We start from the raw sequence: 57,671 nt of genomic DNA on the forward strand, positions 1-57,671 counted from the left end.
GGCACGCCGCCAGCGTTCGTCCTGAGCCAGGATCAAACTCTCCATAAAGGGAGTTTTGTTACTTGACGAAGTCAATAACAAAAGCTCCAAGGTAGAAATTTGACTTGCTCAAAATCTTAATCGCTTTTTCATTATTTCAACGAAGCAAGCTCCGTTCATTTAATGAGGCAGTTTCACTCGTTGTTCAGTTTTCAAAGAACAATCTTTATTCCCCGTCAACCGCGTGTCTCTCAGCGGCGACTTAGATAATATATCACGTATGCCTATACGATTGCAAGTGTTTTTTTATTTTTTTATAAAATATCGAGATCAGCCTCTATTGAATAGTGCAATAACCTGCTGTAACAGCTGATTTCTCTATTAATAATTTACTAATAACGATTAAAAATCGAGGTTTGAAAACAAAAAGAAGCCTTGCAAAGGAACAATATTCCGTGAACAAGACTTCTTTCATTACTTGATTACTTCTTCTATATACAAATTTCTTTCCTGAACGAGATTCACAATGCTTCCATTAATCGAAACCCATGGCCTGGTTGGATGCGTTTGATCAGAGAATACGATTTCTCCAATCCGCTTATCGCTAAGACGAACAACGGTTCCGTTGTGAAATTGAGTCGTCTTCTGGACAAAGATCCGGACATAGGCCGGATCCAGCTTTCCGAATGCATCACTCTGAATTTGTTCCAAAACTAGATAAGGCGAAGCAGCCTTTCGATAGGCTTTGTTCAAGGTCATCGCATGAAAGATATCGGCAATGCTTACAATTCTGGCGTATGGATGAATTTTCGTGGAATCGATTCCAAGCGGATACCCGGTTCCGTCTATCTTCTCGTGATGCTGCAGAGCGGATAGCTTAACGCCCTCATTTAACGCAGCAACGCTCTTAAGCATCTGATAGCCTAATACGGTGTGACGCTTCATTTCCTCCTGCTCGCCCGCTGAAAGAGGCTTAGGATTGGTCAGTATGGCGCGATTTATGCGAATATTGCCAATATCCTTCAACAAGCCAGCTAAAGCAACTTGCATCCACTCTCTCTGAGGGATATTGACCCACTGCGCCAGCATGTAAGAAGTCATCGCGCATGCGACACTGTTATGAAGCAAATAATCACGCTCTTGGAACGAAATCGGCACAAACTTGAGTATATTGTAACTTGATAATTGTTGGAGCAGTTTCTCCATTTGCACGCGAATATCCATGATCGGCATATTCTGGCCGCTGACAAACGTATTATACGTTTCACGCAGAAGCTGTACCATATTGTCATACTCTTGCTGCAATGGACTTGTCGGAGTTTGCTTCATCGCCGCTTGCTTATTGGTTGTTTGCTTGCTCGCATTCTGCGATGGCTTCTCCTCCGCGTTCGACTCGCCCGTTTTGCCGTCCTTGGTTTTCTCTTCCTCCAAGGTAACATGCGTAATGAGAAAGGCTTGAAGAATATCAAGCTCCTTCTGCATCACTATTCTGCCTTTGTGGAATAACACGCCACCAAGCGGGGTGAGGACTTCTTCATCCAGTTTGTCTCCTAGCTTCACGTTCTCAACCAGTTCTATTCCCAAGCTTGTCCCCTCCCCTATGCTTGATGCCTATACGAATACAGGATCATTCAACTCGCATTATTCTGTATCTGTATTTCCCTCTGCTTCAACTTGACCTTCTTCATCGGCGATTAATTCCGCTTCTTCGCTTCTTGCCACGCGAGTGACGGTGGCAACAGTATCATCATCTCTCGTATGAATCAGTCGCACGCCCTGCGTGTTCCGGCCCATTGTCGAGATGCCTCCCATGCTTGTGCGGATCATCGTTCCTAGAGCTGTCATAATCATCAGATCCTCTTCATTGTCCACCACTTTAAGAGAAACGATAGGACCGTTCTTGTCCGTGACATTCAGCGTCTTAATGCCCTTGCCGCCGCGATTCTGAATTCGGTATTCGCCAATCGGCGTGCGTTTGCCGTAGCCTTTCGCGGTGACAATCAACACATCCTTCTCCGGAACAACAACATCCATATCGATTACCGTATCATGATCATCCAGACCGATGCCCTTCACGCCCGTAGCTGACCGACCCATGGAGCGAACATCCTCTTCCGAGAAATGAATGGACATACCCTGTGCGGTCCCCATAATGATATGCTGGTTTCCGTCTGTCAGCTTCACGCCGATGAGATCATCATCTTCCCGCAAGGAAATCGCGATCAAGCCGATCTTCCGAATATTCACGTAATCATCAAGCGGCGTCTTTTTCACAACGCCCTGTCTGGTCGCGAAGAACAAGTAATGATCGGCATCGAAGGCTTGAACCGGAATAACAGCGTTCACGGTCTCCCCTTGCTCGATCTGTATCAAATTAATAATCGGCGTCCCCCGTGCCGTGCGGCTGAGATCCGGAATCTCATAAGCCTTCAGCTTGTAGACCTTGCCTTTGTTCGTGAAGAACAACAGGAAGTGATGCGTATTGGATACAAAAAGATGCTCGACAAAGTCATTCTCCTTCGTATCCATGCCGACCACGCCTCTTCCGCCGCGCTTCTGACTGCGATAAGTCGTAACCGGCAAACGCTTGATATAGCCGGAATGCGTAATCGAGATGATGACATCCTCGCGGGGGATGAGATCTTCATCGAGAATCTCTTCGTCGCTCGCTGTAATTTCCGTGCGTCGTTCGTCCCCGAAGCGTTCTTTGATCTCATTAAGCTCCTCGCTTATGATGTCCAGCACAAGCTGCTCGTCAGCCAGAATGGCTTTGTATTCCGCAATCTTCTTGATCAATTCCGCGTATTCGGCTTCAATCTTGTCGCGTTCGAGTCCTGTCAGACGCTGCAAGCGCATATCGAGTATGGCTTGCGCTTGTTCATGGCTTAACGAGAAACGCTCAATCAATCCTGAGCGGGCTTCATCAGCCGTCTGGGAAGAACGAATCAACGCGATAACCTCATCCAAATGATCAAGCGCGATTCGCAAGCCTTCGAGAATATGAGCTCTGGCTTCCGCCTTCTTCAGGTCATACTCCGTGCGCCGGCGAATAACTTCAATCTGATGCTGCAAATAATGATAGAGCATGTCTCGCAAATTCAAGGTCTTTGGCTCGCCATTTACGAGTGCGAGCATATTGATGCCGAAATTGGATTGAAGCTGCGTCTGCTTATATAAATTATTCAGCACCACGCTCGGATTAACATCTCTGCGCAGCTCGATTACGACGCGCATGCCGTTGCGGTCGGATTCATCACGCAAATCTGTAATGCCCTCGATCTTCTTCTCGCGCACGAGCTCGGCAATTTTCTCAACCAATCTCGCCTTAATGACCTGATAAGGGAGCTCATGCACAAGAATTCTTGCCTTTCCGCCATTCTCTTCAATTGTAGCACGGGCACGCATAGTAACCGAGCCTCTTCCCGTCAAATAAGCCTGACGAATGCCATGATGTCCCATGACGATTGCCGCTGTCGGGAAATCGGGACCTTTCACAAATTCCATCAACTCCAGAGGAGTAATATCCGGATTTCGGATTAAAGCCTGCGCGCCGTCAATGACCTCATTCAAGTTATGCGGAGGAATATTCGTTGCCATGCCGACAGCAATTCCCGTTACGCCGTTCACTAGCAGATTGGGAAAACGCGAAGGCAGCACAACCGGCTCTTGTTCTTCCCCGTCGTAGTTAGGCGCGAAATCGATCGTTTCTTTGTTAATATCACGCAGAAGCTCCATTGCCATCTTGGACAATCTCGCTTCTGTATAACGCATGGCTGCCGCCATGTCGCCGTCAATCGAACCAAAGTTCCCATGACCGTCCACCAACATGTAGCGCATGGAGAAATCCTGGGCCATCCTGACCATCGATTCGTATACGGCGGAGTCGCCGTGCGGATGGTACTTGCCGATGACTTCTCCTACAATTCTGGCTGATTTCTTATGCGGCTTGTCCGGCGACATGCCCAGCTCAGACATTGCGTATAGAATACGACGATGAACCGGCTTCAGCCCGTCTCTCACATCAGGCAGCGCCCGGCTTACGATGATGCTCATGGCATAATCCATGAAAGAATCTTTCATCTCCGTGCCTATATCGCGATCTGTAACTGAAATTCGTTGATCCTCGGCCATGCTTTACCTCCCTGACGTCATCTATCTTTTTTCATTCGTTGCATAAGATATCGTCTCTATATTACTTTCTCAAATGAAGCTCATATAAACCTGATGAGGCAATTTCGAACATGTCTTACTTCCGATTCGGAACCAGCAATGTCAGCCTATTCGAAAATAGGCAAAAAAATGAATCCCCATCACCGAAAAAGAGTCATAAATTAAACAGACCCAACTTTTATTATACCATTCATTACAGGCTCTGTCTTGCACTTGATGAAACTTCAACGCCTAAGATGAAGCCGGCAAGACGTGTTCATCCTGCCGAAATCGTGAAATGTCATCAGAAGTCATCCTCTAGCTCATAAAATCGAATGGAGGTGAAACACGCTGAGTATTCAACGAGTAAGAAGCAAATGGTCCAAAACAAAGATTTTAATGAAAAATGAACACTTGCTCCCTTATGTGCCGCATACGAAAAGGTATAGTCGCAGCAGCCTCTCATCCATGCTGGAGCAATACGGCATGGTCTATGTAAAACCAATCAGCGGCACTCACGGCAAAGGCGTCATCCGAGTTGAATATCTGCCGGAGAAGTCCTCCTGCCGTTACCAAATAAACAATACTATCAAGAGCTGCTCGACCTTCAACGATTTGCATCAAGCTCTGCTTGCCTATACGCACAAGAAAAAATATATCGTGCAGAAAGGCATCTATCTTCTTAAGCATCACAAGAGACGCTTCGATATTCGAGTTATGGTTCAGAAAAATTTGCGAAATAAATGGGAAACTACCGGCATTATCGGCAGATTGTCTCATCCCGAGCGGATTGTGACCAACTATCATAACGGGGGAACGATGATCTCGTTCGAGAAGCTGCTGTCAGAACATCTATCGCCTGCAACGATTGCCGGTTACAAGAGTGATCTGCGGAGGCTCGGGGCGGAAATCGGCAGGCAATTGAGCACCGCTTATCCAAGGTTGAAGGAATTAGGCATAGATGTCGCTATCGACAAGAAGCTGCATCCGTGGGTGCTTGAGGTTAATACCAAGCCTCATCCTTATGTCTTTCGAATGCTGAAGGATAAGAGCGTTTACCAGAAAATTCGCCGCTATTCTCTCGCTTACGGAGGGATGAAAGGTAAAAGCAAATGAGATAGAGGTGATGCTTATTCCTAACTGCGATAGAAGAAGCAGCCTTCCTTCCGGAGAGGCTGCTTCCCTGTTCTATATATCAAGATTGGTCACATATCTGGCAAATTTCTGAATGAACTCTCGACGCGGTTCCACGTTGTCGCCCATCAGCGTATCGAACACCGTGTCTGCCTCAATTGCATCTTGAATCGATACTTGCAGCATGGAGCGACTGTCGGGATCCATGGTAGTCTCCCATAGTTGTGTTGCATCCATCTCGCCAAGTCCTTTGTAACGCTGAATGTTGACTTTGACGCCTTCGCCGTATTCCGCGAGAATGGCATCGCGTTCCTTCTCGGTCAAAGCGTAACGAACAACCTTGTTGCGCTCGATCTTGAAAAGCGGCGGCTGTGCGATATAGATAAAACCGGCTTCGATAATCTCCCGCATGTAGCGATAGAAGAAGGTGAGCAGCAAAGTACGGATATGCGCGCCGTCGACATCGGCATCGGTCATAATGATGATTTTGTGGTAACGTGCTTTCGCAATATCGAAATCATCGCTGATACCCGTACCAAGCGCTGTAATAATCGCCCGTATCTCCGCATTGCCGAGGATGCGGTCAAGCCGCGCCTTCTCTACATTCAAAATCTTGCCCCTGAGCGGCAGAATCGCCTGGAAGTGACGGTCTCGGCCTTGCTTGGCTGAACCGCCGGCGGAATCGCCTTCGACAATATACAGCTCGCTTAGCGAAGCATCCTTGGAGGAGCAATCCGCCAGCTTGCCCGGCAAGGAGCCGATCTCAAGCGCGCTCTTCCTGCGGGTAAGCTCGCGAGCTTTGCGCGCTGCTTCGCGCGCACGCGCCGCCTGCAAGCCTTTGTCCACGATTCTGCGCGACACGGAAGGATTCTCTTCCAGAAATTCCTGCAGCTTCTCCGAGAACAAGGATTCGACGATGCCGCGCACCTCGCTGTTGCCAAGCTTCGTCTTCGTCTGGCCCTCGAATTGCGGATCCGGGATTTTGACCGAAATGATCGCCGTCAAGCCTTCCCTCACATCATCGCCGGAGAAGTTGGAATCATTATCCTTGATCTGGTTGTTCTTGCGGGCGTAATCGTTAATAATACGCGTTAGCGCGCTCTTGAAGCCCGATTCATGCGTGCCGCCTTCATGCGTGTTGATATTGTTGGCGAAGGAATAAATATTCTCCGTATAGCTGTCATTGTACTGAAGGGCAACCTCAACATTGATGTTATCCTTGGTGCCCTCCACGTAGATCGGGAATTCATGCAGGGCCGCTCGATTGCGATTCAAATAATTGACGAATTCAATGATGCCCCCATCGTATTTGAAGGCTTGCGAGACACCTGTGCGCTCATCCGTCAGCACGATCTCAATGCCCTTGTTCAAAAACGCCAGCTCCCGTATCCGAGATACCAGTGTCTCATAATCAAAGACCGTCGTCTCCGTGAAGATCTCCGGGTCGGGCTGGAACGTAACCTGCGTTCCGGTAACATCGGATTCGCCGACAATCTTAATATCGTATTGCGGCACGCCTCTGCGATATTCCTGCTGGTACACATTTCCATGAAGTCTAACCTGGACGCATACATGCTCAGACAAAGCATTGACGACGGATACGCCAACTCCATGCAGACCTCCGGACACCTTGTAACCTTCGCCGCCGAACTTGCCGCCCGCATGAAGCACGGTCATAACAACCTCAAGCGTGGATTTCTGAAGCTTCGTATTCAAACCGACAGGAATGCCGCGTCCATTATCTATAACGGTGATACTGTTGTTCTCGTGAACAATAACATCGATTTTGGTGCAATAGCCAGCGAGCGCTTCATCGATACTGTTATCGACAACCTCCCATACGAGATGGTGAAGACCTTTGCCGCTGGTAGAGCCGATATACATCCCCGGACGTTTGCGGACGGCCTCTAATCCTTCCAGAACCTGTATCTGACTCTCGTCATACGTATGCTGTTCCAAAGACATGCTAGTTCACTGCTCCTCTCAACTGCTCTTCCTGTTCTCTATCCATTCGCTGCGAAATGATGGGCTCGTTTCTTAAGCGTAGAGGATGATATGGGGGAATAATATATTTTTTTATCCGTAACGACGATGGACTTCGGCTCTTCCTCTCCAATCAACTCTACATCCTTGCGCTTCTTTGCTCCCGCAACGAATTGCTTGGACAGCTTGGAGGACTGCTCGATGGATATATCAAATATGGCAACAAGCTCTGCGGCTCTTACAATCTTCTCGGCGCCCAAATGAATGTACATGTTCCGCCCCCCTGACTGCGCTTATCCTTTAACAGTGCCTTCCCGCACATCATAGATACCGGCATCGTGGAGTTTGCTAATATTCACGCTCTCCAGGCCGGTAGTTGTGATGAAGGTTTGCACTTTGGTTTGAAAGGTTTCGATAAGCTGCGTCTGTCTGTTTTGATCCAGCTCCGACAGCACATCATCCAGCAGAAGAAGCGGATATTCGCCTATCTCCTCATGGATCAGCTCGATCTCCGCCAGCTTAAGAGATAAAGCTGTCGTTCGTTGTTGCCCTTGCGATCCGAATACCTGGGCTTCTTTATCGTTGATGAAGAAAGCCAAGTCGTCGCGATGCGGGCCAGCGAGCGTAACCCCTCTCCGAATCTCCTGATCTTTCACCTGTGATAACTTTATCATAAATTGCTCAAATAAAACAGATTCTTCTTGCAGAGCGTCAATATCGAAGGACGGACGGTATAGAATCGATAATTTCTCTGCTCCGTTTGTAATGCCCGCATGAATCTGTTCTGCGAAGTTTTGCAGTTTCTGTATAAAGTGTTTCCTTTTTTTCATAATTTTAACACCAAGCTCGGCAAGCTGCATATTCCATACTTCGAGCATGGTCATATTCACATGACCGGGAACGACGTTTTTCAAATAATTGTTGCGCTGCTGAAGCACCTTTCCATATTGCTGCAGCAAATGCAGATAACCCGGCTGCACCTGCCCAATCTCCATATCCAGAAACCTCCGGCGTACGCCAGGCGTTCCCTTTACAATCTCAAGATCCTCGGGAGCGAACATCACGACGTTCAGAGATCCGATGAAATCGCTTAGCTTCCGTTGCTCAAGACCGTTTATTTTCGCTTTCTTGCCCTGCGATGTGAATTGGAGATCAAGGCTGACAGAGCCATACCGTTTCTCGACACTCCCTGTTATCCGAGCCGCATCAGCTTCCCAACTGATTAATTCCTTGTCCTTGGAGGTGCGATGCGATTTGGACAAGGCCAGCACGAATATGGCTTCGAGCAGATTGGTCTTGCCTTGCGCGTTCGATCCAAGAAAGATAGTCACTCCATGCGGCGTCTCAAGCTCTAAATGGGCATAATTGCGATAATGTTGTAAGGCGATATGCGTTAATTTCAATGCGAAGACCTCCGGTCTTATGCCGCTTCTCTAGTTTCTCACGCTCTGACGACCAGGAAGCTTCCGCAGTCCTGTACCTCGACTCGATCTCCTGCATACAATTTGCGTCCTCTGCGGTTATCCACTTCCCCGTTTATGTGGATAACATTCTCTTGAAGAAAAAATTTAGCTTGTCCACCTGTGGATATGCAGTCGGCAAGCTTTAAAAATTGTCCAAGCGCGATATATTCCGTATGAATCGTAATTTCTTTCAAGATGTTCAGCCATCCCTTCCGCTGTGCGTCTGCCATGCTCGTTTCAGTCAGACGAATGCATACGATTAATTGGTTGTGCGATAAGGCAGAATCACATATAAACTGAAATCGTGATCCATCGGCTTCACGATGATTGGTCTCATCGCCCCGGTAAATCCGATCATGATTTGCTCGCTGTCGATTACTTTTAGCACGTCCAGCATATATTTGGAATTGAAGGCGATTCGGAGCGGCTGCCCTTTAAAATCAACCACATCAATATGCTCCGTTACTTTGCCAAGCTCGGTCGAGCTTGACGATATTTCGATTTGTCCGTCCTCCATGGTTGCCAGACGAACGACATTCGTTTTCTCTTCTTTGGACATCAGATATGCGCGATCGATCGCATCCATGACCAACTTCGTATCCAGTATCAGTTCTGTTTCGAATACATGAGGAATAATCTTGGAAGTATCCGGATAGGTGCCGTCCAATATTCGCGTGTAGAACAGAATATTATCGAGCTTGAAGAGCACTTGATTATCGGCAACCACGATATCGATTAACGTATTCTGGTCAGGTATCAGCCTGGACAACTCATTAAGCGTCTTCGCAGAGATGACGATATTCGTGAATTGCAGCTCTTCTTCCGTATTCACCTTGGTAACGCGACTAGCCAAGCGATGACGGTCTGTCGCGACGAATTTCAATTCATTGTCCTTGAGATTCCAGAGAACCCCTGTCAGTATGGGCGTTTGTTCGCTTGTAGACGCGGCCAGAATCGTTTGTCTAATCATAGACCTTATGATATCTCCGGCAATTTGAACGATCTTGTCCTGCTCGATGGCCGGCAACACAGGAAATTCTTCCGGATCGAGTCCAACCATCTGAATTTCGGAGGACCCCGATCGAATCATTGTTTGGAACTGCGGACCTACCTCGATGACGACTTGATCGGAAGGCAGCTTGCGTATAATTTCCACAAAAAATTTGGCTGGCAGCACAACGCTTCCCGGTTTTTCCACTTCGGCAATAATTATATCTTCTTGTTCTACCGCAATGAAGCTTTGAATAGATATATCAGTATCACTTGCTGTCAACGTTACGAATTGATGGGTCACGTCGATTTTAATTCCACCCAGAATCGGAATGGCTGGTCTTGCCGCGATTGCTTTTGCTACTTGTTGTATAGATTCATTGAGTTCATTTTTCAATATGGATAGTTTCATGAGTACACCCTTTTCTTTTTGGCATGGGTTTTGCTGTTTTCGGCGAGAGCCGTTATCGCATGTTTGTAATGATATTCTTTAATTAATAATACTAGAAGTAGCAGTAGGGGACCTGAATATGTGGATAACCCCGATTAATAGGGATAAAACAAGCCTATCCACATGTGCATAGCGTGTGCATAGGCTTGCTTGGTTGTTCACATATGCGATTTGATTTTTTCGGTCAGGTTCTGAATGATTTTGTAAAGCTCCTGATCAACCTTCAACTGCTGTGTAATCTTCTCATGCGCATGTATAACGGTGGTATGATCTCTGCCCCCGAAGGCTTCGCCGATCTTCGGAAGCGAATAGTCGGTTAATTCCCTGGACAGGTACATGGCGATTTGCCTCGGGAAGGCAACCGCTTTCGTGCGTTTCCTTGCTTTGAATTCCTCTATTCGCAGACCGTAGAATTCTCCGACTCTTGTCTGGATATCGGGAATTGTAATCATTCGCGGCCTGCTTGAAGGAATAATGTCCTTCAGCGCTTCGGCGGCAAGATGCGAGGTGATATCGGCATTGATAAGGGAGGAATACGCGACGACGCGGATCAATGCGCCTTCAAGCTCCCTGATGTTCGTATCGATTTGATTGGCGATATAGTTCATCGCTTCATTCGGAATATCCAGATTCTCGGCCTTGGCCTTCTTCCGGAGTATCGCGATCCTCGTCTCAAGATCAGGCGGCTGGATGTCGGTGATAAGACCCCATTCGAATCTGGATCGGAGTCTATCCTCGAGAGTCGGAATCTCCTTGGGCGGGCGATCGGACGAAATGACGATTTGCTTGCGTTCTTCGTGCAGCGCATTGAAGGTATGGAAGAATTCCTCTTGCGTCTGTTCCTTGCCGGCGAGAAATTGGATATCGTCTATGAGCAGCACATCAATGTTCCGATATTTGGTTCGGAAGCTCTCGCCCTGACCATCGCGAATCATATTAATGAATTCATTGGTGAATTTCTCGGAAGAGATATAGAGCACTCGGGTATTCGGATTGTGATCCATAATATAATGCCCAATCGCATGCATAAGATGGGTCTTGCCAAGACCGACGCCTCCATATAGAAACAATGGATTGTAGGCTTTTGCAGGGGCTTCCGCGACAGCAAGCGACGCTGCGTGGGCGAATCGGTTATTGGCGCCGATGACGAAGGTGTCGAAGGTATATTTGGGATTCAGCATATGAGAATGCGTATCTTCCGTTGCTGCGGCCGGCTGCACCGGTTTGGCGGGAAAAGCATAGCTCTGCTCGACGACCTTCGGATCGTCTATCGTAAATTTCACATCAACCTGTCTGCCTAGAAATTCGTATAATGTTGTTCGGATAAGCTTCGTGTAACGTCCTTCAAGCCATTCTGCGGCAAATGTTGTCGGGGCTGTTACTTCAAGTATTGATTCATCGACGAAGGACGCTTTGGTTGCTTTGAACCAGGTGTCAAAGCTAGGCTTGCTCAGCTTCGTCTGGATGATGGACAACACTTGTTGCCATAAATCATAGGTATGGCTATCCACAGACTGTCACTCCTTATCTTCGATCGCCGAGTAGGCGCAGTTGCACAGAAAATTGTCGAAAGCATCTATATTGTAACGAAAGCATCCACATTTTGACGGGATGTAAACGGGGCACTTATCCAAGCTGGATAAGTTTGTTCACAATGTTATCCACAGCCTGTTAATAAATATGGCGATAACTTTCATTCATCCACAGTAAAAACATACTTATCATAGCAAAAGACGCCTTGTATTTCAACGAATTTGCGGATATTATCCACATACTCAAGCACTTGTGTATAAAAGTTATCTACAACACTAGATATTGTTTATATCTTGTTAAGATTTCGACAAAGTTCGTCCTTTCCTTATCGAAAATATCCACATGTTATTATTTTCTGACGGAATTTCGTGTTTTATCGGTTATCCACAATATAAAGACGCGTTTTTTTGTCCGGTTTTGGGAACAATGAACGAAACGGCATACCGAGAAATTGTGGAAGCGATGGACGAGGGAGTCGGCATTGACTTTTGGGCTTTGGCGTGGTTTAATAGTAAAAGCGATTTTTGTGATGAGACGTGGACCTCTGCCGAGGTTTTCTCATAGCTACATGTAATATAGGAGGTGCATCTTTAATGAGACCTACATTTAAACCGAATGTTAGAAAACGTGCGAAAGTACATGGATTTCGCAAACGTATGAGCTCGAAGAACGGTCGCAAGGTTTTGGCGGCTCGTCGTCAAAAAGGAAGAAAAGTATTGAGTGCGTAAGCTGAAGACCACGTCAGGTGGTCTTTTTTTTTATTCAATGGGCAATACTTATAAGAATCAGAAGGAACGGTGGCATCAATCGTGCGCAGATCATTACGTCTACGAAATCGGGAGGATTTCAGTCGTATTTATAGGAAAGGCAAATCCTTCGCTAATGGCCAATTTGTCGTCTATTGGTCCAAGCAGAGAATTGCCGAGCCGTTTCGGCTTGGCGTGTCCGCAAGCAAAAAAATCGGCAATGCCGTTGTTCGCAACCGCATGCGTCGCATGGTAAAGGAAATCGTTCGCCATCAGGAGCATCGCATAGTGCCTCATACGGATTTCATCTTGATTGTGCGAAAGCCCGCAACAGCGATGAAGATGAAGGAGATGGAGAAGAGCGTCCATCATGTGCTCAAAAAAGCAGGCTTGTTCAAGCCGTTGAAGGGATAGCTAATGGCCCCAAAAATCGGAGCTTGCACCAGACCGCAGCCATTTCTTGTTTCCCATTAATATGAAACGCCGCAACCTCGCGGGAGAGCGCCGAAAGCGTTTCGCCTTGCTTGTTTCTTTGTGGTACAAATTATGGTATAGTCTATCTTGAATTAGATATGTAAACGACTGTCTTCCGCCTTCTTTAACATATAGGAAAGGATATCAATTTATGATACTTGCTCTATATGTCTCCGGTACCGTTTTTCGCTAAGTATGCTTACTTGTGCAGCTACAGAAAAGACGGGAATGAAACGCGTCCCACCGCCAAAAGACGGCATAACCGTTTCACCTTGACACATAGGAAAGTATATATAGTTATTCATACTTTCTCTATATGTTGCGAGAAACGCATCGTCCTCTTTCAGAGACGACGAAGTGGTTTCTTCTCAGGCTATAGAATTTCGTTGCATTAGAGAGGAGATTTAATGTTGTTTCGTAATGTAAACCGAAAATGGTTGACCGTGATTTCCCTTATCGTGCTTATGGGAATTCTCGCAGGCTGCGGCAACGCTTCCAGCCATACTGCACAAACAGAGGATCTGCATAACGGGAACTTCTGGGAGAAAAACGTTGTTTATTATTTCGCGAAATCACTCGATACATTCGCTGATTGGTTCGGCGGTTCCTATGTGCTTGCGATTCTAACTTTAACGATTATTGTTCGTTCATTGATTCTGCCGCTTACAATCAAGCAGGTTCGAAGCTCCAAGGCGATGCAGGCTTTGCAGCCGCAATTGAACGAGATCAAAAAGAAGTATAAGGACGACAGGCAGAAGCAGCAGGAAGAGACGATGAAGCTTTTCCAAGCGAATAAGGTTAACCCGATGGCAGGCTGCTTGCCGCTCATCATTCAAATGCCGGTTTTCATTGCGCTCTACAATTCGATTAACTGGAATGAGAATATTCGTTTGGAGAAGCTTTTCGGTTTTGTACTTGGCGAACCAAGCCCATGGTACTTCTTGCCGATCCTTGCGGCGCTCACCACCTTTGTTCAATCGAAGATGATGCAGAAGCAACAAACTCAGGCTATGCCCGGCATGGCCATGATTATGACGATATTCCCTGTATTGATTTTTGTCATGTCATTGTCGTTCCCGGCAGCGTTGCCGCTGTATTGGGTATTCAGTAATTTGTACACAATCATACAAAATTACTTCTTATATGTGCGTTCCTCTAACAAGGGTAAGGAGGTCCTTGCAAAATGAAGAAAATCGTTGCATCGGGTAAGACGATTGACGATGCTGTACGAAATGGGTTAACACAATGGCAAGTTACGAAGGATCGCGTAAAGATTGACGTGCTGGAGCAGCCGTCTAAGGGGCTGTTCGGATTGCTTGGCGTTAAAGCAGCCAAGGTGGAGCTGGAGCTTATACCTGATGCTATCGAAGAAGCCGAGCAATTTCTTCTCGAAGTCGCGCGTACAATGGGACTGCAGGTAAGTATAGATCGCAAGCAGACGAAAGAAGGAACGTTGTTGTCCGTATCGGGGAGCAGTGATCTTGGCATGCTGATTGGACGCCGGGGCGGGACGCTTGACGCTTTGCAGTACTTGATTAATATTGTGGCCAACCGTTATTCCGACAGTCATCTTCGTATCGTTCTTGATGCAGAGGATTTTCGAGAGCGCAGGCGCAAGACTTTATCGGAGCTATCCGATCGTCTCGCGGGAAGAGTGATTCGCACGAGGAAAGAGGTTGTCCTTGAGCCCATGACTCCGCTCGAACGCAAGGTTATTCATTCGCAATTACAGAATCATCCGAAGGTACGAACGTTCAGCAAGGGCGATGAGCCGAATCGGCGCGTTGTCATCGCATTGCGCTCCTAAATGTTCGTTGGAATCGGAGAGACATAGAAGCAGATTGCAGCAGTGGCTCTTAATGGTCATTGCTGTTTTTCCATTTGAGAGGTGCTGATTGTACATGGTACAGGATACAATCGCGGCAATCTCCACTGCGGTAGGAGAAGGCGGAATCGCCATTATTCGAATGAGCGGAGACAATGCGATCAACTGTGTAGACCTGATATTCGATTCAAAAAAAAAGCTGAGAGATGCTGACAGCCATACGGTGCATTACGGACATATTGTTCATCCTGTAACGGGGGAGAGGATCGAGGAAGTCATCGTGACGGTCATGAGAGGTCCTCGATCCTTCACCGCGGAGGATGTCGTAGAGATTAATGCTCATGGCGGCGTTATCGCCGTTAAGAAGGTGCTGGATACAGTGCTCGAGCTGGAAGGCGTTAGAACGGCTGAGCCAGGCGAGTTCACAAAGAGAGCCTTCCTGAATGGAAGGATAGACTTGATGCAGGCTGAGGCGGTTATTGACCTGATTCGCTCGAAATCCGATCGGGCCTTCTCCGTTGCGAGAAAGCAGGCGGAAGGAACGCTTTCGAAGCAGATTAAAGCGCTTAGAGGCACAGTTATCGAGCTGTTAGCCCATATTGAAGTGAATATTGATTATCCCGAGCATGATGTAGAGGCGATGACGAGCGCCTATATCCGCGAGCAATGTCAAGCCGCAATTGGGGAGTTGGATCGATTATTAAAGACTGCCAATGATGGCAAACTATTGCGTGAAGGCATCGTTACGGCAATCGTCGGCCGGCCGAATGTCGGCAAATCATCGCTGATGAATATGCTTACGCAAGAGAATCGGGCGATTGTCACCGATATCCCGGGTACGACGCGCGATGTGATTGAACAGTTTGTTACGATTAACGGCATTCCGCTTCGTCTCCTTGATACGGCAGGCATACGCGAGACGAGCGACATTGTGGAGCGCATCGGCGTAGAGAGATCCCGCAACGCGCTTCAGGACGCGGATTTGATCTTGTTCGTGCTTAACCATAATGAACCGCTTCATGCGGATGACAGGCTTCTGCTGGAGCAGTTGCAAGGCAGATCCATGATTGTCATCGTGAATAAGACCGATTTGCCCGGCGCCTTGGATAGTGAAGCGCTAATGAAATTTGTGCCGAAGGGACAAATCGTAAGAATGTCTATGGCGGAAGAGAGCGGTCTCGACCGGTTGGAGGCCGTTATTCACGACATGTTTTTCGAAGGTGAGCTTGAAGCGAATGATATGACATATGTCAGCAATGTTCGACATATTTCTTTGTTAAAGCAAGCGAAGCAATCGATGGAGGATGCGATTGAAGCAACTTACACCGGCATCCCGATTGATGTCATACAGATCGATGTGCGTTCCGCATGGGAATCGCTTGGAGAAATTCTTGGAGATGAAGCTGGAGATTCGCTTATTGATCAGATATTTTCGCAGTTCTGTCTCGGAAAGTAGGGAGGTTTAAGAAAATGAGTTATTTGGCTGGTGAATATGAGGTCATTGTAATTGGAGCCGGACATGCAGGATGTGAGTCTGCGCTTGCTTCAGCGAGAATGGGCTGCGAGACGCTGCTTCTCACGATTAATTTGGACATGGTCGCATTCATGCCCTGCAATCCGTCCATTGGCGGTCCGGCGAAAGGGCATGTCGTGCGGGAAATTGATGCTCTCGGCGGGGAAATGGGCAGGAATATCGATAAAACATTCATTCAAATGAGAATGCTCAATACGGGCAAAGGTCCGGCCGTTCACGCGTTGCGCGCTCAAGCCGACAAGTTCTCTTATCAGCATACAATGAAGAAGACGATTGAAGAGACGCCGCGTCTTACGATGCGCCAAGGGATGGTCGAGGAGCTGATCGTAGAAGACGGAATCTGCGTAGGCGTACTGACCAAGTCCGGTGCAGAATATCGCGCGAAGGCTGTCGTAGTGACCACTGGCACCTATCTGCGCGGCAAAATTATTATGGGCGAGCTGATGTATGAGAGCGGTCCGAACAACCAACAGCCGTCTGTGCGTCTGTCGGCAAGCTTGAAGGAGAATGGACTTGAGCTTATTCGCTTCAAGACGGGCACGCCGCCTCGTGTTCATAAGGATTCCATTGATTTCTCGAAGACGGAAATTCAGCCAGGGGATGAGAAACCGAAATTTTTCTCCTATGAAACGAAATCTTCCGACAATGAGCAGCTTCCATGCTGGTTAACGTATACGTCGGAATCGACCCATACGATTATTAACGATAACCTGCATCGGGCGCCGATGTTCTCGGGAGCGATCGAGGGAACAGGACCGCGTTATTGTCCTTCCATTGAGGATAAGATCGTAAGGTTCGCCGATAAGCCTAAGCATCAGATATTCCTGGAGCCGGAGGGCAAGCATACGTCGGAATATTATGTGCAGGGACTTTCCACTTCGATGCCTGAGGATGTTCAATTACAGATATTACGTTCTATCCCAGGTATGGAAAAAGTTGAGATGATGCGCACCGGTTACGCGATTGAATATGATGCGATTGTTCCAACACAGCTATGGCCTTCCCTGGAGACGAAGATAATTAGTGGATTGTTCACAGCCGGTCAAATTAACGGAACCTCCGGTTATGAGGAGGCTGCGGGCCAAGGAATAATGGCGGGCATTAATGCTGCTCGCAAAGTGCAGGGTAAAGAGCCTGTTATCATTGGCCGTTCGCAAGGCTATATCGGTGTCATGATCGATGATCTTGTGACAAAGGGAACGAACGATCCTTATCGATTGTTAACATCAAGGGCGGAATATCGTCTGCTGCTGCGACATGATAATGCGGATCTTCGCTTGACGCCGCTTGGTCATGAAATCGGTCTAATTTCAGATGCGAGATATGAAGGTTTTCTTCGTAAGAAAGAGCTTGTGGAGATGGAAGTGGAACGCTTGCGAAATACGAAGGTTAAGCCTGAGGATGTCAATTCTATGCTGGAAGGGGCTGGCTCCGCTCCAGTTAGCCAGGGCGGAGATATTCTGTCGCTCCTTCGCCGTCCGGAAATTACGTATGCTCATCTTGCTTCTGTCGCTCCCACGCCTTATGAATTAACGGAGGAAATGAGGGAGGGTGTCGAAATTCAAATTAAATACGCCGGATATATCGAAAAACAACTTCTTCAGGTGGAACGACTCAATAAAATGGAGAAAAAGAAAATTCCGGATTCGATTGTATATGATGAAGTAAGAGGGTTGGCATCTGAAGCCAATCAGAAGCTCAATCTCATTCGTCCATTATCAATAGGGCAAGCATCGCGAATTGCAGGTGTAACTCCGGCTGATATTTCGATACTGCTGGTATACCTGGAGCATTATAATCGCGTTACGGCAGCAAGAGGTTCCTAATGGATCAAACCTTACATTGGTTTAATAGCTGCTTGGAGGAGAGAGGAATTATGCTCTCTCCTCTTCAATTGGAGCAATTCGAACGTTATTACGAGTTATTGATCGAGTGGAATGAACGAATGAATTTAACCGGAATTACCGAGAGGGATGCGGTATATGAGAAGCATTTCTATGATTCCATTTCGTTAGCTTTCTTTATGAATATGGAAGAGATTACTCGTTTGGCCGATATAGGCTCAGGAGCAGGATTTCCGAGCATACCTTTGAAAATTTGCTATCCGCATCTACAGATAACGATCGTTGATTCCTTAAATAAACGTATTCAATTTCTGAATCATCTTTGTAACGAATTGAAATTGGATCAAGTGCTTTGCTTGCATAGTCGGGCAGAAGATGCCTCAAGAAAACCAGAACATAGGGATTGTTATGATGTTGTAACGGCCAGAGCGGTAGCCAGACTTCGCGTGTTAAATGAATTTTGTCTTCCTTTCGCAAAGCCAGGAGGGATTTTCGTTGCTATGAAGGGATCTCAGCTCCATGATGAATTGAAGGAAGCCGATTTCAGTTTACATGAGCTTAAAGGAAAACTGATGAAGCAATTTGATTTTGAACTGCCGAATGAAAAATCAAAACGTCATTTCGTATTTATATCCAAATCTGCTTCAACGCCTAAAAAATATCCCAGAAAATCAGGAATGCCGTTAAAACAGCCTTTGTAATGGGTTATTGCGAAAATATGTTTCACGTGGAACATTGATTGATGCCTATTGTGGTTCCCGACTACCTTTGAAATGCAAACTTAATATATACAGACCGCGCTGCAGTATTGAAAATCATGCAATATTCACAATCATGAGGCTTGTCAAGCAGGATTTTATTGCTAATCAGTCGAATTTAGAAGTATGCAGACTGAATATGAGTGATTCTTCTCTGAAGCTTTTTTACCACAAATGGAATTTATAAGTTTTCAAGCATTCGAAAACGAAAGTTCTGTTTGGCGATAAATCCTACATCTAAACGCGGTCACTCAACTCTGAAAGGCCTCGATAGAGGGGTTCTCAAAAGTATTTGGAATCTGTTGTCTTCATTTAGTCGGTAAAGCTGCTGAATATGAATCTATATCGTTTCAACTTGATACGCTGTAAAATTTCCTATCAGGTATGAGTTGGTCTATTTCTTCGAATAATGATCCATGCTGAAAGGCAATGGGTTTATCACATGACCGGGTGGTAGTAATCGATATGAAAGAACAAATTTCTCGTTTGTTCGGATTATCCGAACAACGCATGCCGCAAGAAGAAGTTCGTCAAATTCCAATTTCTGAAGTGGACACAAGTCCATTTCAGCCTAGAACCGTGTTCGATGATGATCGTATTGAGGAATTATGTCAGACTATTCGAACCCATGGCGTTATTCAACCTATTGTTGTACGCATGCGAAATAATCGTTATGAAATTATTGCTGGAGAACGCCGGTGGAGGGCAGTGACCAAGCTGGGTTATGATACGATACCCGCTATCGTGCGTGAATTCAATGATTCACAAACGGCATCCATTGCGCTCATTGAAAATCTGCAGCGTGAAGGTCTGACTGCTGTTGAAGAAGCGGTAGCCTACCAAAAGCTGATTGAACTGCATGATTTGACGCAAGAAAGCCTGGCGCAGCGCTTGGGAAAGAGTCAATCTACCATTGCTAATAAACTCCGATTGCTAATGTTGCCGGAAACGATTAAAATTGCATTAATGGATCGTAAAATAACGGAACGTCACGCTAGAGCATTGCTTTCCTTGGACAATGAGGAACAACAGTTGAAATTGCTTGAAGAAATCATTGCGAAGGATCTGAATGTGAAGCAGACGGAGATGCGAATTGCTTTTCTGAAGGAAACGGAGAAGAATAAGAAGGCGAAACGAATTTCCTTCACCAAGGATGTTCGCCTCGCTCTTAATACGATTCGACAATCAATTGATATGGTGAATGGATCAGGCCTCAAAATTAAGACAAATGAAAAGGATTATGAGGATCATTACGAGATTACGATTCAGATCCCAAAACGCTGAATAAGAACGACCATATGGAAAAATGATGCCGCCTTCATTGAAGGCGGCGATGCATTTTTAAAATATGGGAAAGTATATCATTTCGATATACACTCTATATTTCTCCAGATACCGTTTTCGTTGAATATGCTGCTTGTTTGTGCGACTTCAGAAAAAACGGTAATGAAACGCGCCGTGCCGCCAAAGGACGGCGTACACGGTTCACCTTATATAAAGGGACTCAGGTGCATCTTGCTCTAGTAAAGCGCGTTTCACCTTACAACAATCAATGAAAGACTAGAAACTGAAATTCATTTGGCGATTAAACCTGTATTTCATTGGATTTGAATAACCATCGTACACTGAGACGATCAATTTTAATAATTCGAGAATATAGGTTTCCTCCGACAATAGTTTCACATTTGAGGTGAGTTGGGTTTGTCGAAGATAATAGCAATTGCGAATCAAAAAGGTGGTGTCGGTAAGACAACTACGTCTGTAAATTTAGCTGCATGTCTTGCTTCTCTGGGAAGGAAGGTGTTGTTGGTAGATATCGACCCGCAGGGTAATACGACTAGTGGACTTGGGATTAACAAAGCCGACGTAGAGAATTGTATCTATGACATTCTCATAGATGATGTTCATCCGAAGGAAGCAATGGTGGAAACAATGGTGCATGGTTTGACGGTTATACCGGCTACCATTCAACTTGCTGGAGCCGAAATCGAATTGGTTCCAACGATTTCTAGAGAGCATCGTTTGAAAAAATCTCTGCAGCTGATCAAGGATCAATTCGATTACATTCTTATCGATTGCCCGCCTTCCCTTGGCATACTGACGATTAACTCTCTTACAGCAGCAGACTCCGTGTTGATACCAATTCAGTGTGAGTATTACGCATTGGAGGGTTTGAGCCAATTGCTAAATACGGTTCGACTTGTACAGAAACACCTGAATACATCATTGCAAATTGAAGGCGTCTTGCTTACCATGCTCGATGCAAGAACAAACTTAGGTATTCAAGTGATTGAAGAGGTTAAAAAATATTTTCAACAAAAGGTCTATCAAACCATTATTCCAAGAAACGTACGTCTCAGTGAAGCTCCGTCGCATGGTCAAGCGATTATAACTTATGATCCAAGATCCAAAGGCGCTGAAGTATATCTAGAACTTGCGAAGGAAGTGATTACTTATGAACAAGCGGCTAGGTAGAGGTCTTGATGCGCTTATTCCATCGCTTTCTGTGAATGATGATGATAAGGTAATTGAAATCACCCTTAACCAGCTAAGACCTAATCCCTATCAACCCAGGAAAACATTCGACGAGGATTCAATTAAAGAACTGGCGGAGTCGATTAAGCAACACGGTATCATTCAACCAATCATCGTTAGATCTGTGCTTAAAGGCTTTGAAATCATAGCAGGAGAACGGCGGTTTAGAGCATCGCAATATTGCGGGAACGCCACGATACCTGCTGTAGTTCGGAATTTTACAGATCAACAAGTAATGGAAATCGCACTTATAGAGAATCTGCAGAGAGAGGATCTTAACGCTATTGAAGTAGCGATTGCGTACCAATCTTTAATGGATAAATTCAAGCTTACACAGGAAGAGCTGAGCTTGAAGGTGGGGAAATCGAGATCGCATATCGCCAACTTCGTAAGACTACTGTCGCTTCCTGAAGAAATCAAGGACAATGTTTCACGTGGAACATTGTCAATGGGACATGCAAGAGCATTGGTGGCCATTAAGGATGCTAAGACGCAGAAGCAATTGGCGGAAGCGACTGTTGCATCCGAATGGAGTGTGCGGGAGCTTGAGGATGCCGTGCAGAGACTGGATGTTAAGCCGAATGAGGTTCAAAAAACTCCGAAGCAGAAAAAGAGAGATCCCTATATTGACTCTTTGGAAGAATCACTGAGAGAACGATTTAAAACAACAGTGAAGATTAAGCAACAAAAGGATAAAGGGAAAATTGAACTGCAATACTACAATAAGCAGGATTTGGAACGGCTGTTGGAGCTGCTTCAACGACTGGCGTAAGCGTGGAGAGAATTAGAGTTTCGACGATTGAATGCTCGAGTAAGTGAATAAGAAGTTAAAATTATAGAATGCGAAGGGATCTGTTGTATCGATAAAGCATGAACAATGGCATGTCTAAGTTGTAATCCTGAAGTCGAAGGATTAAACTAAGATATGCCATTGTTATGTATAGACAAGGAAATAAGGAGGTCGAAGCATGGAGAACGAACGAAAATTGATTTATCTGGATCATGCCGCTACATCATGGCCGAAGCCGCCCCAAGTGCTGGATGCTGTAATGAACGCCATGCGTCAAGACTCAGCTAATCCGGGAAGAGGCAGTCATGCCATGGCAGTGCGCGCAAGTCGTGTCTTATTCGATACGAGAAAGCAGCTTGCCAAGCTGTTCCATATAAAAAATCCTAATGATATCGCCTTTGCTTCGAATACCACGATGGCTTTGAATATGGCAATTATGGGGTGGGTGAAGCAAGGAGATCACATAATAACAACCTCGCTTGAGCATAACTCCGTAAGAAGGCCGCTATATATGCTGGAGAAACAATTAAAGATTGAAGTTGATTATATTAAAGGCGATGAGCGCGGCGTTATAAATCCGCTCGATATAGAACGTGCAATAAAAGGAAATACAAGCATGATAATTGTCAATCACAGTTCAAACTTGCTCGGGTCGATTGCCCCAGTAAGTGCAATCGGCGAGATAGCTCGAAAGCATCAAGTGAAATTATTAGTCGATGCCGCGCAAAGCGCGGGAATCATTCCGATTGATGTAGCTTCAATGGGGATTGATCTGCTGGCCTTTCCAGGGCATAAAGGCTTGCTTGGCCCACAGGGTACAGGCGGGCTCTATATAGCTCCCGATTTGGAACTGATGCCGTTGTTGTATGGTGGAACAGGGAGTCAGTCGGAGACGCCTCTACAGCCGTCTGTAAGACCTGATCGTTATGAGGCGGGGACGCAGAATACCCCGGGGCTTGCGGGGCTTCAAGAGGGCGTCAAATATGTATTGAATGAAACGGTAGAGAAAATCCATGCGAAAGAATGGACGTTGACGCAACGTATGATGGAGGGGTTGATTCGACTCTCCGGCATCCAGCTTATCGGGCCTTCGTTGGGAGAAGAAAAAACGGGGATTGTCTCCTTTGTCGCAAACGCTATCGACCCGTCCGAGCTTTCCTTTATACTGGATCAGCATTATGGAATAGCTGTAAGGGCAGGCTACCATTGCACACCGCTTGCGCATGAGTCTGCCGGTACATCGTTAACGGGTGCTATTCGGGTAAGCGTGGGCATATATACAACAGAAGATGATGTAGACGCATTGCTTGCCGCCATGAAAGAAATAGTGTCGCATTACGGGGAATAGGGGATGAAGTTCGCAGATGGATGAATGGATAAACGAGCCTGCTGCAATAGGCTGTGCTGTGATGGCAATACTGTTAGTAATCGGATTCGTATGGGTGATGAGGTTAAACGGCAGACTAAAGGAACTTCGAAAGCAATATCTTGAAGTGATGGGGAATACGGGCGTTGATAATCTGGAAGATGTTATTGGCGATATGAAGCGAAGAATCGATGAGCAACAGCAGTACACAGAGAAGCTTGAAGAGAAGGTTGCGGAGATGTCCAAATTATTGCCAAAGCTGAAAAGCAAAGTCGGCACAGTTCGTTACAATGCATTCTCGGATGGAGGCAATGATCTTAGCTTCTCCATTGCAATTGTGAGCGAGGAGAAGGATGGAGTTGTATTCTCGGGTCTGCATAGCAGAGATAGCACATATGTATATGCGAAACCTGTCGAACAAGGAGCTTCCTCATATCCTTTAACGCCAGAGGAACGCTCCGCAATCGATAAAGCGAAATAGGGAAGAACGACAACAACTGGTTGCTTTAATAGAGGAGACAGTTTTCAAGAGAGATCAGTAGCCGCAGTCTGATCTCTTGTGGAGGCCGAGACGCCCTTATAGCCGGCAATTGCTGTGAACAAGCCTAGCGATATAATGTCTGACATACGCATGACGAGATGCAGCCTTGTATTCTGGAGTACGAAGTATTCCATAAAGCCGCCAACGTTGACAATACCGGTAATGTGAATATCTCCAACAGGCGGCAAATCTTTGTTCACGCCGGCTCCGGGACGAACAGGGCCTTCGCCGATCTGAATGCAGCCAACGCTCGAAACTTGGCCAAGGCAGGCATCGATGCCGATGACGAATGGATTTGTGAATGAAGCTTGAATTGCTGAGAGAGTTTCATCCAGGTTCATAGCGTGAACAGGCTCTTCCAGAGTGCCGTAAAGATGAAAGTGAGGGCTTCTGAATTTCGAAAGGGAAGTTCCGATTAATGGTCCTAAAGCGTCGCCGGTCGATCTGTCGGTGCCGATACAAATAATGACGATGGGTCGATCCTTACCTAATTGATCAAGATATCCATTTAACCGATTCACTAGCAGTGATGTGATGTTGGATGTTGTATAGGGCAATTTGAAAGGCGCGTCTTTCATAAATGGAAGCTTCATAGAAACCCTCCCCGATGACTCTTATATGATACTAGTATATGGATGAAACTTGCTTTTTATACGTATAATACTTCGGTATAATGAATGTAAGGCAAGTTAGAATACAGGGGGCTTTCCATGTTAATCGCATTTGATTCCACACAACAGGCATTGCGGGCGGAAATGCTGCTCGAATATGCCGATATTGAAATCGATATTTGTCCCACGCCTAAGGAAATAACAGCTGGCTGCGCCTTGTCTATTCATTTTCCGGAAGAGGATCTCACAGCAGTGAGCGGCGTTATAGAACAAGAGAAGGTAGAGATTCGAGGCATATTCAAGCCTGTGCAAGACGGGTATGTATTGATTGACAGGTGTTAAATCATTTTCAAACGGAGAATGTATGAAAACGGAGATGATGACGGGTGCATTATCTGTTGGAAAAATCAACGGAATGGTTTGACATGGAAAGCATGTGGAGCGATTTCGGTTATACGGTTATTCGAATTGCAGCGATTCTAGTTGTAGGTAGAATTCTTATCTGGATATTGCATAAGTCGGTGAATAGAATCGTTATTGATCGGGCTAGCAAGCGGCCCCCCAATCAAGCCAGACGAATGACGACGGTTGGCAAGCTAATGAAAAATGTGACATCCTACGTAATCTATTTCATAGCTGGAATGCTAACGCTGTCTGAGATTGGTTTGGATCTGGGGCCGTTGCTGGCAGGGGCAGGCGTGGTCGGAATTGCGATCGGTTTCGGGGCGCAAAGCTTGGTTAAGGATATCCTGACCGGATTCTTCATCATTATGGAAGATCAATTCGCTGTTGGCGATGTGATTCAAACAGGTACCTTCAAAGGTACAGTGGAGATGATAGGATTACGAACGACACGCATTCAAAGCTGGACCGGCGAAATTCACATTGTGCCGAACAGCACGATAGGCGCTGTTACAAATTTCTCTGTAAGCAATTCGTTGGCTGTGCTGGATGTATCCCTTGCTTATGATGCCGATATCGAGCATGCGACAAGAATTATTACGGAAACAATGCATGAGCTGAAAAGTGAAAATGTGGTAAAAGAGCCAGAGGTGCTCGGAATCGTGTCACTGGAATCATCGGCAGTCACGATAAGAATCATTGCAGAATGCTTGCCCAATACCCAGACAACCGTTGCAAGATTGATGAACAAAGTGGTTAAAGAAGCATTCGATCATCACGGGATAAAGATGCCGTATCCGAAAATCGTCACATTCAAAAATTCGATAGAGGGAGCGTAAGCGATGGAGAGAAAGCAATTCGAATTAGGAGATGTTGTCTTAATGAAGAAGCAGCATCCATGCGGCGCGAATGAAATGGAAATCATACGTATGGGCATGGATATCCGCATCAAATGCGTTGGCTGCAAGCATAGCGTACTGATACCGCGAGCCAAGTTCGAGAAAAACATGAAGAAGGTGCTTCGGTCGAAGCAAAGCGAAGAAGACAATGAAGCATGAAATCATGGGATTAAGAGGTTTGTTGAGAAGGGAGCAAGATGTTCAATGGCCATCCACGAACATCTTGCTCATACGTCTACTCCCCTCGTTTATTATGCTCCAGATCTAACTCCAGAGACCACTCATATTGACCGAAACCGGCAATTATAGCGGTTTTTCCTTGACGCCACGCCGTTGCGACATTATCAAGAAAGCCCGTTGCAGGCTCCAACGCCACATGATACTGATTGGAATAACCGCCATAGTTCGCCCATATCGCCAAATAAGGAATCTTCTCCTGAGGGAATAATAGCGTAAGCTTCTCCCCGCTCGCCGGATCGTACAATGAAACTCGCCCTTCGGGAAGCATACCGTCAAAATAAAATTTCTCCGCGGTTTGCGCGCATGCCGCCTCCACATCGTTCAAGAAAACCTCCGTCTGCCCAGGCAGAGACGCCCTAGGCCATGAAAGTCTAGAGCCTCGGGCGCCTAATCGATTCTTATGCGAATAAGAAACGATGACTCGATTAAGCTCGTCAGGAACTTCGATCATCATGCCGGCGTTGACTTGAAAGAGAGGGTGGGCCGCCCACAGAAACGGAATTGGATCAGAACTCACATTAGCGGCCCTATAATCGATTCTTAGCCGGCCTTTGTCAGTGAAGGAATAGGTTTTCTCCAATCGATAGGGAAGCTGCAGGCCGTCAACAGCACAATGCAAGCGATTGTCTTGAATAGGCTCACAGCGCCAAGGCAACGACCATACCTCGCCATGATCGGGCAGCTTCGTTCCGCGCCAAGGTGATTCTTGAAGCTCGCAAGCATCGATGGTAGGGAACATCTCGTCCCATCCGCTGCCATCTCCTTCTGCGAATGAACTGCCATAGCCGCGATGTCCGAGCGGCATTGCAGTTCGGGACAACCATTCTCTTCCTGTAACTCTATCCTTCAGCGATACGATTTTGCTGCCCAGCGAAGGAAGGAGCATCAGCTCCAGATTGACATTGAAGCCTTTCCATGCTGAATATCCTTCAAAGGTCGTTTTCTCCCACCTGCCGTGATTCATCTTCTTGCGCACCTCTCATTCCCGTCAGAATCTTCAATCCCTATTTCATTTCCTACCTGAGCAAATCAAGATGCAAGGCAGCTCCTTGATGGGCCGGTTCGAGCTTCAATACTTCATGGAAATGTTGTTCGGCTTCTGCCGCATGTTCGAGTCCAAGCGAACCGAGCGCAATCATATAGTGACAATGAATGCGATTTCTATTGTCCAGATTTTCGTCGAAGACCAAAAAGTCGGGCAATGACACGGCGAAATAATCGATTTTTTGCGATTGAAACAAATGTTGTTCACCGTAATCAACCAGCTTGTTGAAGCGACTGCGGGCTTCGCGTTCCAAGCCCAGCTTCCGCAGCGCCGCGCCTTGATAATAGATCATGTGAGGAGGTTGATCATTATAGAACATGGCGCTTGCAGGCTCGCTCAGACCTTTCGAGGCGAGTAACCAGTATTTGCGAGCTTCCTCGGAACGGCCAAGCCTATGATAAGCATTTCCAAGGTAATAGTCGATATTATTCTCTTGAGCGCCTTCAAGCTTGCCTTCATTCAAGGATAGCGGATATTGCTTGGCCGCGTTCAGTTGATGAACGGCTTCATCCGCCTTTCCTTGCGCCAGAAGCTGTCTGGCAAGCTCTACTCGTGCCAGGACATATTGAGCCGGAACCTTGCCTTCCCCGCCTTCCCAAGGGTGAAAGCTGCGCGTAAGGATGAGCTTGAGCGCTTCTTCATGACGGCCAAGGAAGTTGTGCAGCGTCACATATTCGAGATACAGATCATCACGAGCCTCGATTAACTTCTTATGCGTCTCCATGGCCGTTAAACGTTGTTCGGCTGAATAGGAAAGTTTCTTGCTTAATTGATCCAGCTCGTAGAAGACGCGCGCATCTTCCGGCGCAAGCGATTGCGCCTTCAGGAGCGATGCCATTGCTTCATCCGGCTTGTTTTGCTTATTATAATAAGCCAGAGCCAGATTGCGGTGTACGGTGGCGAAGCTGTTGTCCAGAGCAGCAGAAGCCTCCCAATTCGTTGCCGCATCCAAGTGGCGCTTCTTGTCGTACAGCAGATTGCCAAGATAATAGCGCGCCTTTGCGTCATTCCTGCGCGACTCGGCAGCATGGGACAAGACCAGGTAGTCTGCGATGGTATTCGGAAAGCAATAGGCGGATTCGGCTTGTTCGCCTCGCTCATAGAATGAGTTGCAGGACGAATCATCCCCGGACAAATGATGAAAGTAACCTTGATAATAGTGCACCATGGGATAGACATCTCCTTCGGTGCGCTCTGCCATTCTGCTCAGCAATTCCAGCGCTTCCTCGTACAACCCCATATCCGCATAATCCTGCGCCAGCGAGATATAATTGTGGACATCGTCGCGCATAAGGCAGACGAGAGCATGCAGGGCTTTAGAGGCCCCTTCCGCTTTCCCTGCTGCTTGGCAGATTAAAAAGAGCTCATGGCGTGAACCGAAATCCATCGGATCGTACGCCGAAGTTTCCAGTGCAAGACGCTCGGATTCTGAGAATCGCTTCAGCTTGCGCAATAACGCGGTTTTCACAAGTCTTGCTTTCAGGTTATGATAGTGCGACGATAAGGAACGTTCAATAAGCTCCAGCGCCTCATCCAGCTTGCCGTCGCCCGCTGCAAGTTGAGCGAGCTCCAAATATCCTGCGGATTGCCAGGCGCCTGACCAAACGGATTTGTAGAAGGCTGCGAAGGCTTCTTCGCGACGATCCTGCCACTTGAGCGATTTACCCAGATGAAAGAACGGCTCCGCATCGTAGGGTCTGGCGTTATGGCGGGTAAGCGTTGCTATAGCGCGGCGGAAGTAAGCTTCGCTGTCCTGGAATTGTCCTCGTCGCAGCAAGAGCAGACCGTACGCATTATTTAAACGAATATCGTCAGGATCGCGCTTCAAGCCCTCCAAATAATAGGGATCGGGTTCATAGGTGGCATGGCGGTATTGCTCCAGATGTTGGCCGGCTAAGTAGAGTCCCTCCGTGCTTCGTATATCGGCAGGCTCGCCAATCGCTTTGGCGGGCTCAGGCGTTTTCTCTATTCCCTTTCGCGTCGGCCGATAGCTAACCAGTTCATTTCCATTATGATCCAGAACAACTAGCGACAGGTTCTGTTCTTCCTCTCCTTCTTCGAGAACCGCCGACGCACTGAAGGTTTGGGTCGGAGACAAACGAATGGTTTGATCGATATAATCGCGTTGCTTGCCGCTCAAGACGATCCGAGCTTGCTCGAAGATCGAGGTTGCATATACGGTTATCGTTGTTTGCCGTTCGTTGATTTCCAGATTGACAGCGGCATCGATCGTCGCATTCTTCACCATGCCGACTTCTTTGTAAGGCATAAAGTATTGCTTGAAGCTTTTCTCCTCATAGGGCTGAAGCCAGGTGAAATCGGGCTGGTTATCCGTATATACTCCAGTCATCAGCTCGATGTAAGGCCCGTCCTCATCGGTAAGATTGCGATCCCAGGCTTGGCCGAACTCGCCATGCCCCCAAGTCCATTGTTTTTTGCCGGGGGACACATGCTTATTTGCAATATGAAGAATGCCCGCCTTCTTGTCGTGATCGTAGCCTCCGACGAAATCGAAATCGGAATGATACGCCATATACGAGGTTGGTACTGGAATATTGCGGTATCGAGAAATGTCGACGCCCTCGGAATAATCCATTTTATAATAAGTTCCGGTCGCGATCGGGAATTTGGATACATCCCGTTTGCCATGGTCGAATACAGCATGGACATCCGGCGGAAAAACGGACTGGGTGTAATCGTTGACGGCTACTGCGGGATTGGCCCACCATAGAAAGGTTTGCGGCTCGGCCGTTCGATTGTACAGCTGCGCGCTAATTTCCAGATAGGCTTTTCCGGGATGCAGGGTGAAGCCCGTCGTGACCTTCGTGCCGTACATGCGGTCGATTTCCCCTACCCACACCGTCTTGCTGCCGTCTTCGTTCTCGCGGATATCGCAATCGACCGGTCCGTAAGTGTTCGGCCGGTGATGCTGCGGCCAGTTGAATTCGATGCCGCCAGAGATCCAAGGTCCGGCGAGTCCGACAAGCGCAGGTTTGATGACCCGATTATAATAGACAAAGTCGTATTGATTCGTCTTGTCCAATGCTCTGTAAATTCGGCCTCCCAGCTCAGGCATCAACTGAATTTGAATGAATTCGTTCTCCAGGAAGACCATTCGGTACGGCTTCATCACCTTCTCGTCATAAACCTTGTCGATGACGGGATGCGGGTAGACGCGTCCCGAGCTCCCTTGATAAACACGTTTCTCGAGAAACATCGGGTTCTGATCAGGCTTCCCGACTTCATAAGTGGGCAGCTCTATCGTCTGTTCCCAAACCTTTACTTCAGCTTGTGCAGCCATTTGTATTCATCCTCCTCAATCCATCTATTCTTGTATTCATCGTACGGAAATCGGTCGCGGACCGCCATTGACAATTGAATGATAATGATGGACGATATGATGATAATCATCCAATTCAATTCGTGATAATAGGGCATAACTACGGGGTGTCATAATGATAGATAGACAATTGAAGGAAGATGGCTTCCAATCGCAAAGATTGATCGTGCTTCCAGATCATATCTTGGACGAATACTCTGCACATCCGCTGATCAAGTCGCTGCATATTACAGATATCGGCTGCTTTCCTCATGCGCGCGATCATTACCGAAGACGGCCGGAGGGCAGTCAGGCTTATATCATCATGTATTGCACGAACGGGCGAGGGTGGGTAAGAAGGAATAACGAACGGCGTTACGAGGTGCGCAAGGGCGAGATTACAGTCATCCCTGCCGGCATGCCGCATGAATATGGATCTTCGGAAGAGGAGCCATGGACGATCTATTGGCTGCATGTGAAGGGCGAGCTGGGGCCGTCATTCTTCGAAGAGGAATGGAACGCGGCGCCAGTGCCCCTTCCGGTGGAGCGTTCTTCGGAAATGATCGGATTGTTCGACGAATGCTTTGGATTGCTCAGCCAAGGCTATTCTCTGGAGCATGTCGCCTATGTCTCGCAGCTTGCTTGTCATCTGGCGGGCTTGATTCGTCTTATTCAGACCAGGCGTCAAGCTGTTCCGAGTCCAAGAAGGCAGCTTGATATCGAGAAGGCTATACAGTATATGACAGAGCGTCTGGAGGATAATGTATCACTGTCGGAGCTTGCCGCGCAGGCGGCATTGTCCGTCCCCCATTTCACGCAGCTCTTCAAAAAAAAGACCGGCTATTCGCCGATTGACTATTATCTGCGATTGAAAATACAGTTAGCCGGTCAATATCTGGATTTAACCGATCAAAGCGTCAAAGCAATCGGCGCGCGCGTTGGATTTCAGGATCCGTACTATTTCTCGCGCTTGTTCAAAAAAATAATGGGAAAGTCGCCTAGCGCGTACCGAAGCACGCATAAAGGCTGACTTCCCCAAGAGGGCCGATTGATTATTACTGCTCGCGTATATGATACATCAGACTGTCAAAATCGCCTCTCAGCGGCAGTTCTATGCCGATTCGCATGAGCGACTGTCCGCTGTGCACGCCATCGATGCCGTCGATCCTATACCCTTTGTCAGGGTTCAGTCCTTGCAGAAGCAAGCGGGGAAGCCGGTCGCCAAGCTTCTGAGAGTGAAGGAACGCGAATAGGACGCTCTCTTCCCCGCCGTTCCCGTCAGATCCGACATACTGCACCGCTTCGACGCCTTTGTGCTTCAGCATGCCCAGACGATATTGTCTGCCCTCTTGAACCAGAGGTCGTATGGCCTTGTACTGATCCACCAGAGCGGCTGCTTCCGCAAGCTGGTCCTTGCTCCAGTGGTTCAGGTTGGCTCCGATTCCGAGCGTGCCCGTCATAGCGCTGTGGAAGCGGTATGCGATGGAAGTAGCGCGCTTGTTCATCCCGCTAATCTCTTCCGTCACCCAGCAGGTCATCAGCTTCGGCGTATAGACGTACGAGAAGCCTTCTTGAATGCTAAGTCGATCAAATGCGTCCGTGTTGTCGCTCGGCCATGCTTGATCGGCGTAGCGCAGCATGCCGAAGTCGATGCGGGAGCCGCCGCCGGCGCAGGTCTCGAATGCGACATGGGGAAATTTCTCGCGCAGCTCCGCCCATATCTCGTATAAGCTGTGAACATGCCGAGTCCATAGCTCCTTCTGGCGATTAAGGGGATGATTGTGCATGCCCGGCTCGGTAATCGTACGGTTCATATCCCATTTGATGAATGAGATGTCATGTTGTCCAAGCAGCTCCGACATAAATGAAAGGATGTAGCTTTTCACCTCGGGCATGGACAAATTGAGCACGAGTTGATTGCGAAGCTCCGTACGCGAGCGGGTAGGAAAATGATAGACCCAATCGGGATGGCTGCGATACAGATCGCTGTCCGGATTAACGGCTTCCGGCTCGACCCAGATGCCGAACTCCATGCCGAGTCCGCGAACCTTGTGAATCAGCTCGCCAAGACCGTTCGGGAATTTATCCGAATTGACGGTCCAATCCCCCAAACCTGCATGATCATGATTGCGCTGACCGAACCAGCCGTCATCGATAACGAACAGCTCCACGCCAAGCCGGGAAGCGCGCTCGGCAAGCTCCATCTGATCTTGTACGTTGACGTCGAAGTATGTGGCTTCCCATGAATTATACAGCACCTTGCGCAGTCCTCTGTCAGGCGCCACGACTTCATATTGATAGCGGTGCAGCATGCGGCTCATGGCGCCAAACCCGTCCGAGACGTAACCGCCTACAAAGGTCGGCGTTGCAAAGCTATGCCCCGGCTGAAGCGTCCATTCGCTGTCGAAATCGTTGATGCCTCCCGTTACCCTCACGAGCTCGAATGCTGTTTTCTCCGCGACGATCTTCCAGTTGCCGCTCCAGGCCAGCGCCCCGAACCATACTTGACCGGATTGCTCGGAAGCGTTCCCTCCGTCGATCGCGAACCATGGATTGGCGTGGCCGTCGGTGAAGCCGCGCCGCGACTCCAGCACCGTCTTCCCTTCGGATAGATCCGTATTCCGGAGTTGAAATTCGCCGGACCATTTACCCGTTACATGGGTTAAGCGATGGCGAGGCAGCACCGGCATTGTCCAAGCGGCCGACTGGACATTCTCCAGCACGATATCCTGGCTTCCGCAATTGTCTATGACGGCGGAACGTTCGATGAGGTCAAGTCCGGGAAAGACGGTGTAGATCAGGCGTGCCTGGAGCGGATAGTACTCATCCTTCAGCATAATCGTCAGCGTCTCTCTGCCATCCTGTTGTTCAATGGCATATCCTTCGTAGTCAAGACGAAGATCGCGCACACCGTCATGCCAGCGAACCTTCAAGGACGGCTCCATATACGACAAACCGCCCCAGTAGGCGTATTCTTCCGCTTCACGATCCAAAGCGGCATCGAACGAGCTATGCGAACGACTGCCTAAGAGAGGCGCGCAGTCTGCCGCCGCAACGGGATCTCCCCAATACAAATGCTGCAGAATTCCTTTATCATTGATGCCGAATACGTAAGAACTGTGATCCGTAGAGATCGAAAATATGCGCAGGACAGGGTCGAAATGAATATTCAGAATGATCACCTCATGTGCTTGATGCGCTTATCGTACGGAAAATCGCGGTTTGAAGCCATTGACGATATGCGGATAATGATGGACGATATGATGATTCATTAGAATGCGACAATCAAAACGAAAAAAAACCAATCAACGTCCGGTCGGTCGCGAAACAGCTGACAGGTATAATAGAAGAATGGCGGATGAACGATAATCGGATTGAGTGCCATAAAATTGCAGAAGGAGCGTGCAGATGAAAGCTATACTGGTTATGTTCGACTCATTGAACCGTCATATGCTTCCTCCCTACGGGGGAAAGGACATTCATGCACCAAACTTCAGTCGTCTGGCCGAACAAAGCGTGACCTTCGACAATCATTGGGTAGGCAGCATGCCTTGCATGCCCGCAAGGAGAGATTTGTTAACGGGTCGTCATCATTTTCTCCATCGAAGCTGGGGGCCGCTTGAACCGTTCGACGATTCCATGCCCGCGATGCTGCGGGAGAACGGCGTCTACTCCCACTTGGTCAGCGATCACTATCATTACTGGGAAGCCGGAGGCTCTACCTACCATGGTCAATATACGACATGGGACAATGTGCGCGGGCAAGAGGGCGATCCCTGGAAAGGCGTGGTCGCCGAGCAGAGTATACCTGAGCATGTTCACCGCTATGAAGGATATCGCGGCCGTTTGTTCCGTCAAGACTGGATTAACCGGCAATCTATGCGTACGGAAGACAGCCATTCTCAGACGAAGACCTTCGCGCGTGGATTGGAATTTATTCGTACCAACCACGCAGAGGACAACTGGCTGCTTCAGATCGAAGCTTTCGATCCACATGAGCCTTTTTTCGCCCCTCAAGCCTACAGAGACCTCTATCCGCATGATTACGAGGGTAAGCCGTTCGATTGGCCTAACTATGCGCAAGTGCAGGAAACCAGACAGGAAGCGGAGCATTGTAGGTACGAATACTCAGCGCTGCTGAGCATGTGCGACGCGTCGCTTGGCAAGGTTATGGATGCCATGGACGAATACGGCTTATGGAAGGATACCCTGCTGATTGTTACCACGGATCATGGACTGCTGCTCGGCGAGCATGACTGGTGGGGCAAGAGCATGATGCCGTTCTATAACGAGATCGCCCGAACGCCGCTGTTTCTATGGGATCCCCGTTCCGGCAGTCGCGGTGCGAGATGCGGGCAATTGACGCAAATGATCGATCTTGCCCCGACCATACTGGATTTCTTTGGCGTCGCAGCGACGAAGGATATGACAGGCATCCCGCTGACAGATGCGCTGCGGGCGGAAGCTGAGGGACGACGCAGCCGCGAGGCGGTCATGTTCGGCATACACGGAGCCCATGTGAATTGCACCGATGGCCGGTATGTCTATATGCGCGCGCCCGTACGGGCGGATAACTCTCCGCTTTACAACTATACGCTTATGCCGGCGCATATGGCTTCGCTCTTCTCTGTAGAGGAGCTGTCAGGCATGGAGTTGTCCGAACCCTGGACGTTCACGAAGGGATTGCGCACGCTTCGCATCAAAGCCGACAGCTTTGTTCCCGCGCACCGGATGGGCACCCTGCTGTATGATTTGGATACCGACCCCATGCAAAGCCAGACGTTGAACGACGAGGCGGCCGAAGAGCGGATGAAGCTCTTGCTCGTGAAGCTGATGGAGGCGAGCGCCGCGCCGCAGGAGCAGTACGAGCGTCTGGGGTTGGACAAAGAACCGCCGAGAACCCAGCCTTACGCATCTTCCGGCGAATAGCGGTAGTCACGGTATTCCTGCGGGGTAACGCCGACCAGCTTCTTGAACAAATAAGTGAAATAAGCGGTTGTTTGAATGCCGACTTGATCGGCTACCTCATACACTTTAATATTCGGGTCCTGAAGCAGCTTCTTGGCGCGCACGATACGGGTTTCCTGCACGAATTCAGAGATCGTTCGGCCCGTTTCCTTCTTGAACAGCACGCTTAAGTAGCTGGCGTTCAAGGCGAAGTGCTCCGCCAACTGCTTGACTGTCCAGTGCTCATGAAGCCGCTCTTCTATAAACAGGGAGATCTTGCTAATCAAATTATGCTGTTGATTCATATGCGCCTTCTGTTCGGTTTCCATGTATCGCTGAATATAGTCGGACAGCAGCTCGGCCATTTGAGACGCGTTGACGCAATCGAGCATCTGCCGCCACAGCAAGATGTTCGATTCGCCGTCGGGCTCCTTCCTCCATTTCAAATGGCGGACGAGCTCGCTCAAGAAGCTCATTCCCGAGGCTTGGGCATAAGCGAACGAAGTATTCTCGGTCGCGAGCAGCGCTTCTCTGATCTGGTTCATGTAATCGGAAACTTGCTCCGAGTCGCCGATCTCCAAACGCTTCAACAAGCCCGGAACGAATTCGTCGCGCATGCGGTATGCCGTGAAATCGCCGCTCTCCGCCTCGTCGGCGTAGACGATTCCCCCGCTGGCCATCAGTCTGGACTTGGCCATGCTGAATCGAATTTCTCTATATAAGAGCGGGGCATCCTTCCAATCGAAGCCTTCGCGGCTGCAGCCGATGGTGACGGCGGCTCCATACTGTTCATGCATCATCGTCTGGATGAATTGGAGCTGCTTCTCCGCTTTCACTCGCTCGGACGGCGACGGATTGATATGCAGCGCAACGAACTCGTCGGGAGATGTCTGCGCCAGCCAGATCGAGTTATTGTTGGACAAGCCGATCTCTGCCGTCTGTTTGAAGCCGTTCCCTAACAGCATGCGCTTCTTCGCCTCCAAGCCTGACGAGAGATAACGATCCAGGCCAATCACGATAATCTGAAAGCCCAGGCTTAAATCGGGCAAAGCGAGCAGATCCTCCCAAGAGGCATGAAGCTCATCGTTCGGAACGGAATCTGCAATAAGATCGGTGACGAATCTCTCTTTCACGAGCTTCGCGCTTTCAGACACCTTCTTCTCCAGCTCCAAGGTCTGCTCAACGACCTCTCTTCGCATAGCGATGACAGTGCGGAAGCTTTGCAGCCGGGCCGTGACCTCCTCCGTCTTGAGCGGCTTCAGCACATAAGCTTGGGCTCCCACATGAATCGCGTCCTGCACAAATTCGAATTCATTGTAGCCGCTGATCATCAGAATTTGAATATGCGGATGTATCCGCTTGGCTTCCGCCGCAAGCTCGATGCCAGTCATGCCGGGCATGGATACGTCGGAGATGAGCACGTCGAAGTGCGAGCGTTGCAGCATGTCCAACGCCTCTTCGCCGGATTCCGAGGTTAACGGAGCGGAGAATCCAAGCTTCTCCCATTCAATGAATCGGACCAACCCTTGTATATGCGAAATTTCATCGTCTACGATAAGTACATTCAGCATCGCTAGCTCCCCTTTCTCATAGATGGTTCAGCCTGACAAGCCGGGAAGTCGATCGTAACGAGCGTCCACTCGCCCAAAGCGCTTTCAAAGGTATAATCGGCATCGGCGCCGAAGTAGAGCGTCAGCCTATCCTTGATATTGGCTGAGCCGAAGCCGTTGCCTTTACCTGCATGGACGCCTTCGGAGAGCTGCCGCAACAGGTTCTCGGGGATGCCCTGCCCATTGTCGTACACCGACATCGCGACTCTTCCATTTTGTCTCTTGATGGAGATTCGGATAACCGCATCCTGCTTGCGAATAATTCCGCCGTGCAGATAGCTGTTCTCCACAATCGGCTGAAGCACAGTCTTGATCGTATATAGCTCAAGCGCTGATTCATCGATCTTCCATTCGATGCGCACCTTGCCGGGATAACGGAATTGACAAATGTCCAGGTAGGCCTTCACATGCTCGACTTCGTCACGAATCCGAATAACGCTGATCTGATTATTAAGCGTGAGACGGTAGAAGGTTGTCAGTGAATCGATAATTTGAATTTGCTCCTCATCCTGCGCGTCCATCGCTCTCCAGCGAAGCAATCCGAGCGAATTGTATATGAAATGAGGATTGATTTGGGCTTGCAACGCTTTGAAAGCCTGTTCCTTCTCTTGCAGTCCTGCTTGTGTAATATCTTCCACGAGCTTGCCAAGACGTTCGGACATCAGATTGAACATATTCTCCAGCTCTCCAAGCTCATCTCTTTCGTTGTACCGGATCGCGGCCTCGAACTCCCCGCGTGACAGATCGCCCATTCGATAGCCGAGCTTGCGTATACGGCGCACGATGTTTTGCACGACAGTCAGCATTAAGGAAACGGATAGCAATAGAAAAAATATGGTTATTCCGATAATAAGGAGAAGGATCGTGCGATTCTGGGCGCTTAGCTGCTTCATTGCGGTTGACGTCACGACGTTCCAGCCTGACGAGAGCGGTTTGACGATCAACAGCTCACGACTGTTCGAGAGATCCAGCCAATCATCCTTGCCGGTGCTGTCGCTCGTGGGCGTGCCCGGCCATTCGCTTAGCGCGAGCCGCTCTCCGATATATCCCCGGTCCGTCGAAGCAAGGATTCGCCGATCATGATCGACAATGAATAGACTTCCCTTGTCATGGAAGGGATGATCGAGAAGCTCTCCGAACACGACATCATAGTTTAGCAAAATATAAACGAGACCCAGCGGTGTGCCCGTGCGGTCGATAATCTTATGCGTGATGTAGCTTCGCTTGGCGTTGCCGGGCACGCTCCTCCACCTGAGAGAGTCGCTCGATGCAATGGCTTCCCGGTACCAGGAGCTTTCATCCTGTCCGGCAATCCTTCTATTCTCCGGGCGCCATAAGAGTTGACCGTCTTGAACGAGTGTATCATTCGTGTGGTAGATGCGGAAATCGACAATTCCCGGCAAATACTTGCTCGTAATCAGGAAGGTGCGGTCCACGTAATTGACGGTATCCACGACTTCAGCCATATCGTCATATTGCCTCGCGAGACGAGCGACCAATTCGCCGTCAGTAGCCGTTCGAACGGCTAGAAGGTCATAGCTCCGTTTGCTGAAATCGACGATCTGGGCGGTCTGTCGCGCGGTTTCGTCCACGGCAGACAAGTAGCTGCGATGAAAGCCTTGAAAGATCATATATACGGCGCCGCTTCCGAGCAATAATGTCGGCAGCAGAAGGATGAGCACGTATAGAGCCAATAGTTTGCCGCGCAGACTCATGCCGCGCGTAAATCGAATGATCCATCTCGCGAAAGAGATACGCATGCCGATCATCTCCTTTCCAGTTGCTATGCGGTGCGGCTAATCAGCAAGGGTTGTTTGTCTATTATACAGCGGACGGAAGGGAAGCCGGCAATTCCGGCTTCCCTTCCGCTACGACCCGACTGCGCCGTATATATGAACTATTCTCCGTATTGCTCCTTCAGAAGCTGATGCCATTCATCCTTCAGCTCTCCCCAATGCGCGCGCTTATCAAGAGCGGATTGGAACTCATTCCAGGCAGATTCGAAAGCATTGTCGTCCTTGGCCATCATTAATTTGGCTTTGAATTCCTTTCTTACATTCTCAAGCTCGGGCAAATATTTCTCCCATAGGCTGCCGGGTTCAGACTTGACCATATCTTGAGGTTCCGCGACCCGGATTCCGCCCATCTTGCCGATGGCTACCGTGAAGTCGATCGTCTTCTGCCGACCGGCTACCGTATCGGTAGCGGCGTAATTCCACCATGGATACCACTCGTTGCTATAAGAAGATGTTGCATAGAGTTCGGGCGTCGTGCTCGCTTTCTTCGCTGCATCGCCGGAATCATGCAGCTGCTGATAATTATCGTCGATATAATGCCATTTGCCCAGCGGCTGATCCACCCAATCCCAGAAAACGCCGGCAGGACCGCCGTCAATCTCTTGCTGCATTTCCGGTTTCGGCTGAAGCGAATAATCGAAGAAGGCGAGAATCGCATCCAGGTTTTTCGTGTTTTTGCTAATATATACATCATCGCCCGGGTATGGATTAACAATTTGGTTAATGCCGATCTTATCCACGCCCGGCACCTTCGGATATGGAACCGTTTGGTAGTACCAGGCAGGTTCCGTCGGTCCGTTCAGAACTTCCCAGATATGGGCGTCCATGTTGAAGAATCCGCCCGCGTTCATGGCAATTCGTCCAGACTGATTTTTTTCCTTGTAACGTTCAATTTTGTCTGTGATGGCTTCCTTGTCGATCAAGCCTTCGCGATACATCTTGTTCATCCAGCGATAAGCTTCTTTGTATTGAGGGTTGTCGTAGATGAACAGATAGTCATCGCCCTGCTTCTCTACCGGAATAACGCCGCCGGCAGTACCGGTGGAAACTCCGAACGTGCTCAATATGACATTCTCGTCATTGGCGTCCGACAGGAAGCTGAGCGGGATGAGCTTGTTGCCCGAAGCGTCGGTCTGTTCGCTCGCCGCCCGCAAATATTGCTCGACTCCTTCTATCGTCGCCAAATCCGCATCCTTCATGCCGGCTTTCTCCAGAACGTCCTCCCGGACGAACCAGCCAAGAGAAGCCCAGCCCGGCCATGGATCTTCCGGATTCTGATCAAACCAGGTTGGAATCGACCAGATGTGACCGTCTTTATCTTTCATCGCCTCCAGATATTCCTTCGGAATGGATGCGAGTCCAGGGTATTTGTCGGGCATGTCGAAATATTGCTCAAGCGGCTGGATCGTGTTTGAGCGAATCATCGATGTATTAATCACATCGCTTCGTCCGAAGATGGCCGCATCCTCGAAGCCGCCGGTGTTCAGTTTCAGATTGAGCGCCGTGGAGGCATCGCCCTGCGTGGATTCGATCTGAACGTCGACGAAGGGCTCGTTCTCTCTCCAATATTTCTGCATCAGGCTTTCATTGTTGACAGTGGTCGTCCATCCGAGCCACAGGTTAAACATGCCTGCTTGCTGCTTATCGCCCTCCGCTGTCTGCTCGTTCTGTCCCGAAGATTGCGAAGGGTTGTTCGTGCTTGCGTTGTTGCCGCCTCCGCCCGAGCAGGCGGTCAAGGCCAACATCATCGCGGCAAGAGCGCCGGCCATCGTCTGTTTTGCATGGAATGCTCGACTGATCATTCTTTGTTTCCCCTCTCTGTATTGTTATTTTTGGTATATGTGGTGAATCCTTATACCCTGGCGGGATAAGATCAGATGTGCATCAGCCCTTCACGGAGCCAATCAATACGCCTTTGACGAAAAATCTCTGGAGGAACGGATAGACGCATAGAATGGGAAGCGTACTGACCATGACCGTCGCCATTTTGACGGACATTAATGTCACATTAGACAGATCACTGCCCCTCGCGAGCGCTTCCACATTGTTATTGGAGCCCATGACAACCGAAATATTCTGGGCGGACAACAGCTGTTGCAGAAAGGTTTGAACCGGAATCAGATCCTGATCCGAGACGAAGAAGGCGCCTGCGAACCAATCGTTCCAATGCATGACTCCCGTGAAGAGGCCAAGCGCGGCCAGCATGGGCTTGGACAATGGAAGAATGATGGAGAACAGCACTCTTGGCGGCTTGGCTCCGTCGATCTCGGCAGATTCGATCAGCGATTCGGGAATGCCGTGAATGAACTTCAGCATGACGAACATGTTCCAGGCAGAGAAGGCGCTCGGCCATATATAGACCCAGAACGTGTTAATCAGCGACAGGCTATACAATTGAATATAGAATGGAATCAGGCCGCCGTTGAACAACATCGTAATCAGCACAAATGTCAGCAGCGTCTTTCTGCCCGGCATCAGTCTGTAAGACAAAGCGAATGCGGCAAGAAGGGTTATCATCAGACCGCATACCGTGCCGACGATTGTCCTTAAAATCGTGATGAGATAAGCATGTTGTATGACCGAGTTGCCAAGCACAATTTGAAAATTCGCCAGGGTGAAATTCCGAGGCCACAAGTATACACCTCCCTTGGCAGCGTCGCTTCCCACGTTGAGAGATATCGCCAGCATGTACATGAAGGGATACAGCACTGACAGGCAAAGCAACAATAAGAACAGAGTAATAAGCAGTTGACCAACCTTTTCGCTTGTCGAACGTTTCATGAGTTACCAGAGCCCCTCCCCATTGATTCTTCTAGCTGTTTGATTCGTGACGAGGACGAGAATCAAGCTGATGCCCGAAGATAATAATCCGACCGCTGTAGCGATGCTAAAGTAGCCTTGCTGCAGACCGGTTCGAAGAATATACGTGTCCAGAACATCCGCAACCGGTTGATTGGCCGGGTTCATGAGCGGATAGATTTGATCCATGCCAACTGTGATGAGGCTAGGCATGCTTAGAATGAGAACGATGGAAATTGTCGGAAGAATGCCAGGGAACGTAATATGCCGAATCTGGGCGAGTCGTCCTGCTCCTTCAACCTTTGCAGCTTCATAGAGCTGCGGGTCAATCGTTGTAATCGCGGCCAGATACAGAATCGTATTCCAGCCGACTTCCTTCCATAAGCCGCTGATAACAATCATGGGTCGGAACCATTCGGTCGACCCTAGGAAGAAAACAGGATCGCCGCCCAGGGACACGATAATCTGATTAACAAGTCCATTGTCCAGAGTTAGCAGCGATTGCAGAATGTAAGCGACCACGATCCATGAGAAGAAATGGGGCAGATAGCTTACGGATTGCACGAAACGCTTCAAGCTGCCGCGACTGACTTCATTGATCATCAGAGCCAGCAGGATCGGAGCGGGAAAGCCGGTTATGAATTTCAGGAACGCGATGTACACCGTATTTCTCACCACGAGCCAGAATTGGCTGTCTTTCAGAAACTCGAAATTTTCAAAGCCGGTCCACGGGCTGTTCCAGATTGTATAGCCGATATGGAAATCTTTGAATGCGACCTGAATGCCTGCCATTGGGACATAGCTGAACAGAAGCAGTAGAATAACGGCTGGCGCAACCATTAGAAATTGCCAGCGATACTTGATTAATGCTGCAAACATTGTGATCACCTCTCTCTATCCTATTGTAAGGATAGAGGCGAGGCGAGACTACGCAACAATGATTGGATTTCTATCGTTATGTTTGCTTATTCGAACGTATCGTATAAGCTGGTAACTGTGAGCTGCTCCCTGAAGGTCTGCAGCGATAGCGGCTCGGACAAGCTGTTCTTCGGAACAACAACCCTCTTCGAACATCCGGCTGACAGATCGAATACATTGTCGCTCCACCTGGCATCTGCCGTCTCCAGCTCAAGCCACACAAATTTGGCGAATGAGCTGCTTTCCAGCATGACGGAGAAGCTGTCCGGGTCTTCGCTTACTTGTACGTTAATCTCCGGATCGAGGAAGTCGAAATGCTTGGCCTTCACGAATAGCACCGTGCCGGAGCTCGTCGTACCTTCGCCGCCGTCGAACTCAAATTCGAGATAGCTCTGGCTCAGCAGCCGCCGGTTCGTCAATATGTCCGAGAAGTCCAGCGAGACGATCTCTTCCGTGGATAACGCGCCCAGCGACACCTCGACTTCCCCGAGCTGGAGGACTTCCGCATTGCGGTTCAGCAGCTTCCAGCGAAGCTGACCGCGGACGCCATGCAAGGTTTCGTTGGTAACATGCAGAGCTACGCTTGTTCCTTCCTCGAGAGCGGAAGCCAGCACCGGCGCGAAGAATCGCTTGGCGGCATGATGCGTCGCCTTCCACCTGCCGAAGTAATCCAGACTCGACCAGGATGCTCCGGGCCAAATGTCGTTGAGCTGCCAATAGACCGCGCCCATGCATCTGCCGCGATTGCGCCTCCAATGCTCAACGCCGACTCTCATGCCCTCGGCTTGTATGAGCTGAGAGACGTACAGCAGCGTTTCGAAGCTCCTCGGATATTTGAAATATTCGCTGATGTAGAACATAATTTTCTCGTTGCCGGTGCCGTTCTTCTGATGGGCCTCCATAACTCGCGAGAATATGTTCCGGTCCTCGGGCAAGGTGAACGTCTCTACCGTCTTCAGGGATGGGAAGGATTGCAGACCGAATTCGGACATGAAGCGGGGATGCAGCGTCCTATATTCCGTAATCGGCTTCCGTCCGTGCCAGACATCCCAATAGTGCATGTCGCCGATATGCTCATTGTTCGGATCGTCAATGCCGCCCTTGGAGGACGGAGACGATACCAGATAGGATGTACTCGGATCCAGAGATTGGGACAGCTCCGGCAGAAATGCCTCGAATTGCTTCAGATAATCATCTCTTTGCTTCTCGCCGTAACGCTCGGTCCAACCCCAATACGCCCAAGCATATTCCAGCTCGTTATTTCCGCTCCACAGGCCGAGCGAGGCGTGGTGACGAATACGCTTCATATTATCGATGGTCTCGAGTCGGATATTCTCTTTAAATTCGTCGTTGAAGTCATAAGCGCCGCAAGCGTACAAATGATCCTGCCAGACAATCAGGCCGTGCCGATCACACAAATCATAGAAGTAGTCGTCAGCATAATAGCCTCCGCCCCACACACGGATACAGTTGTAATTAGCCTCAACACAGCTTTGAATGAGCGCCTCCATTCGTTCGGCGCTGCGGCGTCCGAAGATATTGTCCTCCGGAATGAAGTTGGCGCCCATCGCGAAGATGGCATGACCATTCACCTCGAAGGCAAACGATTCTCCCCACTCATCGGGCTGCCGGACAACATGCAAGGTACGAAGACCGATATTCATCGATCGTTCGTCTGCCATCCGTTCTCCGGATAGCAATTGAATTTGCAGCTTGTACAGGGGCTGTTTGCCAAGATTATTCGGCCACCATAGCTCGGGGTTGTCAATGTCGAAGACAAGATTGTTGGATTCGCCGACATCCCGTATGGAACTCTTCAACGTTCGGCCATCCGGCGTCTCGATGACAGCTTCAAGCAACAGGTCCGAGTCGGGGGTCCAAATTTCCAGGCATGCGGCGATTTCCACTTTGACTTTGTCGTCCTCATGCTTCTGCGTGATGTAGATATCCTCAATTCTTCCGTAATCGAAGCCGCAGATGCTAATATCCCGCCATATGCCCATATCGGGCAGCTTTGGTCCCCAGTCCCAGCCAAACATGCTGTGCGCTTTGCGCAGATGGGATATGCCCGGCACGGCGTCGGCGCAGCTTGTCAGGTGGAGCTTCTCGTCCATAGCGAGCACGTAGTTCGTAGCCGAACGGATGATGACATGGATGTCATTGCGGCCTTCGGACAATAGCTGCTTCACATCGGCCTCGTACGTCCGATGCATATTATTCGTCTGCAATACGGCTTTATCATTGATGTACACCTCGCACAGCGTATCAAGTCCCTCGCAGCGAAGCAGCACGCGATCCCGCAGCAGCATATTTCCGTCGACGACGAAGCTGCGCCGATACTCATAGTCATACTTGGTCTGTTCCAAAACATCCCATTCATTGTCCCGGAAATAGGGATCTTTCATCTTGCCCGCGGACAGAAGATCATGGAATACGGAGCCTGGAACAACTGCCTCAATCCATTCCGTCTCCTCCGTTTGCTTCATTGCCCATTTGCCGCTCAGCGTTATTGCGTTCATGCTTATCAACCTACTTTCGAATCGTGAATTTGAATTGTGCTGCAATGCTGCCGCTCGTTATGCCATGATCTGCAAAATCAGGCAGTAACGAGTCGATCGTAGCACTCACTATCGAATTCAGTCTTGTTATGCCTTTTCATTTTTTGTGCTATAGTAACATGAACATCGATTCGAGTATCCTGATAGAGGAGGTTGCCATGACGATTCCGATGCTTTTCGCAGCCCATTTAATCGATCCGCTTGTGCAGTCCAACTTCCACATCGTGCATTCAGCGCGACATGCCTATCCGTTGCACGGACATGATTTCTACGAAATTTTTATCGTGACCGCCGGTCAATGCACGCATAATATCAATGGGGAAGTCCAAATATTGACGGAAGGCGATATGGTTTTCATTCGTCCCGAGGACAGGCATGGCTATGATTTGTTCGAAGGCGGAGATTGTCAATTCCTGAACGTGAATTTCTATAATGAGGTTGTGGAAGGAGCTTTCGATTACATGGGACACGCTTCGTTCGTGCATGCGCTCAAAAGCCCAATTCTTTCACCGGTTGTCAGGCTTCTTAAAGCGGATATGGAGGCATTGGTAAGGAAAAGCGAGCAGATTCGATTATTCGCCTCTACCGACAAACAGATAGCAAGAACGATGGCGCGCAGCTTTTTGAATGACGCTTTGACCCACTTCTTCCTTCACTACCGCAATGAAGGCTCGAAGGCTATGCCGCAATGGTTTGATCATTTGCTTGCGGAGCTGCAGAAGCCGGAAAACTTCAAGGCGGGACTGCCTCGTTTGCGTGAGCTCTCGAATCGAAGCGACGGTCATCTGAGCCGCGTATTCAAGCTATATCTTCGTATGACGCCAACCGCTTACTTGAACCATTTGCGGCTTGGCAATGCCAAAAATTTGTTGCTTACAACGCAGCTTCCCATTGTAGACATCGCCTACGAAGCGGGGTTTGACAATTTGAGCCACTTTTATCATCTGTTCAAAGACGCTTTTGGCATCGCGCCGGGAAAAATCCGCAATGGTTCATGAAGCGGGTTGAACAAAAAACGATTGGCTGGAAATAACATTGCGTTGCTTGCTTTTTCTGTTGCATTCCATAGAACAGATGTGGTACAATCTCTCTTGTGTCACCAATGCGGAGAGGTACCCAAGAGGCCCAAGGGGGCTGACTCGAAATCAGCTAGGCGTGTCAAAGCGTGCGTGGGTTCGAATCCCACCTTCTCCGCCACTATGCATACAATAATCTTTGATGGATTCGATACAAGCCTTCCGCAACTATGCGGGAGGCTTGCTTATTTGTTTGTCGCGTTTTTGAGAAGGAACAGAGAAAGAGGACTCTTGCGAGTCCTCTTTCTTGACGGTGACGTTGGTTTTGAGTTCTAGCTTACACCTTAGCGAATGAAACTTGGAGCCGGCATTCTTTGTCGAGATTCAATCAGCCTGAGCGTCAATCCTCTTCTGAGCCGGTAAAGGCTCGAATGTGTGTTACAGACAGTAGTCTTTGGCACAAACCTCCGCTTCTATCCTGAGTGCGCGAAATCCTCAAGCGATTCTTGTCCCAATAGGTCCAACGGAACCACACCTCTCTTGCACCGTCGATAGTTAGAATGTCCCGCAGCAGATCGTTTTATTCATGACGGAACTCTTCATTTTTCTTCTAGTCGAACGCTGTTATTGCTTCGGCATTTTCTTCCATTTTCGTTCATGGTTTGTTGTGTCGGGGAAATGCTGGCCTTTCTCGAGCTCAATGATTTTCGGATTCTGAATGCCCATATGATAGGAGTTAACGCCATCCTCGATATATTTGCCGTTGTTAGGCGCTTTGTCGCCTGGAGAGAATAATGTGAATTGACCCATTCGTATACACCTCCTGTTGTGATTATTGCGCATCAACAAACTTATTATGAGCGAAAGAGCCCTGAGGCATGAATGACAGTTAACGGTATAGCCATGTGTGAGTAATGAATATATGTGGCGAAAATTCGTAAAAAGCTGACGTCAAAATGATTTTCCATTAAAAATATAGGGAAATGAGTTCTCAAAATCGATAAAATTAGGTATTATAGACGTAATGTGATAAAAGTTAACAAACTTCAGGCAGGTGATCTATCATGGCGAAACCAATTTCAACCGAAATCTCCCATAGAGTCAATCAAAAGCAGAATGCGGAAGTGCATTCCTTGCTCCAGAATCTGATTGAGAAGCGAAAACAAGAAATATTCGAGATTGAACAAATGGTGGAACGTTATGAACGAAAGGTTCGAATGGAGGAGCAGGCGTATCGCAAGATGTCTGCGCTTCGCCGAATGCTGACGGGCAAGAAGCCGGATCATCATATTGCCGTGGAATATATTCATTATGTGAAAAACCCGATGGAGAAGGTTCGGCTGCTGCGGGAAGAGCTGGAGCAGTATCAGGAGAGATTGAACGGATTCGAACCGAATGCGCGGGAGAAGAAATAGCAAAGGAAAGGAACCTTTAAACCACTTATTCAAGTGGAAAATGAAGGTTCCTTTTTTGACCACAATAGCATTTATAAAACGTCTGCCTCTATTTAATCTAACGAAGAATCATAACGCTATTTTCTCGAAATCTGCCATTCCCACGATCTAACGAAGAATGATAACGCTATTGCCTCCAAAACGACTCATTCTTCGCTCAAAAGGGAGGAATAAGGGTATAGATCTTCGTTAGATTTTTCAGGATTCGTTAGAATCGAACATGGTCTTACGGCCAACGCCAGAAATGAAAATATACCAAGGCAACTTTAGTGCTGTAGAGTGTGGATTCATTTTCTTATAAATCGAACATAGCCCAACAGGCCGCCGCCAGAAATGAAAATGAACCAACGCCACTTTAGTGCTTTAGAGTGTGGGTGCACTTTCGTGCAAATCGAACGTTTCGCCTTGAGTTTCCCCTTGAAATGAGGACGCTTGACCCTTCCCTATTCATTGCCGCGCAGCTTGTCGACATTGACAAAGCCATGCTCCTGATTGTAGGCGGCAACGCCGTGAATGCTGACATCAAGCCCTACCAGTTCTTCATCTGCCGTAACTCTAACCGGCTTGTAGAGCTGGATAAGCTTCAGAACGCCCCAGGTAAGCGAAAAGCCCCATATCGCGACTACAGACACTCCTAATGCCTGAACGCCAAGCAGATGCCATCCTCCGCCGTAGAACAAGCCTGTCTCGGCAGCCGTGCCCGGCATGGCGAATAATCCGACCGCAAGCGTGCCGATGACGCCGCTAATGCCGTGAACGGCGAATGCGCCGACGGGATCATCCACTTTACGGCCTTCCAGCCACTCGCTTGCAAGGACCATGACTACGCCAGAGACAGCGCCGATAAGAATGGCCGCGGCATCGGATACGAAGGCGCAGCCGGCTGTAATGCCGACAAGTCCGGCAAGCGCTCCGTTGATCACCATCGGCGGATCCGCCTTCTGGTAGCGAAGCAGGGTGAAGAGAATGCAGGCAGCGCAGCCTGCAGCGGAAGCCAGCATCGTGGTGACCGCGATATGACCGATGCTCTCGTTCGTCGCGCTGAGCGTGCTGCCCGCGTTAAAGCCGAACCAGCCGAACCATAGGATGAACACCCCTACAGAAGCCAGAGGGAGGTTCGAAGGCGAAACGATATTCACTTTGCCGTCAGAATTGAAACGTCCGAGACGCGGCCCAATGAACAAGGCGGCGGCGAGAGCTGCGAAGCCTCCCAGGGCATGAATGGCCGCCGAGCCTGCAAAGTCGATCATGCCAAGCTTCGCGAGCCAGCCGTCGGAAGACTAGATCCAATGTCCCGATATCGGATAGATCAAGCCGGTCATAAAGATGGTGTATATAATGTAGGCGCGGAAGTGAATGCGCTCGGCGACTGCGCCCGATACGATGGAGATGACGGCGATGACAAAGGCGCTTTGGAACAGCCAGTACGTATCGATTGAAATGTTGAATTGCAGATGCGACAGATCGCCCTCCAAAAGAAAGCCGCTGAGACCCATGAAGCTTCCCGCATCCTTGCCGTACATGAAGGCAAACCCGATCGCATAATACACCAGCGCTCCGAATGCTATATCGACGAATACCTTCATAATAATGCTGACCGCGTTCTTCTGTCTGACAAACCCGGCTTCAAGCAAGGCGAATCCGCCCTCCATAAGCAAGATCATGGCCGCGGTCAGAACAACCCAGATGGTGTCGAGGCCTTTCGAAAGATCAATAATTGAAATTTCCATCATGCCATTGCTCCCCTTGATTCAAATGGAAAAAATGAAAGTAAATACGTAAAAGCCGAACTCATTATATATAGAGGAATTGCAGATGTCAACGCATACATCCGTCCGAAGGCAAGAAGTTACTTGTCATAGGCAGAACAATTTGATATAGTAATGAGATGCGAGCGAATGCTCGTTCCTTGCTCCATTAAGGGGCCGTTAGTCCAAGAGGAGGTGAAACACTATGCGCAAATATGAAGTGATGTACATCATTCGTCCAGAAGTTGAACAAGAGAATGTTCAGGCTCTCGTTGATAAATTCAATGGCATCATCTCCAATGGCGGAGAGGTCACAAAGACTGATGTGATCGGCAAACGCCGTCTTGCGTATGAGATCAACAAGCTTCGTGACGGTTACTATGTTCTGGTACACTTCAACGCTACAACTGAAGTTGTCAACGAGCTGGACCGCATCATGAAGATTACGGATGAAGTTATCCGTTCGTTGATCGTCAGAGACGTAGCTTAAGTCCACGCAGGATTGTTCAATGGGGAGGTTATGTAATGTTGAATCGTGTCATACTGATTGGAAGATTAACGCGCGATCCTGAGCTGCGCTACACGCCGGCGGGGGTAGCCGTTACGCAATTCACTCTGGCTGTCGACCGTCCGTTCACGACGGGCTCAGGAGAGAGAGAAGCGGATTTCATACCGATCGTTACTTGGCGTCAGTTAGCTGAAACCTGTGCGAACTACTTGAAGAAGGGCCGATTGACAGCAGTCGAAGGCCGCATTCAAGTGCGGAATTACGAGAACAACGAGGGCAAGCGTGTGTATGTAACGGAAGTTATAGCAGACAATGTCCGGTTCTTGGAATCGAATCGCGATAGCGGATCATCCCCATCATCGCGCGAGGAGTTCGGAGGCGGCAATAGCGGCAATTCTGGCGGCTATGGCGGCGGAAGCGGGAACAGCAACGGCGGAGGCGGCTACGGGGGAAATCGTTCGAATCAGAATTCACGGCACGACAACAGCGATCCTTTCAAGGATGACGGACGCCCTATTGATATTTCGGAAGATGATTTGCCATTTTAGAACTTAACGAAAGGATGAATTCGAATGAGCTTCAAGCCAAGAGATAACGGCGGCGACGAGCGCCCGGAACGCAAGTTCAGCGGACGCAAAGGCGGTCGCAACAAGCGCCGTAAAGTTTGTTTCTTCACTGTAAACAAAATTACTCACATTGACTATAAAGATACAGACTTGCTGAAGAAGTTTATCAGCGAGCGCGGCAAAATCTTGCCTCGCCGCGTAACAGGAACAAGCGCGAAATACCAACGCTTGCTGACTGTTGCGATTAAACGTTCCCGTCAAGTCGCATTGCTTCCTTACACGACTGAATAGTCGAAAGCTGCATGTAGCAAAGAGGAGCCTCCCATATGGGAGGCTCCTCTTCGTTACCACAATAGAAAATAGAATTTATAAAATTTCGGTTAGGGGTCTTCCCTTACGAGTAAGAGAGTATAGCCGAGGAATCGATAGAAAATTTATATTTATAGCGCTTACATGGGGAGAATTGCCGCTGATATTCGATTCGAAACCTTGTATAATAGGGGTCATTGATTATCGGCCCCGATCTTTCTGAGAGTGGAAGATCAATACAACAAAGGATAGGAGAGAATGGTTATTTTACTCCAAAATTTAAAAAAGGTATGGTTCTTTAATGTGCGCGCAGATATTCTCGCAGGCATTACGGTAGCGTTGGCATTGATTCCGGAAGCGATCGGCTTCTCGATTATTGCGGACGTCGATCCCATGGTAGGTTTGTACGCTTCCTTCTGCATCGCGGTCATCATCTCAATCGTGGGAGGAAGGCCGGCAATGATCTCGGCGGCTACGGGCGCTATGGCGGTTGTCATGGTGTCGCTAGTGGCGAACCACGGGCTGGAGTATTTGTTCGCGGCTACGGTATTGACGGGAATCATTCAAATTATTATCGGCATTCTAAAATTGGGACGCTTCATCACCTTCGTTCCGCATTCCGTTGTCATCGGCTTTGTGAACGCGCTGGCGATCGTCATCTTCTCGACGCAGCTGGTGCAATTCGAGAATGTCACTTGGGTGATGTATGCCTTGGTGGCGGCGGCGCTTCTTATTATCTATATCTTGCCGCTATTCACCAAGGCGGTGCCGTCCGCTCTTGTCGCCATCATTGTCATTACTTGCGTGACGGTATTCGGTCATATCGATGTGAATACGGTAGGCGATATGGGCAGCATTACCTCGAAGCTTCCGGTATTCCACATTCCGGACGGCATGTTCAGCTGGGAAACCTTGAAGATCATTTTCCCGACATCCGTTACGCTTGCATTCGTAGGCTTGCTTGAATCGTTGATGACGGCGACCATTCTGGATGAAGCGACGAAGACGAAGAGCGACAAGAACAAGGAAATCAGGGGACAGGGCATTGCCAATCTGATTACCGGGTTCTTCGGCGGCATGGCGGGCTGCGCGATGATCGGGCAATCCGGCATTAACGTGAAGTCCGGCGGCAGGGGACGGTTGTCGACATTGACGGCCGGCGTGGTCTTGCTTATTCTCATTATGGTGCTTAGCGATGTGGTTGTCCGTATTCCGATGGCGGCATTGGTAGGCGTGATGATCATGGTGTCGATCGGCACGTTCGATTGGCGCTCGCTGCTTGAGCTCAGGAAGGTTCCGCTCGTAGACAGCATCGTCATGCTCTCGGTCGTCGGTATTGTGGTCTACACGCATAATTTGGCGCTAGGGGTTCTGGTCGGCGTGATTATAAGCGCCTTGAGCTTCGGTTGGCGTATGGCCAAGCTGCATGCGGAATCGACGATAACGGAAGCGGGGGTCAAGCATTACGGCATCCGCGGCCAGCTGTTCTTCGGCACGATGAGTCACTTCGCGGATATCTTCCGCCCGGAAGAGGATCCGGAGCATATTGTAATAGATTTCTCCGCATCGCATGTCTGGGATCAATCGGCGGTTACGGCGATTGCGAAAGTTATGCTGCGTTATGAGGAGCACGGGAAGACGGTTTCGATTGTTGGACTGAACGCAGAAAGCAAGAAGCTTGTTGAACGGATTGGTCTATCCGTTTCAGGCGGTCATTAAGAGGAGTGGGCGCTTGCCAATCAACGGGTAAGCTTATAATGCGAATGCACAACAAGGAGCTGCGCAAGGACAGTCGGAATGACTGGGCATTGCGCAGCTTTTTGCCGTTTGTTATAAAGGATGCTCATTTGAATCGCGTCAATGAGCATGAACAATGGATTTGAGCCAATGCTGCCATTTCTTCAGAGGGAGCGTTAGTCGAGTGTCGGACCAATCCTGCTTGAATGACTCTAGGGTCTGTTCCCGCTCGGAACGCCAAGCGGCCAAAGCCTGTCTCCGATAGGTGGATTCAAAGATCATGGATCATTCCTCCTGTCAGCGGATTATGGTAACGGTTGCAAGTAAGATGAGATAATTATACAAAATATTCTGACAATTATCAAAAGGTTCTCATAGTTAAAACGTATCGAAACAAATATTGCAGGGTGTACCCTGCAAAAAAACGCCTTGCGAAGCAGCAAAAGCTGCCCGTAGCAAGGCGTTACCTATTCCACTTTTCCATTCGGGGCTTACCCGATCAGGATATGATCCTCCGGATAGCCCAGCTTGGAGGTCTGGCGCTTCTGGGAAAGCGCGAAAGCGAGTGTAAGAGGGCCTAATCGTCCTAGAAACATAGTAATGGACACAATGACTTTGCCGGCGGGAGACAAATCATTGGTAAGTCCCATCGATAGGCCGGTGGTGCTGAAGGCCGAGGTGGCTTCGAACAAGACTTCCAGGAAATGCTCCTCGAGCATGTTCTCCGTCACGATGAGCAACAGGGCCACAGTCAATACAAAGGCCAGGGCGCTAATAACGACGGCCAACGCCCTCATGACCGTATCGTGAGCGATCTTGCGTTCAAAAGCATGGATTTGGCCTCCGCCCCGGAAGGTATTGAACGTGGCAAGCAAGAGCACAACAACGGTATTGGTCTTGATGCCGCCGCCGGTTCCGCCGGATGCCGCGCCGATGAACATCAGAATGATGAGCAGAAATTGCGACGCCGTCACCATGGAACTGATGTCGATGGTGTTAAAGCCCGCGCTGCGCGGCGTCAGGCTCTGGAAGAGCGCCGCCATTATTCGCTCACCGTAGCTCATATCGCCGAAGGTGGCCTTGTTCCATGTTTCCAGAAGAAAGATCAGCAGAAAGCCGATTGCGGTCAAAGCGAGCGATGCCGTAAGCACAACCTTGGAATGCAGCGATAATCGTCGCCAGGAGCGCTTGCGGAAGATATCGACGATCACGATATATCCGAGTCCGCCGACCACAAACAGGGTAATAATCGTGAAATTGACTACGGGATCGCCTGCGAAACCGCTCAGACTGTCAGACCAAAGCGCAAAGCCCGCATTGTTGAAGGCGGACACGGAATGAAACATGCCGTAATAGAGCGCTTTGGCGAGCCCCATGTCGTCCATCCAGCGCAGTGTAAGCACAAGGGTGGCGACGGATTCGAACGCGAATACAATCAGCACCATATAGAGTGACAGCTTCACTAGGCCTTGCGATGAGGTGGATTGCGTCGTTTGCTGAATAATGAGCCGTTGCTTGAGACCAATTCGCTTGCCGAGTATAATCGCGACCATGACGCCAACTGTCATGAAGCCGATGCCGCCTATCTGAATGAGAATCATTATGATAACTTGTCCGGCAACGGAGAAGGCGCTGCCTGTATCCACGACAACAAGGCCGTTTACGCAAACGGCCGAGACGGAGGTGAAGAACGCATTGAGAAATCCAACGGAATGATTCGTACTCGACGAGAAGGGCATGCTGAGCAGCAGCGCGCCAACAAGGATCAACGCCGAGAAGACGACAGTTATGAGCTGCGGCGGGCTGATATTGTTTTTCAGCTTGATTACGATTCTCTCCGGCAGCGATAGACTGCCGGCTTTGCCCCGGCTAAGGTCGTTCATAGTCATTCTCCAGCTCGCGTATATCCTCGTAGCTGCCAATAATGAGCAGAATATCTCCAGTATGGATTTGATCGTCGGCTAGCGGGGAGATGTTGATGGATTCGCCCGTCTTGATGGCCATGATCGTGCAGCCGTAGCGTGCGCGAATATTCAATTGCTTGAGCGAATAACCGTTCATCGCCGGCGGCGCCAGAATCTCAGATAGATTATATTCCGGCGACAGTTCGATATAATCGATCAGATTATCCGAGCTGAGCTGATTGCCGAGACGAACGCCCATATCCCTCTCCGGGTAGATAACATGGTCTGCGCCAATCTTGCTGAGCACCTTGCCGTGAGGCTCGTTCTTCGCTTTCGCGGTTACCTTCGGCACCTTCATGTCCTTGAGAAGCAGCGTCGTCAGAATGCTTGCCTGCAAGTCGTCGCCGATCGCGACGATGGCATGCGAGAAGTTGGTCGCGCCAAGCTCGCGCAGCACCAGCTCATCCGTGCAATCTGCCTGCAGGGCATGCGTAGCAATAGACGCCATATCCTGTACAAGCTGTTCATTCTTGTCGACGGCCAGAACCTCATGTCCGTTCTCGATCAGGGTTCTCGTCAAGCTGGATCCGAAGCGGCCAAGACCGATGACCATAAACTGTTTTTTCACGCGATCACATCCTAATAGGTATGGGGATGAGGAGGGCTTCATCCATGATTTTCAAATGCTTTGCTGTGTAACATGATAGGAGACTGAGGCGGTTTTGTCAAAGGTCAATTCGGTGCGGGTTGGGGGCGTTTACTGGTTACATTATTTCCTGGAAAATAGCCGCTCATTCCCGTTATTGCGGGAGCTGTGAAAAAGGAGAGACTGCGGGTTATGGCCGCATGGGGCCATAACCCGCAGTCTCTTGTCAAGATGGACATTGCAGGGATTACAAAATGATATAACGGGTATAGACAGGGTGAAGCTGTTCTCTGAATTTTAGAACTTCCGCGACTGGGCTTCCACGAAGTCTCCGATAATCGGCAGCTTGTACTGCTTCCCTTGCAGAGCGAGAAGCATAAGCGCGATCCAGAGCACGAAGGTAAGCAGCGAGATCAGAACGCCAATCAGTCCGCCAATGAACGGAATGAACCTGGCAATCAGGCTGGCCGCAAATAAGATGGCGAATGTAATGGTGGATTGCGTAGCATGAAATTTCACCGAGCGGCTTTGCTTCTCTATAACGAGAAAGATAATGCCAGTGATAAAGGTTAATAGATAACAAAGCAGACCCGCCACCTTGGGATCTAATCCTGTTGAGGAGGGTTCTGGGTTGACATTTACCGGTTCCATCTTGATTCATCATCCTTTCGAGGTCGTGTGCTTGCAATGATTGTATTCGCTGCGACAGGGCAGTAGACCTCCTTTTTGCCGACAAAATTCCACTTTTACCATTAATTTTTGTAAGAACTTTGTAACCTGTTGCGAATCTTGATCGTCTACAATAGAAAAGGCAGATTTTATAGAAAAACAGAGATAAGTTTTTTTGGATTGGAGAGAATCGTTATGCTGAAAAAAAGAAAATGGATGTATATGCTATGTGTGATTATCATCGTTCTATTAACCTCAGTCTATTTCAATCGACAGGTGCTGGCCAGCGTCGGCTTCGACTGGTTCGTGCAGGATCGCATCGAAGCCGGGCTTAAGGATTCCTACAAGCCGGTCGAAGGACGGGAACCGACTCCCGCGCCGACCGACGCGCCGAAGCCGGAGAAGGAGGATCCGTATTCGATCCTGCTGCTTGGCGTGGATCAGCGCACATCGGAAACCGGCCGTTCGGATACGATGCTCTATACAGTCGTACGTCCCCAAGACGGCAATATTCTGATGATCTCTATTCCGCGCGATATGTATGTCGAGCTCGTAGGCAAGGATCGGTCGGATAAGATCAATGCTGCTTACGCATATGGCGGAGCGGGCATGGCGATGGATACGGTGGAGAAATTTCTGAATTCGCCGGTGAATCATTACGCGACGATCAATTTCCAAGGCTTCCGCGACGTTATCGACACGCTTGGAGGCATCTCGCTTCCCATTACGGAGGATATTGTGAACAAGGATCCGCTTCACGAGCATTTCGTCATAAAAGCGAATCAGGATTCATACGATGGGAATGATGCTCTGAATTTTGTGCGCTACCGGGAGGATGCCGGCGGCGATCTCAGCCGCACGGAGCGACAACATGAGTTCCTTCATGCTATGATAGACAAGGCGACGAATCTGAAGCAATGGTCGAAGATCCCGACATTGATCGGCATTCTCGGCGACAACTTCAGCACGGACATCCCGCCGGAGAAGCTGGTCGATCTGGCGCAGAGCATGCTGCAGCAGAGCAATCGCAATCTGTACAGCCATACGATGCTCGGCAATGGACATCGACTGGTGGAGGGCGGACCTTGGTATTATTTTGCAGATGAAGATGATCTTGCAGAAGTAGAGACAATGATTCAGAGTTGGCTTGATGCGGATACGCCGGCCGCGAGCTTGATTCTTCCTTCCGAATACGCTTCCGAGCAGAAGGAGGTTCAAGGACCGCCAAGCCCGGATGCTTCCGCCGCGACTGGAACGGAGTGAATGAATGTGAATATCGCTTTTTTCTTGCTTCCGAAGCAAGAGGTGGTCTGTCTTCCCCATGATGCCACGCTGAGACAAGCGCTGGAGCGAATGGAGTATCACCGCTATACCGCGGTCCCGATTATTAATCAAGAGGGCGGCTATTGCGGTACGGTGACGGAGGGCGACATGCTCTGGTTCATGAAGAGCAGACCGGGATTAACCTTTGAAGGAACGAATAAGATAAAGCTGAGTGAAGTGCCGCTTCGCATGAATAACAAGTCGGTCAATATTGATGCCAATATGGACGATCTGATCTCCTTGTCGAAGGTGCAGAACTTTGTGCCGGTGGTGGATGATCGCAATCATTTCATAGGCATTGTGCGAAGAAGCGAAATTATTGATTATTGCCAGAAGGGACTCTCCGAGCGGGCGTAAGCAATCGGAGGGACAATGGCAGGGATTCCAATTAAAATACGAAAAAACGCCGAGCCGGTTCAATAATCAGGCTTGGCGTTTTTTGTCAGGAGGTTGGCGGCGCCCCTGAAAGACGTTCTTCCAAAATGGCGCGCAGTTCATCAGGTATGCGTTCAAACGCGATTCCCTTCCCCAAGAATAATAACCAATCGGCAT

The 57,671-nt window shown here is 48.9% G+C and carries 51 protein-coding genes, 1 tRNA gene and 1 pseudogene (1 of these 53 running past the window's edge); 27 read left to right on the top strand and 26 right to left on the bottom strand.

The window, feature by feature from the left end:
* Positions 1-453: 453 nt before the first annotated feature.
* Positions 454-1,563, bottom strand: coding sequence for an HD-GYP domain-containing protein (locus tag HFP08_RS24420; protein ID WP_240941834.1), 1,110 nt, complete (start codon positions 1,561-1,563; stop codon positions 454-456).
* Positions 1,564-1,620: 57 nt separating this feature from the next.
* Positions 1,621-4,110, bottom strand: coding sequence for a DNA gyrase subunit A (gene gyrA / locus HFP08_RS24425; RefSeq protein ID WP_168123251.1), 2,490 nt, complete (start codon positions 4,108-4,110; stop codon positions 1,621-1,623).
* Positions 4,111-4,485: 375 nt separating this feature from the next.
* Between gyrA and HFP08_RS24430 the strand changes: the two genes are divergently transcribed.
* The gene (locus tag HFP08_RS24430) at positions 4,486-5,244 is read left to right on the top strand and encodes a YheC/YheD family protein (protein ID WP_277345887.1); all 759 of its coding nucleotides are present in this window, start codon (positions 4,486-4,488) and stop codon (positions 5,242-5,244) included.
* A gap of 72 nt (positions 5,245-5,316) precedes the next feature.
* Here the strand turns inward: HFP08_RS24430 and gyrB are convergent, their stop codons facing one another.
* The 6 genes from gyrB to dnaA form a co-directional block, all read right to left on the bottom strand.
* Positions 5,317-7,227: a DNA topoisomerase (ATP-hydrolyzing) subunit B gene (gene gyrB, locus HFP08_RS24435; protein WP_168123252.1), complete on the bottom strand. Its 1,911-nt coding sequence runs from the start codon at positions 7,225-7,227 to the stop codon at positions 5,317-5,319.
* 38 nt (positions 7,228-7,265) lie between these two features.
* Entirely contained in the window at positions 7,266-7,517 is a 252-nt protein-coding gene (gene remB / locus HFP08_RS24440) for an extracellular matrix regulator RemB (RefSeq protein WP_168123253.1), read from the bottom strand.
* Positions 7,518-7,538: 21 nt separating this feature from the next.
* The gene (recF, locus tag HFP08_RS24445) at positions 7,539-8,648 is read right to left on the bottom strand and encodes a DNA replication/repair protein RecF (protein ID WP_168123254.1); all 1,110 of its coding nucleotides are present in this window, start codon (positions 8,646-8,648) and stop codon (positions 7,539-7,541) included.
* Between the two features lie 38 nt (positions 8,649-8,686).
* A complete protein-coding gene (gene yaaA, locus HFP08_RS24450; RefSeq protein WP_168123255.1) occupies positions 8,687-8,902 on the bottom strand; it encodes a S4 domain-containing protein YaaA in 216 nt (71 codons plus the stop codon).
* A 65-nt stretch (positions 8,903-8,967) separates the two neighbouring features.
* A complete protein-coding gene (gene dnaN, locus HFP08_RS24455; RefSeq protein WP_168123256.1) occupies positions 8,968-10,110 on the bottom strand; it encodes a DNA polymerase III subunit beta in 1,143 nt (380 codons plus the stop codon).
* 197 nt (positions 10,111-10,307) lie between these two features.
* The gene (dnaA, locus tag HFP08_RS24460; RefSeq protein ID WP_168123257.1) at positions 10,308-11,660 is read right to left on the bottom strand and encodes a chromosomal replication initiator protein DnaA; all 1,353 of its coding nucleotides are present in this window, start codon (positions 11,658-11,660) and stop codon (positions 10,308-10,310) included.
* A gap of 615 nt (positions 11,661-12,275) precedes the next feature.
* Between dnaA and rpmH the strand changes: the two genes are divergently transcribed.
* The 12 genes from rpmH to HFP08_RS24520 all read left to right on the top strand — a co-directional run bounded on the left by rpmH (position 12,276) and on the right by HFP08_RS24520 (position 24,035).
* Positions 12,276-12,410, top strand: a complete 135-nt coding sequence (gene rpmH / locus HFP08_RS24465) for a 50S ribosomal protein L34 (RefSeq protein WP_168123258.1) — start codon at positions 12,276-12,278, stop codon at positions 12,408-12,410.
* An 81-nt stretch (positions 12,411-12,491) separates the two neighbouring features.
* A complete protein-coding gene (rnpA, locus tag HFP08_RS24470) occupies positions 12,492-12,842 on the top strand; it encodes a ribonuclease P protein component (RefSeq protein ID WP_168123259.1) in 351 nt (116 codons plus the stop codon).
* 467 nt (positions 12,843-13,309) lie between these two features.
* On the top strand, positions 13,310-14,089 hold the full coding sequence (locus tag HFP08_RS24475) for a YidC/Oxa1 family membrane protein insertase (protein WP_168123260.1): 780 nt from the start codon (positions 13,310-13,312) through the stop codon (positions 14,087-14,089).
* Positions 14,086-14,709 carry an RNA-binding cell elongation regulator Jag/EloR gene (gene jag / locus HFP08_RS24480; protein ID WP_168123261.1) on the top strand — a complete coding sequence of 208 codons (624 nt, stop codon included), beginning with the start codon at positions 14,086-14,088 and terminating at the stop codon, positions 14,707-14,709. The genes HFP08_RS24475 and jag overlap by 4 nt, the downstream gene beginning before the upstream one ends.
* Before the next feature lie 94 nt (positions 14,710-14,803).
* Positions 14,804-16,183, top strand: coding sequence for a tRNA uridine-5-carboxymethylaminomethyl(34) synthesis GTPase MnmE (gene mnmE / locus HFP08_RS24485; protein WP_168123262.1), 1,380 nt, complete (start codon positions 14,804-14,806; stop codon positions 16,181-16,183).
* 14 nt (positions 16,184-16,197) lie between these two features.
* Complete coding sequence (mnmG, locus tag HFP08_RS24490) at positions 16,198-18,087, top strand: tRNA uridine-5-carboxymethylaminomethyl(34) synthesis enzyme MnmG (protein WP_168123263.1); 1,890 nt, start codon at positions 16,198-16,200, stop codon at positions 18,085-18,087.
* Positions 18,087-18,806, top strand: coding sequence for a 16S rRNA (guanine(527)-N(7))-methyltransferase RsmG (rsmG, locus tag HFP08_RS24495; protein WP_168123264.1), 720 nt, complete (start codon positions 18,087-18,089; stop codon positions 18,804-18,806). The genes mnmG and rsmG overlap by 1 nt, the downstream gene beginning before the upstream one ends.
* A gap of 522 nt (positions 18,807-19,328) precedes the next feature.
* Complete coding sequence (gene noc, locus HFP08_RS24500) at positions 19,329-20,147, top strand: nucleoid occlusion protein (protein WP_168123265.1); 819 nt, start codon at positions 19,329-19,331, stop codon at positions 20,145-20,147.
* A 417-nt stretch (positions 20,148-20,564) separates the two neighbouring features.
* Entirely contained in the window at positions 20,565-21,338 is a 774-nt protein-coding gene (locus HFP08_RS24505; protein ID WP_168123266.1) for a ParA family protein, read from the top strand.
* Entirely contained in the window at positions 21,319-22,170 is an 852-nt protein-coding gene (locus HFP08_RS24510) for a ParB/RepB/Spo0J family partition protein (RefSeq protein WP_168123267.1), read from the top strand. The genes HFP08_RS24505 and HFP08_RS24510 overlap by 20 nt, the downstream gene beginning before the upstream one ends.
* A gap of 196 nt (positions 22,171-22,366) precedes the next feature.
* Positions 22,367-23,536, top strand: a complete 1,170-nt coding sequence (locus HFP08_RS24515) for an aminotransferase class V-fold PLP-dependent enzyme (RefSeq protein WP_168123268.1) — start codon at positions 22,367-22,369, stop codon at positions 23,534-23,536.
* A 61-nt stretch (positions 23,537-23,597) separates the two neighbouring features.
* Positions 23,598-24,035: a DUF4446 family protein gene (locus HFP08_RS24520; RefSeq protein ID WP_240941838.1), complete on the top strand. Its 438-nt coding sequence runs from the start codon at positions 23,598-23,600 to the stop codon at positions 24,033-24,035.
* A gap of 44 nt (positions 24,036-24,079) precedes the next feature.
* Here HFP08_RS24520 and yyaC read toward each other — a convergent pair whose 3' ends face one another.
* Positions 24,080-24,688, bottom strand: a complete 609-nt coding sequence (yyaC, locus tag HFP08_RS24525) for a spore protease YyaC (RefSeq protein WP_168123270.1) — start codon at positions 24,686-24,688, stop codon at positions 24,080-24,082.
* A gap of 117 nt (positions 24,689-24,805) precedes the next feature.
* Between yyaC and HFP08_RS24530 the strand changes: the two genes are divergently transcribed.
* From HFP08_RS24530 to HFP08_RS24540, 3 genes are read left to right on the top strand one after another with little or no spacing between them, the layout of a single operon-like run.
* Entirely contained in the window at positions 24,806-25,048 is a 243-nt protein-coding gene (locus HFP08_RS24530; RefSeq protein WP_168123271.1) for a putative Se/S carrier protein, read from the top strand.
* Positions 25,049-25,092: 44 nt separating this feature from the next.
* Entirely contained in the window at positions 25,093-25,947 is an 855-nt protein-coding gene (locus tag HFP08_RS24535; protein ID WP_240941839.1) for a mechanosensitive ion channel family protein, read from the top strand.
* A gap of 3 nt (positions 25,948-25,950) precedes the next feature.
* A complete protein-coding gene (locus tag HFP08_RS24540) occupies positions 25,951-26,166 on the top strand; it encodes a DUF951 domain-containing protein (RefSeq protein WP_168123272.1) in 216 nt (71 codons plus the stop codon).
* Positions 26,167-26,242: 76 nt separating this feature from the next.
* On the opposite strand, the gene HFP08_RS24545 is transcribed toward HFP08_RS24540, so the two are convergent.
* Genes HFP08_RS24545 through HFP08_RS29550 form a run of 3 tightly spaced genes read right to left on the bottom strand, consistent with a single transcriptional unit; the run spans position 26,243 to position 30,703 of the window.
* Positions 26,243-27,211: an aldose epimerase family protein gene (locus HFP08_RS24545; protein ID WP_168123273.1), complete on the bottom strand. Its 969-nt coding sequence runs from the start codon at positions 27,209-27,211 to the stop codon at positions 26,243-26,245.
* Between the two features lie 52 nt (positions 27,212-27,263).
* The gene (locus tag HFP08_RS24550; RefSeq protein ID WP_168123274.1) at positions 27,264-30,593 is read right to left on the bottom strand and encodes a DUF5107 domain-containing protein; all 3,330 of its coding nucleotides are present in this window, start codon (positions 30,591-30,593) and stop codon (positions 27,264-27,266) included.
* Positions 30,572-30,703 carry a hypothetical protein gene (locus HFP08_RS29550; RefSeq protein ID WP_277345886.1) on the bottom strand — a complete coding sequence of 44 codons (132 nt, stop codon included), beginning with the start codon at positions 30,701-30,703 and terminating at the stop codon, positions 30,572-30,574. The genes HFP08_RS24550 and HFP08_RS29550 overlap by 22 nt, the downstream gene beginning before the upstream one ends.
* 44 nt (positions 30,704-30,747) lie before the next feature.
* On the opposite strand from HFP08_RS29550, the gene HFP08_RS24555 reads away from it, so the two are divergent.
* On the top strand, positions 30,748-31,641 hold the full coding sequence (locus HFP08_RS24555) for an AraC family transcriptional regulator (protein WP_240941841.1): 894 nt from the start codon (positions 30,748-30,750) through the stop codon (positions 31,639-31,641).
* A 25-nt stretch (positions 31,642-31,666) separates the two neighbouring features.
* On the opposite strand, the gene HFP08_RS24560 is transcribed toward HFP08_RS24555, so the two are convergent.
* Positions 31,667-33,793, bottom strand: coding sequence for an alpha-galactosidase (locus HFP08_RS24560; RefSeq protein ID WP_481856607.1), 2,127 nt, complete (start codon positions 33,791-33,793; stop codon positions 31,667-31,669).
* Between the two features lie 226 nt (positions 33,794-34,019).
* Between HFP08_RS24560 and HFP08_RS24565 the strand changes: the two genes are divergently transcribed.
* Positions 34,020-35,540, top strand: coding sequence for a sulfatase (locus tag HFP08_RS24565; RefSeq protein WP_168123275.1), 1,521 nt, complete (start codon positions 34,020-34,022; stop codon positions 35,538-35,540).
* Here the strand turns inward: HFP08_RS24565 and HFP08_RS24570 are convergent.
* From HFP08_RS24570 to HFP08_RS24595, 6 genes are all read right to left on the bottom strand, one after another.
* Positions 35,519-37,129, bottom strand: coding sequence for a response regulator (locus HFP08_RS24570; protein ID WP_168123276.1), 1,611 nt, complete (start codon positions 37,127-37,129; stop codon positions 35,519-35,521). The genes HFP08_RS24565 and HFP08_RS24570 overlap by 22 nt on opposite strands.
* Before the next feature lie 2 nt (positions 37,130-37,131).
* Positions 37,132-38,928 carry a cache domain-containing sensor histidine kinase gene (locus tag HFP08_RS24575; protein ID WP_168123277.1) on the bottom strand — a complete coding sequence of 599 codons (1,797 nt, stop codon included), beginning with the start codon at positions 38,926-38,928 and terminating at the stop codon, positions 37,132-37,134.
* 137 nt (positions 38,929-39,065) lie between these two features.
* Positions 39,066-40,766 (bottom strand): type 2 periplasmic-binding domain-containing protein, encoded by a 1,701-nt coding sequence (locus HFP08_RS24580; RefSeq protein ID WP_168123278.1) that lies wholly within the window; start codon positions 40,764-40,766, stop codon positions 39,066-39,068.
* An 82-nt stretch (positions 40,767-40,848) separates the two neighbouring features.
* A complete protein-coding gene (locus HFP08_RS24585) occupies positions 40,849-41,745 on the bottom strand; it encodes a carbohydrate ABC transporter permease (RefSeq protein WP_168123279.1) in 897 nt (298 codons plus the stop codon).
* Positions 41,746-41,748: 3 nt separating this feature from the next.
* Positions 41,749-42,642 (bottom strand): ABC transporter permease, encoded by an 894-nt coding sequence (locus HFP08_RS24590; protein WP_168123280.1) that lies wholly within the window; start codon positions 42,640-42,642, stop codon positions 41,749-41,751.
* Between the two features lie 86 nt (positions 42,643-42,728).
* Complete coding sequence (locus HFP08_RS24595) at positions 42,729-45,200, bottom strand: beta-mannosidase (RefSeq protein ID WP_168123281.1); 2,472 nt, start codon at positions 45,198-45,200, stop codon at positions 42,729-42,731.
* A 197-nt stretch (positions 45,201-45,397) separates the two neighbouring features.
* Between HFP08_RS24595 and HFP08_RS24600 the strand changes: the two genes are divergently transcribed.
* Both HFP08_RS24600 and HFP08_RS24605 read left to right on the top strand, forming a co-directional pair.
* Positions 45,398-46,237, top strand: coding sequence for a helix-turn-helix domain-containing protein (locus HFP08_RS24600; RefSeq protein ID WP_168123282.1), 840 nt, complete (start codon positions 45,398-45,400; stop codon positions 46,235-46,237).
* Positions 46,238-46,345: 108 nt separating this feature from the next.
* Positions 46,346-46,436: transfer RNA gene (locus HFP08_RS24605), tRNA-Ser, on the top strand.
* A 443-nt stretch (positions 46,437-46,879) separates the two neighbouring features.
* Here the strand turns inward: HFP08_RS24605 and HFP08_RS24610 are convergent.
* Positions 46,880-47,065: a YjzC family protein gene (locus HFP08_RS24610; RefSeq protein ID WP_168123283.1), complete on the bottom strand. Its 186-nt coding sequence runs from the start codon at positions 47,063-47,065 to the stop codon at positions 46,880-46,882.
* A 254-nt stretch (positions 47,066-47,319) separates the two neighbouring features.
* Here HFP08_RS24610 and HFP08_RS24615 point away from each other — a divergent pair, with 254 nt between their 5' ends.
* The gene (locus tag HFP08_RS24615) at positions 47,320-47,670 is read left to right on the top strand and encodes a hypothetical protein (protein ID WP_168123284.1); all 351 of its coding nucleotides are present in this window, start codon (positions 47,320-47,322) and stop codon (positions 47,668-47,670) included.
* 482 nt (positions 47,671-48,152) lie between these two features.
* Here HFP08_RS24615 and HFP08_RS24620 read toward each other — a convergent pair.
* Positions 48,153-49,439: pseudogene (locus HFP08_RS24620) on the bottom strand (ammonium transporter).
* 223 nt (positions 49,440-49,662) lie between these two features.
* Between HFP08_RS24620 and rpsF the strand changes: the two are divergent.
* From rpsF to HFP08_RS24640, 4 genes are all read left to right on the top strand, one after another.
* The gene (gene rpsF / locus HFP08_RS24625) at positions 49,663-49,947 is read left to right on the top strand and encodes a 30S ribosomal protein S6 (RefSeq protein ID WP_168123285.1); all 285 of its coding nucleotides are present in this window, start codon (positions 49,663-49,665) and stop codon (positions 49,945-49,947) included.
* Positions 49,948-49,982: 35 nt separating this feature from the next.
* Entirely contained in the window at positions 49,983-50,513 is a 531-nt protein-coding gene (gene ssb / locus HFP08_RS24630) for a single-stranded DNA-binding protein (RefSeq protein ID WP_168123286.1), read from the top strand.
* Between the two features lie 24 nt (positions 50,514-50,537).
* Positions 50,538-50,822 carry a 30S ribosomal protein S18 gene (rpsR, locus tag HFP08_RS24635; protein WP_168123287.1) on the top strand — a complete coding sequence of 95 codons (285 nt, stop codon included), beginning with the start codon at positions 50,538-50,540 and terminating at the stop codon, positions 50,820-50,822.
* Between the two features lie 276 nt (positions 50,823-51,098).
* Entirely contained in the window at positions 51,099-52,559 is a 1,461-nt protein-coding gene (locus HFP08_RS24640; RefSeq protein ID WP_168123288.1) for a SulP family inorganic anion transporter, read from the top strand.
* A 138-nt stretch (positions 52,560-52,697) separates the two neighbouring features.
* On the opposite strand, the gene HFP08_RS24645 is transcribed toward HFP08_RS24640, so the two are convergent.
* The 4 genes from HFP08_RS24645 to HFP08_RS24660 form a co-directional block, all read right to left on the bottom strand.
* Positions 52,698-52,859: a hypothetical protein gene (locus HFP08_RS24645; RefSeq protein WP_168123289.1), complete on the bottom strand. Its 162-nt coding sequence runs from the start codon at positions 52,857-52,859 to the stop codon at positions 52,698-52,700.
* A gap of 209 nt (positions 52,860-53,068) precedes the next feature.
* Positions 53,069-54,460, bottom strand: a complete 1,392-nt coding sequence (locus HFP08_RS24650; RefSeq protein ID WP_168123290.1) for a TrkH family potassium uptake protein — start codon at positions 54,458-54,460, stop codon at positions 53,069-53,071.
* Positions 54,447-55,109 carry a potassium channel family protein gene (locus HFP08_RS24655; protein ID WP_206109313.1) on the bottom strand — a complete coding sequence of 221 codons (663 nt, stop codon included), beginning with the start codon at positions 55,107-55,109 and terminating at the stop codon, positions 54,447-54,449. Before HFP08_RS24655 ends, HFP08_RS24650 begins: the two co-directional genes overlap by 14 nt.
* A gap of 315 nt (positions 55,110-55,424) precedes the next feature.
* Positions 55,425-55,778 carry a DUF4870 domain-containing protein gene (locus HFP08_RS24660; RefSeq protein ID WP_168123292.1) on the bottom strand — a complete coding sequence of 118 codons (354 nt, stop codon included), beginning with the start codon at positions 55,776-55,778 and terminating at the stop codon, positions 55,425-55,427.
* 213 nt (positions 55,779-55,991) lie between these two features.
* On the opposite strand from HFP08_RS24660, the gene HFP08_RS24665 reads away from it, so the two are divergent.
* Both HFP08_RS24665 and HFP08_RS24670 read left to right on the top strand, forming a co-directional pair.
* Complete coding sequence (locus HFP08_RS24665) at positions 55,992-57,059, top strand: LCP family protein (RefSeq protein WP_168123293.1); 1,068 nt, start codon at positions 55,992-55,994, stop codon at positions 57,057-57,059.
* A gap of 6 nt (positions 57,060-57,065) precedes the next feature.
* Complete coding sequence (locus tag HFP08_RS24670) at positions 57,066-57,476, top strand: CBS domain-containing protein (RefSeq protein ID WP_168123294.1); 411 nt, start codon at positions 57,066-57,068, stop codon at positions 57,474-57,476.
* A gap of 85 nt (positions 57,477-57,561) precedes the next feature.
* On the opposite strand, the gene HFP08_RS24675 is transcribed toward HFP08_RS24670, so the two are convergent.
* Positions 57,562-57,671: the 3' portion of a helix-turn-helix transcriptional regulator gene (locus HFP08_RS24675; RefSeq protein WP_240941843.1), read on the bottom strand. Its footprint extends 862 nt past the window's final position; only the last 110 of its 972 coding nucleotides appear in the window; the start codon falls outside the window, past its right edge; it ends in the stop codon at positions 57,562-57,564.

It is taken from the genome of Paenibacillus sp. HB172176 (genome assembly GCF_011947265.1).
Lineage (GTDB): Bacteria > Bacillota > Bacilli > Paenibacillales > Paenibacillaceae > Pristimantibacillus.

What these genes read in the sequence shown, in the direction of transcription:
- rpsF (WP_168123285.1), top strand. Translation starts at nt 49,663, where the DNA reads ATGCGCAAATATGAAGTGATGTACATCATTCGTCCAGAAGTTGAACAA.
- HFP08_RS24520 (WP_240941838.1), top strand. Translation starts at nt 23,598, where the DNA reads ATGGCAATACTGTTAGTAATCGGATTCGTATGGGTGATGAGGTTAAAC.
- yyaC (WP_168123270.1), bottom strand. Translation starts at nt 24,688, where the DNA reads ATGAAGCTTCCATTTATGAAAGACGCGCCTTTCAAATTGCCCTATACA.
- HFP08_RS24545 (WP_168123273.1), bottom strand. Translation starts at nt 27,211, where the DNA reads ATGAATCACGGCAGGTGGGAGAAAACGACCTTTGAAGGATATTCAGCA.
- HFP08_RS24475 (WP_168123260.1), top strand. Translation starts at nt 13,310, where the DNA reads ATGTTGTTTCGTAATGTAAACCGAAAATGGTTGACCGTGATTTCCCTT.
- HFP08_RS24595 (WP_168123281.1), bottom strand. Translation starts at nt 45,200, where the DNA reads ATGAACGCAATAACGCTGAGCGGCAAATGGGCAATGAAGCAAACGGAG.
- remB (WP_168123253.1), bottom strand. Translation starts at nt 7,517, where the DNA reads ATGTACATTCATTTGGGCGCCGAGAAGATTGTAAGAGCCGCAGAGCTT.
- HFP08_RS24590 (WP_168123280.1), bottom strand. Translation starts at nt 42,642, where the DNA reads ATGTTTGCAGCATTAATCAAGTATCGCTGGCAATTTCTAATGGTTGCG.
- HFP08_RS24665 (WP_168123293.1), top strand. Translation starts at nt 55,992, where the DNA reads ATGCTGAAAAAAAGAAAATGGATGTATATGCTATGTGTGATTATCATC.
- HFP08_RS24555 (WP_240941841.1), top strand. Translation starts at nt 30,748, where the DNA reads ATGATAGATAGACAATTGAAGGAAGATGGCTTCCAATCGCAAAGATTG.
- rpsR (WP_168123287.1), top strand. Translation starts at nt 50,538, where the DNA reads ATGAGCTTCAAGCCAAGAGATAACGGCGGCGACGAGCGCCCGGAACGC.
- HFP08_RS24645 (WP_168123289.1), bottom strand. Translation starts at nt 52,859, where the DNA reads ATGATCTTTGAATCCACCTATCGGAGACAGGCTTTGGCCGCTTGGCGT.
- HFP08_RS24575 (WP_168123277.1), bottom strand. Translation starts at nt 38,928, where the DNA reads ATGCGTATCTCTTTCGCGAGATGGATCATTCGATTTACGCGCGGCATG.
- gyrA (WP_168123251.1), bottom strand. Translation starts at nt 4,110, where the DNA reads ATGGCCGAGGATCAACGAATTTCAGTTACAGATCGCGATATAGGCACG.
- HFP08_RS24540 (WP_168123272.1), top strand. Translation starts at nt 25,951, where the DNA reads ATGGAGAGAAAGCAATTCGAATTAGGAGATGTTGTCTTAATGAAGAAG.
- dnaN (WP_168123256.1), bottom strand. Translation starts at nt 10,110, where the DNA reads ATGAAACTATCCATATTGAAAAATGAACTCAATGAATCTATACAACAA.
- HFP08_RS24580 (WP_168123278.1), bottom strand. Translation starts at nt 40,766, where the DNA reads ATGATCAGTCGAGCATTCCATGCAAAACAGACGATGGCCGGCGCTCTT.
- rsmG (WP_168123264.1), top strand. Translation starts at nt 18,087, where the DNA reads ATGGATCAAACCTTACATTGGTTTAATAGCTGCTTGGAGGAGAGAGGA.
- HFP08_RS24650 (WP_168123290.1), bottom strand. Translation starts at nt 54,460, where the DNA reads ATGAACGACCTTAGCCGGGGCAAAGCCGGCAGTCTATCGCTGCCGGAG.
- HFP08_RS24550 (WP_168123274.1), bottom strand. Translation starts at nt 30,593, where the DNA reads ATGGCTGCACAAGCTGAAGTAAAGGTTTGGGAACAGACGATAGAGCTG.
- HFP08_RS24565 (WP_168123275.1), top strand. Translation starts at nt 34,020, where the DNA reads ATGAAAGCTATACTGGTTATGTTCGACTCATTGAACCGTCATATGCTT.
- mnmE (WP_168123262.1), top strand. Translation starts at nt 14,804, where the DNA reads ATGGTACAGGATACAATCGCGGCAATCTCCACTGCGGTAGGAGAAGGC.
- HFP08_RS24585 (WP_168123279.1), bottom strand. Translation starts at nt 41,745, where the DNA reads ATGAAACGTTCGACAAGCGAAAAGGTTGGTCAACTGCTTATTACTCTG.
- HFP08_RS24640 (WP_168123288.1), top strand. Translation starts at nt 51,099, where the DNA reads ATGGTTATTTTACTCCAAAATTTAAAAAAGGTATGGTTCTTTAATGTG.
- HFP08_RS24600 (WP_168123282.1), top strand. Translation starts at nt 45,398, where the DNA reads ATGACGATTCCGATGCTTTTCGCAGCCCATTTAATCGATCCGCTTGTG.
- HFP08_RS24515 (WP_168123268.1), top strand. Translation starts at nt 22,367, where the DNA reads ATGGAGAACGAACGAAAATTGATTTATCTGGATCATGCCGCTACATCA.
- HFP08_RS24570 (WP_168123276.1), bottom strand. Translation starts at nt 37,129, where the DNA reads ATGCTGAATGTACTTATCGTAGACGATGAAATTTCGCATATACAAGGG.
- mnmG (WP_168123263.1), top strand. Translation starts at nt 16,198, where the DNA reads ATGAGTTATTTGGCTGGTGAATATGAGGTCATTGTAATTGGAGCCGGA.
- HFP08_RS24615 (WP_168123284.1), top strand. Translation starts at nt 47,320, where the DNA reads ATGGCGAAACCAATTTCAACCGAAATCTCCCATAGAGTCAATCAAAAG.
- HFP08_RS24660 (WP_168123292.1), bottom strand. Translation starts at nt 55,778, where the DNA reads ATGGAACCGGTAAATGTCAACCCAGAACCCTCCTCAACAGGATTAGAT.
- jag (WP_168123261.1), top strand. Translation starts at nt 14,086, where the DNA reads ATGAAGAAAATCGTTGCATCGGGTAAGACGATTGACGATGCTGTACGA.
- HFP08_RS24510 (WP_168123267.1), top strand. Translation starts at nt 21,319, where the DNA reads ATGAACAAGCGGCTAGGTAGAGGTCTTGATGCGCTTATTCCATCGCTT.
- HFP08_RS24610 (WP_168123283.1), bottom strand. Translation starts at nt 47,065, where the DNA reads ATGGGTCAATTCACATTATTCTCTCCAGGCGACAAAGCGCCTAACAAC.
- HFP08_RS29550 (WP_277345886.1), bottom strand. Translation starts at nt 30,703, where the DNA reads ATGATTATCATCATATCGTCCATCATTATCATTCAATTGTCAATGGCG.
- rpmH (WP_168123258.1), top strand. Translation starts at nt 12,276, where the DNA reads ATGAGACCTACATTTAAACCGAATGTTAGAAAACGTGCGAAAGTACAT.
- gyrB (WP_168123252.1), bottom strand. Translation starts at nt 7,227, where the DNA reads ATGTCTTTGGAACAGCATACGTATGACGAGAGTCAGATACAGGTTCTG.
- HFP08_RS24530 (WP_168123271.1), top strand. Translation starts at nt 24,806, where the DNA reads ATGTTAATCGCATTTGATTCCACACAACAGGCATTGCGGGCGGAAATG.
- noc (WP_168123265.1), top strand. Translation starts at nt 19,329, where the DNA reads ATGAAAGAACAAATTTCTCGTTTGTTCGGATTATCCGAACAACGCATG.
- ssb (WP_168123286.1), top strand. Translation starts at nt 49,983, where the DNA reads ATGTTGAATCGTGTCATACTGATTGGAAGATTAACGCGCGATCCTGAG.